This is a genomic window from Paraburkholderia acidipaludis NBRC 101816, from assembly GCF_000684975.1.
GTDB classification, from domain to species: Bacteria; Pseudomonadota; Gammaproteobacteria; order Burkholderiales; family Burkholderiaceae; genus Paraburkholderia; species Paraburkholderia acidipaludis.
The window spans coordinates 1-57,671 of record NZ_BAXZ01000019.1; the positions used below are offsets into that span (position 1 = coordinate 1).

General features: G+C 67.2%; 48 protein-coding genes (1 of these 48 running past the window's edge). 29 read left to right on the forward strand and 19 right to left on the reverse strand.

Going from position 1 to position 57,671, the window contains the following annotated elements:
* The 4 genes from BAC01S_RS20510 to BAC01S_RS20525 all read left to right on the forward strand — a co-directional run.
* The coding region (locus BAC01S_RS20510; protein WP_027796446.1) for an aromatic amino acid lyase at nt 1–538 on the forward strand (538 nt) is incomplete at its 5' end.
* 65 nt (nt 539–603) lie between these two features.
* A complete protein-coding gene (gene hutC, locus BAC01S_RS20515) occupies nt 604–1,299 on the forward strand; it encodes a histidine utilization repressor (RefSeq protein ID WP_027796447.1) in 696 nt (231 codons plus the stop codon).
* A 259-nt stretch (nt 1,300–1,558) separates the two neighbouring features.
* Nucleotides 1,559–2,233 (forward strand): hypothetical protein, encoded by a 675-nt coding sequence (locus BAC01S_RS20520; RefSeq protein WP_027796448.1) that lies wholly within the window; start codon nt 1,559–1,561, stop codon nt 2,231–2,233.
* 162 nt (nt 2,234–2,395) lie between these two features.
* Nucleotides 2,396–4,330 carry a DUF3857 domain-containing transglutaminase family protein gene (locus tag BAC01S_RS20525; protein ID WP_245616635.1) on the forward strand — a complete coding sequence of 645 codons (1,935 nt, stop codon included), beginning with the start codon at nt 2,396–2,398 and terminating at the stop codon, nt 4,328–4,330.
* Here BAC01S_RS20525 and BAC01S_RS20530 read toward each other — a convergent pair.
* The 5 genes from BAC01S_RS20530 to glgC all read right to left on the reverse strand — a co-directional run bounded on the left by BAC01S_RS20530 (nt 4,327) and on the right by glgC (nt 10,056).
* Nucleotides 4,327–5,502, reverse strand: a complete 1,176-nt coding sequence (locus tag BAC01S_RS20530; RefSeq protein ID WP_156954487.1) for a branched-chain amino acid ABC transporter substrate-binding protein — start codon at nt 5,500–5,502, stop codon at nt 4,327–4,329. The two genes, BAC01S_RS20525 and BAC01S_RS20530, sit on opposite strands and share 4 nt — an antisense overlap.
* Before the next feature lie 65 nt (nt 5,503–5,567).
* Nucleotides 5,568–6,029 carry a hypothetical protein gene (locus BAC01S_RS20535; RefSeq protein ID WP_027796451.1) on the reverse strand — a complete coding sequence of 154 codons (462 nt, stop codon included), beginning with the start codon at nt 6,027–6,029 and terminating at the stop codon, nt 5,568–5,570.
* A gap of 78 nt (nt 6,030–6,107) precedes the next feature.
* Nucleotides 6,108–6,971 (reverse strand): pyridoxal kinase PdxY, encoded by an 864-nt coding sequence (gene pdxY / locus BAC01S_RS20540; protein WP_027796452.1) that lies wholly within the window; start codon nt 6,969–6,971, stop codon nt 6,108–6,110.
* Nucleotides 6,972–7,245: 274 nt separating this feature from the next.
* Complete coding sequence (gene glgA / locus BAC01S_RS20545) at nt 7,246–8,718, reverse strand: glycogen synthase GlgA (protein ID WP_027796453.1); 1,473 nt, start codon at nt 8,716–8,718, stop codon at nt 7,246–7,248.
* A gap of 72 nt (nt 8,719–8,790) precedes the next feature.
* Nucleotides 8,791–10,056, reverse strand: coding sequence for a glucose-1-phosphate adenylyltransferase (glgC, locus tag BAC01S_RS20550; RefSeq protein ID WP_027796454.1), 1,266 nt, complete (start codon nt 10,054–10,056; stop codon nt 8,791–8,793).
* Nucleotides 10,057–10,381: 325 nt separating this feature from the next.
* On the opposite strand from glgC, the gene BAC01S_RS20555 reads away from it, so the two are divergent.
* Complete coding sequence (locus tag BAC01S_RS20555; protein WP_027796455.1) at nt 10,382–11,422, forward strand: alpha/beta fold hydrolase; 1,041 nt, start codon at nt 10,382–10,384, stop codon at nt 11,420–11,422.
* Between the two features lie 52 nt (nt 11,423–11,474).
* Here the strand turns inward: BAC01S_RS20555 and BAC01S_RS20560 are convergent, their stop codons facing one another.
* Nucleotides 11,475–12,470 carry an LLM class flavin-dependent oxidoreductase gene (locus tag BAC01S_RS20560; protein WP_027796456.1) on the reverse strand — a complete coding sequence of 332 codons (996 nt, stop codon included), beginning with the start codon at nt 12,468–12,470 and terminating at the stop codon, nt 11,475–11,477.
* A gap of 659 nt (nt 12,471–13,129) precedes the next feature.
* Here BAC01S_RS20560 and hpnI point away from each other — a divergent pair.
* The 6 genes from hpnI to BAC01S_RS20590 all read left to right on the forward strand — a co-directional run bounded on the left by hpnI (nt 13,130) and on the right by BAC01S_RS20590 (nt 19,651).
* Nucleotides 13,130–14,401 carry a bacteriohopanetetrol glucosamine biosynthesis glycosyltransferase HpnI gene (hpnI, locus tag BAC01S_RS32040; RefSeq protein ID WP_043203086.1) on the forward strand — a complete coding sequence of 424 codons (1,272 nt, stop codon included), beginning with the start codon at nt 13,130–13,132 and terminating at the stop codon, nt 14,399–14,401.
* A gap of 117 nt (nt 14,402–14,518) precedes the next feature.
* Complete coding sequence (gene hpnJ / locus BAC01S_RS20570; RefSeq protein WP_027796457.1) at nt 14,519–15,940, forward strand: hopanoid biosynthesis associated radical SAM protein HpnJ; 1,422 nt, start codon at nt 14,519–14,521, stop codon at nt 15,938–15,940.
* Entirely contained in the window at nt 15,940–16,848 is a 909-nt protein-coding gene (hpnK, locus tag BAC01S_RS20575) for a hopanoid biosynthesis-associated protein HpnK (RefSeq protein WP_043203035.1), read from the forward strand. Before hpnJ ends, hpnK begins: the two co-directional genes overlap by 1 nt.
* The gene (locus tag BAC01S_RS32045) at nt 16,845–17,915 is read left to right on the forward strand and encodes a lysylphosphatidylglycerol synthase domain-containing protein (RefSeq protein ID WP_043203037.1); all 1,071 of its coding nucleotides are present in this window, start codon (nt 16,845–16,847) and stop codon (nt 17,913–17,915) included. Before hpnK ends, BAC01S_RS32045 begins: the two co-directional genes overlap by 4 nt.
* A gap of 109 nt (nt 17,916–18,024) precedes the next feature.
* On the forward strand, nt 18,025–18,594 hold the full coding sequence (locus BAC01S_RS20585; protein ID WP_043203039.1) for a lipoprotein: 570 nt from the start codon (nt 18,025–18,027) through the stop codon (nt 18,592–18,594).
* 16 nt (nt 18,595–18,610) lie between these two features.
* Nucleotides 18,611–19,651 (forward strand): patatin-like phospholipase family protein, encoded by a 1,041-nt coding sequence (locus BAC01S_RS20590; protein WP_027796460.1) that lies wholly within the window; start codon nt 18,611–18,613, stop codon nt 19,649–19,651.
* 28 nt (nt 19,652–19,679) lie between these two features.
* On the opposite strand, the gene BAC01S_RS20595 is transcribed toward BAC01S_RS20590, so the two are convergent.
* Entirely contained in the window at nt 19,680–20,018 is a 339-nt protein-coding gene (locus BAC01S_RS20595; RefSeq protein ID WP_027796461.1) for a type II toxin-antitoxin system PemK/MazF family toxin, read from the reverse strand.
* A 6-nt stretch (nt 20,019–20,024) separates the two neighbouring features.
* Complete coding sequence (locus tag BAC01S_RS20600) at nt 20,025–20,312, reverse strand: AbrB/MazE/SpoVT family DNA-binding domain-containing protein (RefSeq protein WP_027796462.1); 288 nt, start codon at nt 20,310–20,312, stop codon at nt 20,025–20,027.
* Between the two features lie 442 nt (nt 20,313–20,754).
* On the opposite strand from BAC01S_RS20600, the gene BAC01S_RS20605 reads away from it, so the two are divergent.
* The 12 genes from BAC01S_RS20605 to BAC01S_RS20660 all read left to right on the forward strand — a co-directional run bounded on the left by BAC01S_RS20605 (nt 20,755) and on the right by BAC01S_RS20660 (nt 34,373).
* Nucleotides 20,755–21,444 carry an ABC transporter permease gene (locus BAC01S_RS20605; protein ID WP_027796463.1) on the forward strand — a complete coding sequence of 230 codons (690 nt, stop codon included), beginning with the start codon at nt 20,755–20,757 and terminating at the stop codon, nt 21,442–21,444.
* A 19-nt stretch (nt 21,445–21,463) separates the two neighbouring features.
* Nucleotides 21,464–22,177, forward strand: coding sequence for an ABC transporter permease (locus tag BAC01S_RS20610; protein WP_027796464.1), 714 nt, complete (start codon nt 21,464–21,466; stop codon nt 22,175–22,177).
* Nucleotides 22,178–22,308: 131 nt separating this feature from the next.
* A complete protein-coding gene (locus BAC01S_RS20615) occupies nt 22,309–23,067 on the forward strand; it encodes an ABC transporter ATP-binding protein (RefSeq protein ID WP_027796465.1) in 759 nt (252 codons plus the stop codon).
* Nucleotides 23,068–23,110: 43 nt separating this feature from the next.
* On the forward strand, nt 23,111–24,241 hold the full coding sequence (locus BAC01S_RS20620; protein WP_084168727.1) for a GlxA family transcriptional regulator: 1,131 nt from the start codon (nt 23,111–23,113) through the stop codon (nt 24,239–24,241).
* A 193-nt stretch (nt 24,242–24,434) separates the two neighbouring features.
* Nucleotides 24,435–25,649 (forward strand): aspartate aminotransferase family protein, encoded by a 1,215-nt coding sequence (locus tag BAC01S_RS20625; protein ID WP_027796467.1) that lies wholly within the window; start codon nt 24,435–24,437, stop codon nt 25,647–25,649.
* Nucleotides 25,650–25,681: 32 nt separating this feature from the next.
* Complete coding sequence (gene aruF / locus BAC01S_RS20630) at nt 25,682–26,779, forward strand: arginine/ornithine succinyltransferase subunit alpha (protein WP_027796468.1); 1,098 nt, start codon at nt 25,682–25,684, stop codon at nt 26,777–26,779.
* Nucleotides 26,776–27,819 (forward strand): arginine N-succinyltransferase, encoded by a 1,044-nt coding sequence (gene astA / locus BAC01S_RS20635; protein ID WP_027796469.1) that lies wholly within the window; start codon nt 26,776–26,778, stop codon nt 27,817–27,819. The genes aruF and astA overlap by 4 nt, the downstream gene beginning before the upstream one ends.
* Complete coding sequence (gene astD / locus BAC01S_RS20640; RefSeq protein WP_027796470.1) at nt 27,816–29,279, forward strand: succinylglutamate-semialdehyde dehydrogenase; 1,464 nt, start codon at nt 27,816–27,818, stop codon at nt 29,277–29,279. Before astA ends, astD begins: the two co-directional genes overlap by 4 nt.
* A gap of 12 nt (nt 29,280–29,291) precedes the next feature.
* Entirely contained in the window at nt 29,292–30,632 is a 1,341-nt protein-coding gene (gene astB, locus BAC01S_RS20645) for an N-succinylarginine dihydrolase (protein ID WP_027796471.1), read from the forward strand.
* Entirely contained in the window at nt 30,616–31,656 is a 1,041-nt protein-coding gene (astE, locus tag BAC01S_RS20650; protein WP_027796472.1) for a succinylglutamate desuccinylase, read from the forward strand. Before astB ends, astE begins: the two co-directional genes overlap by 17 nt.
* Before the next feature lie 245 nt (nt 31,657–31,901).
* Complete coding sequence (locus tag BAC01S_RS20655) at nt 31,902–32,696, forward strand: ABC transporter substrate-binding protein (RefSeq protein WP_027796473.1); 795 nt, start codon at nt 31,902–31,904, stop codon at nt 32,694–32,696.
* Between the two features lie 357 nt (nt 32,697–33,053).
* Nucleotides 33,054–34,373, forward strand: a complete 1,320-nt coding sequence (locus BAC01S_RS20660; RefSeq protein ID WP_027796474.1) for an EAL and HDOD domain-containing protein — start codon at nt 33,054–33,056, stop codon at nt 34,371–34,373.
* Nucleotides 34,374–34,480: 107 nt separating this feature from the next.
* Here BAC01S_RS20660 and BAC01S_RS20665 read toward each other — a convergent pair whose 3' ends face one another.
* The gene (locus BAC01S_RS20665; RefSeq protein ID WP_043203090.1) at nt 34,481–35,923 is read right to left on the reverse strand and encodes an HDOD domain-containing protein; all 1,443 of its coding nucleotides are present in this window, start codon (nt 35,921–35,923) and stop codon (nt 34,481–34,483) included.
* Nucleotides 35,924–35,971: 48 nt separating this feature from the next.
* Nucleotides 35,972–37,912, reverse strand: coding sequence for a putative bifunctional diguanylate cyclase/phosphodiesterase (locus BAC01S_RS20670; protein WP_027796476.1), 1,941 nt, complete (start codon nt 37,910–37,912; stop codon nt 35,972–35,974).
* A gap of 354 nt (nt 37,913–38,266) precedes the next feature.
* Between BAC01S_RS20670 and BAC01S_RS20675 the strand changes: the two genes are divergently transcribed.
* From BAC01S_RS20675 to BAC01S_RS20695, 5 genes are all read left to right on the forward strand, one after another.
* Nucleotides 38,267–39,589 carry an EAL and HDOD domain-containing protein gene (locus BAC01S_RS20675; RefSeq protein WP_027796477.1) on the forward strand — a complete coding sequence of 441 codons (1,323 nt, stop codon included), beginning with the start codon at nt 38,267–38,269 and terminating at the stop codon, nt 39,587–39,589.
* A 135-nt stretch (nt 39,590–39,724) separates the two neighbouring features.
* Nucleotides 39,725–40,288, forward strand: coding sequence for a peroxiredoxin (locus BAC01S_RS20680; protein WP_027796478.1), 564 nt, complete (start codon nt 39,725–39,727; stop codon nt 40,286–40,288).
* Between the two features lie 29 nt (nt 40,289–40,317).
* Complete coding sequence (locus BAC01S_RS20685) at nt 40,318–40,785, forward strand: hypothetical protein (RefSeq protein WP_027796479.1); 468 nt, start codon at nt 40,318–40,320, stop codon at nt 40,783–40,785.
* 46 nt (nt 40,786–40,831) lie between these two features.
* A complete protein-coding gene (locus BAC01S_RS32050; RefSeq protein ID WP_043203046.1) occupies nt 40,832–41,131 on the forward strand; it encodes a type II toxin-antitoxin system RelE/ParE family toxin in 300 nt (99 codons plus the stop codon).
* A gap of 10 nt (nt 41,132–41,141) precedes the next feature.
* Nucleotides 41,142–41,429, forward strand: coding sequence for an XRE family transcriptional regulator (locus BAC01S_RS20695; RefSeq protein WP_027796480.1), 288 nt, complete (start codon nt 41,142–41,144; stop codon nt 41,427–41,429).
* A gap of 33 nt (nt 41,430–41,462) precedes the next feature.
* Here the strand turns inward: BAC01S_RS20695 and BAC01S_RS20700 are convergent, their stop codons facing one another.
* The 9 genes from BAC01S_RS20700 to BAC01S_RS32065 form a co-directional block, all read right to left on the reverse strand.
* The gene (locus tag BAC01S_RS20700; protein WP_027796481.1) at nt 41,463–44,768 is read right to left on the reverse strand and encodes an efflux RND transporter permease subunit; all 3,306 of its coding nucleotides are present in this window, start codon (nt 44,766–44,768) and stop codon (nt 41,463–41,465) included.
* Nucleotides 44,769–44,772: 4 nt separating this feature from the next.
* Complete coding sequence (locus BAC01S_RS20705; protein ID WP_027796482.1) at nt 44,773–47,901, reverse strand: MdtB/MuxB family multidrug efflux RND transporter permease subunit; 3,129 nt, start codon at nt 47,899–47,901, stop codon at nt 44,773–44,775.
* Between the two features lie 6 nt (nt 47,902–47,907).
* Nucleotides 47,908–49,236, reverse strand: a complete 1,329-nt coding sequence (locus tag BAC01S_RS20710) for an MdtA/MuxA family multidrug efflux RND transporter periplasmic adaptor subunit (RefSeq protein WP_027796483.1) — start codon at nt 49,234–49,236, stop codon at nt 47,908–47,910.
* A 391-nt stretch (nt 49,237–49,627) separates the two neighbouring features.
* A complete protein-coding gene (locus BAC01S_RS20715) occupies nt 49,628–50,464 on the reverse strand; it encodes an IclR family transcriptional regulator (protein ID WP_027796484.1) in 837 nt (278 codons plus the stop codon).
* A gap of 510 nt (nt 50,465–50,974) precedes the next feature.
* Complete coding sequence (locus tag BAC01S_RS20720) at nt 50,975–51,814, reverse strand: siderophore ferric iron reductase (RefSeq protein ID WP_027796485.1); 840 nt, start codon at nt 51,812–51,814, stop codon at nt 50,975–50,977.
* A 3-nt stretch (nt 51,815–51,817) separates the two neighbouring features.
* Complete coding sequence (locus BAC01S_RS20725; RefSeq protein ID WP_084168729.1) at nt 51,818–53,692, reverse strand: IucA/IucC family protein; 1,875 nt, start codon at nt 53,690–53,692, stop codon at nt 51,818–51,820.
* 2 nt (nt 53,693–53,694) lie between these two features.
* Nucleotides 53,695–54,381, reverse strand: a complete 687-nt coding sequence (locus BAC01S_RS32055) for a GNAT family N-acetyltransferase (RefSeq protein ID WP_084168731.1) — start codon at nt 54,379–54,381, stop codon at nt 53,695–53,697.
* Complete coding sequence (locus BAC01S_RS32060) at nt 54,371–55,609, reverse strand: MFS transporter (protein ID WP_084168733.1); 1,239 nt, start codon at nt 55,607–55,609, stop codon at nt 54,371–54,373. The genes BAC01S_RS32055 and BAC01S_RS32060 overlap by 11 nt, the downstream gene beginning before the upstream one ends.
* A complete protein-coding gene (locus BAC01S_RS32065; RefSeq protein ID WP_043203050.1) occupies nt 55,609–56,925 on the reverse strand; it encodes a lysine N(6)-hydroxylase/L-ornithine N(5)-oxygenase family protein in 1,317 nt (438 codons plus the stop codon). Before BAC01S_RS32065 ends, BAC01S_RS32060 begins: the two co-directional genes overlap by 1 nt.
* 655 nt (nt 56,926–57,580) lie before the next feature.
* On the opposite strand from BAC01S_RS32065, the gene BAC01S_RS20750 reads away from it, so the two are divergent.
* Nucleotides 57,581–57,671 carry the 5' end (the start) of a TonB-dependent siderophore receptor gene (locus BAC01S_RS20750; protein ID WP_174442454.1) on the forward strand. The gene runs 2,156 nt beyond the window's last position, so 91 of the gene's 2,247 nt are visible here — the first part of the coding sequence; its start codon is at nt 57,581–57,583; its stop codon lies beyond the right edge, outside the window.

The following is a 57,671-nucleotide window of genomic DNA, read 5'->3' on the forward strand; positions in this document are numbered from 1 at the left end:
GGTGGCATTCGCGGCGGACAACCTCGCGCTGGCCGCCGCCGAAATCGGCGCGCTGGCCGAGCGTCGCATCGCACTGCTGATCGACGCGACGCTCTCGGGCCTGCCGCCGTTCCTCGTGAAGGATGGCGGTGTGAACTCGGGCTTCATGATCGCGCACGTGACGGCAGCGGCGCTCGCCTCGGAAAACAAGACGCTGGCGCATCCGGCCTCGGTCGATTCGCTGCCGACTTCGGCGAACCAGGAGGACCACGTGTCGATGGCGACGTTCGCCGCGCGCAAGCTCGCCGACATCGCCGACAACACGGCGAACATCCTCGCGATCGAACTGCTCGCCGCGGCCCAGGGCGTGGACCTGCGAGCGCCGCACTCAACGAGCCCGGCGCTCGCCAGGGTGATGCACGCGGTGCGCAGCGAGGTGCCGCACTACGATCTCGACCGCTACTTCGCGCCGGACATCGCGGCCGTGACACGTCTCGTGCAGAACGGCGCGGTCGCCGCGCACAGCCCGCTCGCGTTCGAGTCCGAAGCCGCGGCGTAACGTTCGCCATGAAGCACGCGACGAGGCGGCGAGGCGCGCACTCGCCGGGTCGAGAGGCCTGAGCGATGAACGCATCCGCGTACCAGGGCATCAAGGACTTCATCCTCGCGCGCATCGACGCGGGCGAGTGGAGGGAGGGCGACCAGGTACCTTCGGAGAACGAACTGGCGCGCGACTTCAAGGTTGCACGCATGACCGTGAACCGCGCGCTGCGCGAGCTGACCGCCGAGCAGGTGCTCACGCGCGTGCAGGGCGCGGGCACTTTCGTCGCGCGGCCGAAATACGAGTCGACGCTCGTGGCGATCCGCAGTATTTCCGACGAAATTCTCGCGCGCGGCCACCGTTATCACGCCGAGGTGCTGGAGATTGGCGTATTGCCCGCCGACGCGGCGCTCGCGATCGAAACCGGCCTGGCCATGAATGACAGGCTGTACTACTCGCGCGTGCTTCACTTCGAAAACGACGTGCCCGTGCAGCTGGAGGAGCGCTGGGTCAATCCGGCGGCGGCGCCCGAGTACGCCGGCCAGGATTTCACGCATATCACGCCGAACCAGTACCTCATGCGCGAGGCGCCGCTGCAGCGCGTGGAGTACCGCATCGAGGCGCTGGTGCCGGACGCCGAAACGCGCACGCGCCTTACGATGGGCGAGTCCGAGCCCTGCCTCGTTCTGCACCGGCGCACCTGGTCGCGCGGCCTCGTGGCTTCGGTGGCGGATCTCTGGCATCCCGGCAGCCGCTACCGGTTCACCGGGCATTTCTAGCCCGGCCGCCGGGCTGTGGCGCCTTTTCCACGCTTTGCCACGCGCTTCCCCTGCGCTTCCCGCGCGTTTCCCATATCTCGCGCGGCATTGCCCCCTTTCTCCGTTTTTCGTGTTGTGTCCCCCGGGCACGCGGGTTGCGCGCAGCCTCCCACAGCGACTAACCTTCAGTCACTGGTCCGGCCGGTCACGCCGGGCCGCACGGCGCGCGTGCGAAAGAGGGAGCGCAACGCCCGCGTGCGAACGAGGGAGGATTCGAGCGATGGAAGATACCGGCGCAACGCTCACGCCCGTATGGCGAGCGAATCTCGCGCTCCTGACCCGTGAAGTGGGCGCGGCCACGCGGCTTGCGCGAATGATGACGTTTTCCGCCAGTTACATGAAGCTGATCCTGTCGGGTCAGCGCGATTTCAGCGGCGAGTTCGTGCGCGGCGTCGAAGCCGTCACGGGCTTGCCCGAGGGATGGATGGACCTGCCGCACGGCGCCGACGAGGTGCCGGAAGTCGCACGCGCGGCGATCGGCAACGAGACGCCGCATGCCCGTTTTCGCGGCACGGCGCATCCCGTGCGCAAGCCGCCGGTGCTGCGCGCCGAGCCGATCTTCGGCCAGAAGGCGGCGCAGCGAGGCGACGAGCGCGCGCCCGGCGGCCAGCCGCACGCCCGCATGGCGGGCATGCGCAAGATCCGCGATCTCGCCGCGCAGGACGTGCGCAAGCTCGAACGCTATCTGGGCGTGCCGCCCGTGGAGCCGGCCGTGCTGCGCGCGCGCATCGAGGAAGTGATGGCGATGATCGAGCTCGACGAACGCGTGCGCGCCGATCTCGCCGGGCGCCTCGAGCAGATCGAAAAGCATCGCGAACTGTTGCTGCGTCACGTGACGAAGCTTCATGCGCTGCTCGTGCGGCTTGGCGAGGACACGGGCGGGAGCCGGTCCTGACGGTCCTGGCTGCGGGCCATCGATGGGCGGCGGCTCGCAGCGGCCTGAAGCCGAGCGGCGCGGCATCATGCCCTCATGCGGCATCGCCCGCAGCGAGCGCTCACGCGGCGGGTGGCGATGTGCTACAAAGGCAGACATTGCCACCGCTCCCATGAGGTTGTCTTGCACCTGCGCGCCGCGGCCTTTGCGCTCTGTCTGCTGCTGGCGGAATGGGCCGCGCACGCCCAGCCGCCGGGCGCCGCCGGGCCGGCTCCCACGGCCGGGTCGGCGGAGCCTGCCGCCGATGCTGCAGACGTTGCGCCCGCCACGCTCGAGCGCGACGTCCATCTGTTCGTCGTGCAAAAAGACGGCTCGGTCGTCGAGCACGACGACTCCACGATGCGCGCGAACACGACGGCAGGGGTGGACCAGGCGGCGCAGCGCTACGTCTGGTTCAATAAGGATATCGAAACAATCACCGAGCTCGACGCCGAAACCGTCGATCCCGACGGCATGGTGCATCCGGTCGGCCCCGAGAGCATACGCGACGTGCAGGAGCCGCGCTCGGCCGGCGCGCCGACTTTCGAGGACGGCGTGCTGCGCACGGTGATCTTTCCCGGCGTGCGGCCCGGCTCGCGCGTGCGGCTCGTCTTCGGCAAGCGGCGCGCGAAGCCGCTGCAGGCGGGCACGTTCTCGTATTTCGTCGAGCCGACGGGCGAGCCCGTGGAATTCCAGCGTCTCATCTTCGATCTGCCGGCCGACGTGCCGCTCTACGCCGACGCGCGCGGCTACGTCGCGCTCCCGCCGGTCACGTCGAACGGGCGCACCCGCTATACGTTCGATTACCGGCACGGAGCCTACGCGCCGCTGGAACCCGGCGCGGTTGCCTACGTGAACTGGGGCGATCGCCTGATGGTCTCGACGGTGCCGGACTTCGCGGCCTTTGCCATGCGTTACCGCGACGCGGCGGCGGACCCCAGCGCGACCGACCCGTCCGTCGCGGCACTGGCCTCCGCGCTGACTGCGGGCGCGAGCGATGAACACGAGAAGGCGCGGCGCATCTACGACTGGGTGCGTTTCAACATCCGCTACGTGGCGCTCTTTCTCGGCGAAACCGAGGCAGTGCCGCATCGCGTGGTGGACATCCTGCGCAACCGTTACGGCGACTGCAAGGACCACGTCGCGATCTTCTCGGCGCTGCTGGCGGCGGCGGGCATACGCTCGGAGGCGGCGCTGCTCAATCTCGGCCCGGTCTATGCGCTGCCCGACGTGCCGGGCTATGGCGCCGACGCGATCAATCACGTGATTACCTGGCTGCCGGACCTTGGCCTCTTTGCGGATACGACCGCGGGCGGAGTCGCGTTCGGCTATCTGCCGGTGGGCGTGATGGACCGACCGGCGCTGCTGGTGGACGACGGCGTGCTCGTGCGCACGCCGTCAACGCAGTTGCGGGCGCGCAGCGCGAAGCTCGCCGTCGAGGTGGGCCGCGACGGCGACGCCTCATACCGCTACTTCGTGGAGGACGAAGGCGCGGGGGCGGAGCCCGAGCGCAACACGTTTCGCCGCTCCACGCGGCAGACGGCGCAGCAACTGGCCGCGCAGCGCTTGCGGGCAACGGGCCTTTCCGGCACGGCCCGGATCGAGACCGGCCCGCTCGACGCGACGTCCGGCCCGTTCTCGACCGCCATCACAGGCACGCTCGACCACGTCGTCTGGCCCGACGGCACGACGGCGCTGCCCGCGCTCTCGAGTCTTTCCGGCGGCATCGCCACCCAGGTGGACTACTGGCTCGCCCAGCCGCGCCGCACGCAGCCGTGGGCCTGCGTGGGCGGCGACTTCGACGAAGCGGGGCAGATCGTGCTGCCGGCGAACGTGCGCGTGACCGACGTGCCGGCAGACGTGAGCGTGACGGGCGGCCCGCTCGTCTATACGGCGCATTACCTGTTCGATCCGGGCTCGCGCACGGTGCAGGTCGTGCGCCGTCTTTCGGCGCACTTCGGCCATCAGATGTGCTCGGTCGCCGAGTTCGAGCAGATGCGCGATACGCTGTTGCGCATCGAGCGCGATACGCACGCGCAGATCGTCGTGCGTGCGCGAGGCAGTGGGGCGGGGGCCTAACCGCCCTGGGTCGTTACCGGTACCCAGACGCCTTTCTTCACAAGGTAAAGCGTGGACGCGCCGTTGCGCAGCGAGCCGTCGTGCTCGAATGCGATATGGCCGGTGACGCCGTCGAAGGCGATCATCTTCAGCGCGCTGCGGTAAACGTCGGGCTGCGCCGACCTCGCGAGGACCATGGCGTGGATCGCCGCCCATGCGGCGTCGTAGCCGAAGGGCGCATAGGCGAGCACGTCGGTGCCGTAGCGGCTCCGGTATTTCTGGGCGAAACGCGGGCCGTCGGGCAGCTGCGCGAGCGGCCGGCCGTACTCCCACGACATCGCGCCTTCGGCCGCCGCGCCCGCTTCCTGGATGAAGGCGGAATTGACCACGCCGCCGCCGCCCACGAACTGCGGCGCCATGCCTAGCGTTTTCATCTGCCGGACGATGGCGGCCGCCTGATGCGCGAGGCCGCCGAAGTAGACGAGGTCGGCGTCGGTGCGGCGGATTTTCGTGAGCTGCGCCGCGAAGTCGTCGGTATTGCTGGTCGCGAACTCGCGCGCGACGACATTGCCGCCGTGCGCGCGCACGCTGCGCTCGAACACGTCGGCCTCGCCCTGGCCGAAGGCGCTGCGGTCGTCGATGATGGCGATGCGCTTGACCTTCATCGTGTCGACGGCCCACGCGCCCGCAATGCCGGCGTTCTGCGCATCGCTCGAGATCACCATGAACACGTTCGCAAAACCCTGCGCGGTGAGCGTGGGGTTGGTGGCGGCGGGATCGATCATCGGAATGCCCGCGGTTTCGTAGATGCGCGAAGCGGGAATCGCCGTGCCGGAGTTGAAGTGGCCGACCACGGCCGAAACGCCCAGGTTCACGAACTGCGCCGCGGCTTGCATGCCGAGGCGCGGATCGCCCTGGTCGTCGAGCGGCACGAGTTCGAAGTGAGCGGCCTGGTCGCCGATCTTGATACCCTGCGCGTTCGCTTCGTCGAGCGCCAGCTGCACGCCGTTCTCGAGATCGTGGCCGTAGTTCGCATCGTCGCCGGTCAGCGGCGCGACGAAGCCGATGCGCACGGTGAGCGGCGTAGCCGCGAGGGCGTCGGGCATCGCACCGGGTATCGCGGCGGATATCGTGCCGGCGAGCACCGCCGCGAGCAGGGTGGCGGCGAGCGTCAGCGGGGCCAGCGGTCTCATCGTGACTCCTTGCGTCGTGAAGGCGCGCTGTGCCTCGCGCTTGCAGGCCGAACGCCGCGCGGCGTTCAATGGCCGCGCTGCATCTCCAGCAGCGTGTCGCGCAGTTGCACGAGCGGCGCCTTCGTGGCTGCGTCTGCCCAGTCTTCGAGGTCGTCGAGCGCGCGGTTGCAGCCGTCGAGCACCACGTCGAGATCGACCGACACGCCGTTGGCGAGCGCGAAGCGCAGCGTTTCTTCAAACCGTTCGCATTCGTCCTCGCCGTAGGCGATGTCGAGATTGTCGGCGATCGTCTGTGCGATGTCGCTGCGGGCGCGGTCTTCTTCGTCCACGAAATCGATGATGCCGCGCGCCACCTCGGGCGCGTGATAGAGCGCGATGTCGAGCCACTGGGCGGCGTCGAAGTCGTTCTCGTGGCTCTGCGTTTCGAAGTACTCGATCGCTTCCTGCTCGTGCGTTTCGCCGGCGTCGACGGCCAGACAAAGCTGTTCGAAATACTCTTCCTGTTCGCTGCGGATCGGATGGGACATCGGCAATTCTCTTCAGTCAAGCGGCGCAACATGCGCGGCCCGCATTATAGGCTGCGCCGGACGTCCTTTCAGGGCATTTCAGGGTGTGTCGGCCGCCCACGCGTCGAACCATTCGCGCGGACGCGCAATCTGGTCCTGCGCGGCGACGATCTCGAGCTCGTAGCGGCCGGCGTCCCATGTTGCCTTCACGACGGCGTTCACGGCCGCGAGCGTGTGCTCGAAGGCGGGGCGCAGGGTGTCGCCCAGCATCTGCCGCGCGACGAATATGGCGCTCGTCACGTCGCCCACGCCCACCGGCTGGCGCGCGAACGGGTAGAGCGGGCGCTGCGCGACCCAGGCTTCGCGCCCGGTCACGACGAGCATGTTGAAGCGGTCGGCGGGGCTGTTGCGGTCCAACAGGTGCTTGACGAGGATCACCTTCGGGCCGCGGCGCAGCAACTGGCGGCATGCGAGCACGGCTTCTTCGACGGTTTCGATCTCGCGGCCCACGAGCCGTTGCAGCTCGCCGTGGTTCGGCATCATCGCGTCGGCCACCTCGGGCATGTTCTCGACGAGAAATTCCTCGATGCCGGGCTCCACGCGGCAGCCGCTGGCCGTGCCCATCACCGGGTCGCAGAAGTAGCGCGCATGGGGATTGGCGGCCTTCACGGCGCGCACGATATCGATCACGGCCTCGGCCTGCTCGGGCGTGCCGAGGTAGCCCGAGAGCACCGCGTCGCAGCGCGGCAGCACGCCGATCGCGCCCATGCCCTCCACGAGCTCGACCATCTGCTCGGGGTCGATGGCGCTGCCGGTCCAGTGGCCGTACTGCGTGTGATTGGAGAACTGCACGGTGTCGAGCGGCCAGACATTCACGCCGAGGCGGCGCATCGGGAACACGGCCGCGCTGTTGCCGGCGTGGCCGAACACGACGTGGGACTGGATGCTCAAGACGTTTTTCATGGATCGATCCGCGGTTTCTTATGGCGTCAGGCTGGGTCCGGCGGGGCACGGGACGGGGCACCCGGGGCGCGTGCCGCGAGGCCGGCGAGCGGAGCGGCAAGCAGACCGGCAGGCAGGCCCGCAATCGTGCCGGTAATCGTGGCGGCAAGCGGGCGCGCCGCCGCGTGCGCGTTGGGGCGCTGCAGCAACGATAACCGAATTCGGTTCCCTCAGTCGATCACCGTGCGCAGGCGGTGTTGCGCGAAATCGCCAGCCGCCGGGGCATGCGGGCCCGTCAGGCGAGCTCGCGATAGAGCGCCATGTAGCGTTGCGCGGAGGCGGCCCAGCCGAAGTCCTGCTCCATGCCGCGGCGGCGCGTCTCGCGCCAGTCGCGGCTCCTCGCATGCAGCGCGAAGGCGCGGCGGATCGCGGCCGCCAGCGCGTCGGGCTCGAAGCGCTCGAACACGAAGCCGGTTGCGAGGCCGTCGGCGAGGTTTTCGAGCGAGGCGTCCACGACCGTGTCCGCGAGGCCGCCCACGCGATGCACGAGCGGCAGCGCGCCGTAGGCGAGCGCATAGAGCTGGGTGAGCCCGCAGGGCTCGAAGCGCGACGGCACGGCCATCACGTCGGCGCCCGCGACGATCGCGTGCGCGAGCGTCTCGTCGAAGCCGAGCTCGACGGCGACGGCATCGGGGTGCTGGCGGGCCGCGCGCGTATAGCCTTGCTCCAGGCTCGCGTCGCCGGTGCCGAGCACCACGATCTGGCCGCCGCGCGAGACGATCTCGGGCAGGGCCGCGAGCAGCAGGTCGAGGCCTTTCTGCTCGGTCAGGCGGCTCACCACGCCGAACACGGGCGCGTCGTGCTTCTGCGCGAGCTTCATGCGAGCCTGCAGCGCCGTCTTGCAGCGCAGCTTGCCGCTCATGCGCGTGGCCGAGTAGCGTGCCGCGATCGCCGCGTCGCTGGCGGGATTCCAGACCGCATAGTCCACCCCGTTGAGGATGCCGACGAGGTCGTGCGCGCGGCCGCGCAGGAGCGCTTCGAGTCCGCCGCCCTGGGCGACGGTCTGGATCTCGCGCGCGTAAGTGGGGCTTACGGTCGTGATCTTGTCGGCGTAGTAGAGCCCCGCCTTCAGGAACGAGAGCTGGCCGTAGAACTCCACGCCGTGCATGTCGAAGAAGTCCGCGGGCAGGCCGAGGCTGCCGAACTGCTGGGCGGGAAAGATGCCTTGATAGGCGAGGTTGTGGATCGTGAACACCGAGCGCGCCGGCGCCGCCGCGGGCGCCAGGCCGCGTTCGAGCGCCGCCGCGCGCAGGTAGGCCGGTGCGAGGCCCGCATGCCAGTCGTGCGCCTGCACCACGCGCGGCGCCCAGTCCGGATCGGCGTGCTGCGCGAGCTGGGCGGCCGCCCAGCCGAGCAGCGCGAAACGCTGGGCGTTGTCGCCCCAGGGCACATGCTCGCTGTCCAGATACGGGTTGCCGGGCCGTGCGTAGAAGTCGTCGGCGCGGATCATGTAGACGGGCAGATCGCTCTCCGGCAGGCGGCCCAGCTCCAGCGTCGCTTCGTGCGCGCCGAAGGTGCGGCCAAGGCGCGCGACGGGCCGCAGGTCGGCGAGGCCCGCCGCGACCGGCACGAAGCCCGGCAGGAGGAGGCGCGCATCGGCGCCTTGCTCGATCAGCGCGGCCGGCAGCGCGGCCGTCACGTCGGCGAGGCCGCCCGTCTTCAGGAGCGGATAGAGTTCGCTGGCTACATGCAGGACGCGGATGGTCATCGCTCGGGGGGCCTCTCGGTGCTGGGTTTGCCTGGGTTTGCCTGGTATCGCGCGGCGCGGCAGTACGCGCGGTCAGCCGTGAGCGCGTTCCAGCGCCTCGCGCGTGACGAGCACCACGCCGTTTTCGGTCCGGTAAAACCGTTCGCCGTCGCGCACCGGGTCTTCGCCGATCACGGTGCCGTCGGGGATCTCGCAGCCGCGGTCCACCACGACCTTGCGCAGACGGCAGCTCGTGCCCACCGTGACCTGCGGCAACAAGACTGCCTCGGCAATGTTGCAGAAAGACTTCACGACGACATTCGAGGAGAGCACCGAGCGCGAAAGCTGCGATCCCGAGATGACGCTGCCGCCGCAGACGATCAGGTTCGTGCCGGAGCCTTGCAGGCCGTTGAGGTCGCGCACGAACTTGGCGGGCGGCAACTGCTCCTGGTAGGTCCAGATGGGCCAGTTGCGGTCGTAGAGGTCGAGTGCCGGGATAGTCGAGGCGAGGTCGAGGTTGGCGGCCCAGTAGGCGTCGATCGTGCCCACGTCGCGCCAGTAGGGCTCGGCGGACGGGTCCGAGGTGACGCACGAGAGGCTGAACGGATGGGCGACCGCGAGCCCTTCGGTGACCACGCGCGGAATGATGTCCTTGCCGAAGTCGTGATCGGTCGCGGACATGGAGATATTTTCTTCGAGCAGCCTGACGAGATAGGCGGTGTCGAACACGTAGATGCCCATGCTGGCGAGGGCGATGTCGGGGCGTCCCGGCATGGCGGGCGGATCGTCGGGCTTCTCGACGAAGCCGACCACGCGGCGCGACTCGTCCACGGCCATCACGCCGAACGCGCGCGCGTCGAGCCGCGGCACCTCGATGCAGCCCACCGTGCATTCGGCGCCGCTGGCCGCGTGGTCGGCCACCATGCGCGTGTAGTCCATCTTGTAGATGTGGTCGCCGGCCAGCACGACCACGTACTTCGGCGCGATCGAGCTGATGATGTCGAGGTTCTGGTAGACGGCGTCGGCGGTGCCGCGATACCAGTGGGCGCCTTCCACGCGCTGCTGCGCGGGCCACAGATCGACGAACTCGTTGAACTCGCCGCGCAGGAAACCCCAGCCGCGCTGCAGATGGCGCAACAGCGAGTGCGCCTTGTACTGCGTGACGACGGCAATGCGCCGTATGCCCGAATTGAGGCAGTTGGAGAGGGCGAAGTCGATGATGCGGTATTTGCCGCCGAAGTGGACGGCCGGTTTGACGCGCTTGTTCGTGAGCGGGCCGAGCCGCGTGCCGCGTCCGCCCGCGAGCACGATGGCGAGCGTGGTGCGCTGCAGATCGTTGAGGCTTGCCGGGGTTTCCATGAGTGTCTCCATGTCTCTTTGTTTTGCCCCCCGAAAGGGCCGGCCCGGCGCATTCGTTATGTGGTTCGTGACTGCTTGCGCGGCCGGCGTTCTCGTGCGCCTGCATAGACTGTTCTAGCACCGAATCGCGCACAGTGCGAATTGCCGCGCGCACGCGGACGCAGCAAACAGGCCGTGCCGAGGCGGGGGCAGCGTGGCGGCGGGCGTGCGGCATCGCGGCTAGAATCGGCGGCTGGTGTGCCGGCCCGCGCGCCATGTGCTTGCCGGGGTGCGTTCCATGCGCGCCCCGCGTTGACCGATTCGAAGAACGACCGCCCCCTTGCTCATGACCTTGCCCCCGACCCTCGCCCGCACGCTTTCCCTCTTCCTCATCGCCTGCTGCGCCGCCGCGCTGGGCCAAACCGCGCTGGCCGGCGACGAGCCGGCCTTCGGGCCGGAGCTGCAGGGCTTCGCCTATCCGTACACGGTGCAGGACTTCGCGTTTCCGTCGCAGGGCCAGGTGTTGCACATGGCCTACATGGACGTGCATCCGGCCACGCCCAACGGCCGCACGGTCGTGCTGCTGCATGGCAAGAACTTCTGCGCCGCAACGTGGGAGCAGACGATCGGCGAACTCGCGGCCGCCGGCTACCGCGTGATCGCGCCCGACCAGATCGGTTTCTGCAAGTCGAGCAAGCCCGCGGCCTACCAGTTCAGCTTCCAGCAGCTCGCACGCAATACGCATGCGCTGCTCGCTTCGCTCGGCGTGGGGCGCGCGACGATCGTCGGCCATTCGACGGGCGGCATGCTGGCGGTGCGCTACGCGCTGATGTATCCGCAGGAGACCGAGCAGCTCGTGCTCGTGAACCCGATCGGCCTCGAAGACTGGAAGGCGCTGGGCGTGCCCTCGCTTTCCGTCGACGACTGGTACGCCCGCGAGCTGAGGACGAGCGCCGAAGGCATACGCCGCTATGAGCAGGCCACGTATTACGCGGGGCAGTGGCGCCCCGCTTACGAGCCGTGGGTGCAGATGCTGGCCGGCATGTACCGCGGTCCGGGCAAGGCACAGGTGGCGTGGGATTCGGCGCTGCTCTACGACATGATCTACACGCAGCCCGTGGTCTACGAGTTCGGCCAGCTGCGCATGCCCACGCTGCTCCTCATCGGCGACAAGGACACGACGGCCATCGGCAAGGACATCGCGCCGCCCGAGGTGCGCGCGAGGATCGGCCGCTATCCGGTGCTTGCGAAGGCGGCGCAGCGGGCGATACCGCACGCCACGCTCGTCGAGTTCCCGGATCTCGGCCATGCGCCGCAGATGCAGGATCCGCAGGCGTTCCATGCAGCCTTGCTCAAGGGGCTTGCCGCGTTGCCCGAGCAGCCCTGAGCGCAACGGCGTACCACGCGGGCGGGGGCGGCGCTGGCCCGCCCCCGGAGGCTCACTGCGTCGTCGCGAGGGTTTCGCGCACTTCGGCGGCGATCTCGAACGAGCGCAGCCGCGCCGCGTGATCGTAGATCTGCGCCGTGACGATGAGCTCGTCCGCGGCGGTCTGCTCGATGACCGAAGCAAGCTGTGCCCGCACGGTGCCGGGCGCGCCCACGGCCGAACAGGCGAGCGCGTGCGCGACGCCGGCAAGTTCGAATTCGGTGGCCCCGATTTCCGCCGCGGGCGGCGGCAACTGCCCCGGCGTGCCGCGCCGCAGGTTCACGAACTGCTGCTTGAGCGAGGTGAAGAGAAAATGGGCTTCGTCGTCGGCGTCGGCGGCGAAGACATTGACGCCCACGATCGCGTGCGGCCGCGCCAGCTGCGCCGAGGGACGGAACTGCGAGCGGTAGACCCGGAGCGCGGTGAGCAGATGATCGGGGGCGAAATGCGAGGCGAAGGCGAACGGCAGGCCCATGGCCGCCGCCATCTGCGCGCCGAACAGGCTCGATCCGAGAACGTAGAGCGGAACGTTCAGCCCCGCGCCCGGCACCGCGCGCACGCGCTGGCCCTCCACCGGCGCGGCGAAGTAGCGCTGCAGCTCGGCGACGTCGTCGGGGAACGCATCGGCGCTCGACTGCAGGTCGCGCCGCAGCGCGCGGGCCGTCGTCTGGTCGGTGCCCGGCGCGCGGCCGAGCCCGAGGTCGATGCGGCCCGGATACAGCGATGCCAGCGTGCCGAACTGTTCGGCGATCACGAGCGGCGCGTGGTTGGGCAGCATGATCCCGCCCGAGCCCACGCGGATCGTCCGCGTGCCGCCCGCCACGTGGCCGATCACCACCGAGGTCGCCGCGCTGGCGATGCCCGTCATGTTGTGATGCTCGGCGAGCCAGTAGCGGCGGTAGCCGAGGCGTTCCGCGTGGCGGGCGAGGTCGAGCGTGTTGCGCAAGGCGACGCCGGCGTCGGAGCCGGCCGGAATCGGGGAGAGATCGAGAACCGAGAAAGGGATCATGGCGCGTTGAGGAGCGGGTTTTGTGCAAGCCGGGTGCAAGGTGGGCTCATTGTGCCCATGCGGGCGGCGCTCTGCTGGCGGCGAACCCGAATCCCTGCCGCGCGTGGGGCTATGTCGGCGAGCCTTTTCGGAGTGGCGAAACCGGGAGGCATCGCGGTATGCATTCTTTTAATCTGCTGAACGCTGACATAAACCTTTAATTCGCTTTCATTAAATTTCTATTGCATTTTGCTTACCGGGTATTTCGAAACGTAAATCGTGAAGGCAAGCCGCTAAATGCCTGAAATAATGACGTTCCCGTATTGTCGGCAAGAGCGAAAAGCAGTGTTGCGGTTCGCTCACAAGCAGGTTCAGGAACGAACTGTTACAATTTTGCACGTTCAGGCGGTTGTGCGGTGAAACCGAATGAGCGTCAGTTATTGTCGAAAATGATGCAGTTGGGTTTTGTGCATCATGTCGCGCGGCATTCAGGGTTGATCTTCTGGCGAGGAATCTGCGCTGCGGTTACGATGCGCGGTTGCCATTTTTCCGAACTTCATGGTTGTGCAAATGTTACGAGGCGATCCGGCCGAGCAAGCCGTCGCAGGGATCGGCGCTGGCGCCCGGCAGTCGTGCCGGCCGTCATGTGTTTCGCGCGGCGCCTCGCCGGAGGCGAGAGCATGACGGCGTCGCTCCCGCTGGCCTCCTGGTCCGTCGTCGCGTTGTGCTGCGTGGTCGCGCTCTATGCGATCTGCGCGGCGCTGACCATGCCGCGTCTTGGCTCGGCCTCGCTCGTGCGCGAGGCGGCCCGTCGCGCGCGCGCGCGCCGGCCCGTCGGCGTGAGCGTGCTCAAGCCGCTGTGCGGCGCCGAACCCCGTCTGTACGAGAATCTCGCCACCTTCTGCGAGCAGCGTCATCCGTGCTTTGAGCTGCTGTTCGGCGTTTCGTCGCCGACCGATCCGGCGATTGCCGTCGTGGAGCGCCTGCAGGCCGCGTATCCGCATTGCGATATCGAGCTCGTGATCGACGCGCGCGTCTACGGCAGCAACCTCAAGGTCAGCAACCTGATGAACCTCGTGGCGCGCGCGCGTTACGACGCGCTGATCGTGGCGGACAGCGACATCGCCGTCGAACCCGACTATCTGGACATCGTCACGGCGCCGCTCGCCGATCCGAAAGTCGGCGTCGTCACCTGCCTCTACCATGCACGCAGTGTCGGCGGCTTCTGGCCGCGCGTGGGCGCGCTCTTCATCAACGAGTGGTTCGCGCCCTCGGTGCGCGTTGCGCACACCACGGGCTCGCGCGCGTTCGGCTTCGGGGCGACGCTCGCGCTCTCGCGCGCCACGCTGGAGCGCATCGGCGGCTTCGCGGCGCTCAAGGACTGCCTCGCCGACGACTACATGCTCGCGCGCTACGCACGCGACCACGGCCTCGCCACGGTGCTCGCGCCGGTCGTGGTCGATACCGACGTCGTCGAGCCCACTTTCAGTGCGCTCTGGCTGCGCGAAACGCGCTGGCTGCGCACGATCCGCTCGGTCAATCCGGCGGGTTTCGCGTCGCTTCTGATTACGTTCACGTCGCCGTGGCTGCTCCTCGGCGCCGTATTGTGCGCGCTGCTTGCCTCGGGCAGCCTGTCGTTCGGCGTGGGGCTCGCGGGCAGCGGCAGTTCCGCCGTCGTGCTGGGCGTGCTCGGCGCGAGCACGGCAGGCGGTATCATCGCGCGTGCGCTGCTGCACGCACGCGGCAGCACCAGCTGGCGCGTGTTCTGGCGCGATTTACCGCTCGTGCCGTTGCGCGACGGGCTGCTCGCGCTGCAGTGGCTCGCGGCGGCATTCGGCTCGCACGTCGTCTGGCGCGGCGTGCGCGTGCCGGTGGCCAACCCCGAGACGGGCGAGCCCGGCGTTGGCGCATCGGCGCGCCGGCCGGCCGTCGAGGTGTCGGATGGCCGCTGAGTTCGAAGTGTGGTTCAAGGTTTATCGCGCGGGCCGCAAGTGCGGCGCGCGCAACGATTTGTTCATATCCATGACTTTTACGCCCGATACAACCCGGGTTGCCGGAGCACTCATCTCATGAAAACGCTGTTTCTGCAGGCCCCGTCCTATGACGGCTTCGACGGCGGCGCCGGTTCGCGCTACCAGGCAAAGCGCGAGATCCGCTCGTTCTGGTATCCCACGTGGCTCGCGCAGCCCGCGGCGCTCGTGCCCGACAGCCGCGTGCTCGACGCGCCCGCCGACGGCCTTTCCGTCGAAGCCACGCTCAAGATCGCCGACGACTACGAGCTCATCATCATCCACACGAGCACGCCGTCGTTCCCGACCGACGCGCTCTTCGCCGAAGACCTGAAGAAGCGCAAGCCGTCGCTCATCGTCGGCATGGTGGGCGCGAAGGTGATGGTCGATCCGCACAACTCGCTCACCGCGAGCGAGGCGATCGATTTCGTCTGCCGCGAAGAATTCGACTACACCTGCAAGGAAATCGCGGAAGGCAAGCCGTTCCCCGAAATCAAGGGCTTGAGCTGGCGCGCGAAGGACGGCTCGATCGAGCACAACGAAGCGCGTCCGATCCTCGAAAACATGGACGAGCTGCCGTTCGTTGCGCCCATCTACAAGCGCGACCTGAAGATCGACAACTACTTCATCGGCTACCTGAACTTCCCGTACGTCTCGATCTACACGGGCCGCGGCTGCAAGTCGCGCTGCACGTTCTGCCTGTGGCCGCAGACGGTCAGCGGCCACCGCTATCGCACGCGTTCGGTCGAGAACGTGCTCGCGGAAGCGAAGTGGATTCGCGACAACATGCCGGAAGTGAAGGAGCTGATGTTCGACGACGACACCTTCACCGACGACCTGCCGCGCGCCGAAGCCATCGCGATCGGTCTGGGCAAGCTCGGCATGACGTGGTCGTGCAACGCGAAGGCCAACGTGCCGTACAAGACGTTGAAGGTCATGAAGGAAAACGGCCTGCGCCTGCTGCTCGTCGGTTTCGAGTCGGGCGACGACCAGATCCTCGTGAACATCAAGAAGGGCGTGCGCACGGACTTCGCGCGCCGCTTCAGCGCGGACTGCAAGAAGCTCGGCATCAAGATCCACGGCACCTTCATCCTGGGTCTGCCGGGCGAGACGCAGGACACCATCAAGAAGACGATCGAGTACGCGAAGGAAATCAATCCGCACACGATCCAGGTCTCGCTCGCCGCGCCCTATCCGGGCACGACGCTCTACAAGCAGGCCGTCGAGAACGGCTGGATGGAAGAGAACAAGACCATCAACCTCGTGAGCAAGGAAGGCGTGCAGCTGGCGGCGATCGGCTACGCGCACCTGTCGCGCGACGAGATCTATCACCATCTCGAGCAGTTCTATCGCCAGTTCTATTTCCGTCCGTCGAAGATCTGGGAAATCGTGCGCGAAATGCTCACGAGCTGGGACATGATGAAGCGCCGCCTGCGCGAAGGCGTGGAGTTCTTCCGCTTCCTGCGCGCCCACGAGGCATGATGGACCGGCCGCCCCGCCGCAGTGGGCACGACGGACGTGCGCTCATCTTCACCGCCGACGACTTTGGCCTGCACGAGCGGGTCAACGTTGCCGTCGAGCGTGCGCATCGCGAGGGGGTGCTCGATGCCGCGAGCCTGATGGTGGCTGCCCCCGCGGCCGCCGACGCCGTGGCGCGTGCGCGGCGCCTGCCGTCCTTGCGCGTGGGGCTGCATCTCGTGCTGGCCGACGGCGCGGCGATGCTGCCGCGCGCGCGGATTCCCGCGCTCGTCGATCGGGAAGGGCGCTTCGGCCAGAACATGGCGCTGGACGGCGTGCGCTTTTTCTTCCTGCCCCATGTGCGCGCGCAGCTCGCGAAGGAGATTCGCGCGCAGTTCGAAGCGTTCGCGGCGACCGGGCTCGCGCTCGATCACGTGAACACGCACAAGCACTTCCATCTGCATCCCACGGTGCTCTCGCTGATCCTTTCGATCGGCCGCGAGTTCGGTCTCAACGCGATGCGCCTGCCGCTTGAGGCCGGTGCGCCTCTCGCGCTCAAGCCCTGGCTCGCGCTCGTGCGCGCCCGCCTCGCGCGCGCGGGCATTGCGCACAACGACTTCGTGGTGGGCATCGCGAAGACGGGCGCGATGGACGAGGCGGTGCTGCTCGACGCCATTGCGAACCTGCCCGAAGCGGGCGTGGGCGAAATCTACTGCCATCCGGCCATTGCGGCCGAAGCCGGCGAGGGCGCCATTACCCCCTCCATGCGGACCTATCGCCACGCCGACGAACTGGCGGCCTTGATGTCGCCGCGCGTTGCGCAGGCGCTCGCGGCGGCGCGCGTGCGCCATGGCGGTTTTACGGATGTGTTCCACGGCGGCGAGGCGCAGGCCGGCTCCCACGCGCTTGCGCGGGAGCCGCAGCCGTCATGAAGTGGCTCCAGTGGCTGGGCCTGCCCGTCGGCATCGCGGTCCTGATCGCGCTCGCGATCCACGACGGCGCGCATGACATCGTGCACGCCGTCGGCGTGGCGGGTCCGGCACTGCTCTGGCTCGTGCCGTTTCACGCGCTGCCGCTTTTGCTCGACGCGCACGCGTGGCGCCTGCTGCTCGGCAAGCGTCTGCCGCTCGGTTTCCTCTGGTGGATTGCCACCGTGCGCGAGGCCGTCAGCCGTCTCCTGCCCGTGATGGGCGTGGGCGGCGAGGTCGTCGGCATACGGCTTGCACGCTGGCGCATGCGCGATGGCAGTTTCGTCGCCGCCTCGGTGATCGTGGAAGTGCTCGTCACCATCGCCGTGCAGTACGCGTTCTCGGCGCTCGGGCTCGTGCTGATCGTCGCCGCAACCGGCAACGGCGGGTCGCTCCACACCCTCACCACGATCGGCCTTGCGCTCGTGCTCACGATGCCGTTCCCCGCGATTGCCGTCCTCATGCTGCGGCGTGGCGGCGTGTTCCACAAGATCGAGCGCTGGGCCGCCCGCATGTTCGGCGCCGGGCATCCGCTCGTGATCGGCATCGACGGCCAGCAGCTCGACCGCGATCTGGACGCGCTGATGTCTCGCACGGGCCTGATGTTCCGCACTTTTAGCTGGCAGCTGGCCGGCTACATGCTGGGCGCCTTCGAGACCTGGTGGGCGCTGCGGCTTCTGGGTTTTCCGGTGTCGGTCGAGGGGGCGCTCGCCATCGAAGCGCTGACCCAGGCCGTGCGCCACGCGGCCTTCATGGTGCCCGCGGGGCTCGGCATCCAGGAGGCCGCCGTGGTGTTGCTCGCGCAACTGTTCGGCGTGGGGCCCGACGTGGCGTTCTCGCTCGCGCTCGTCAAGCGCATGCGTGAAGTGGTGTTCGGCTGTCTTGCGCTGCTGTCCTGGCAGGGCGCGGAAATCATGCGCACGCGCGGCCACCTGCGCCGCGGCCAGGCGTTCGCACAGGCCGAGGACGGCGCGGCGCACGACACGGCGCGCGGCACGGCCCGTTCACGGCAGCACGAAGAGGTTCGCTAAAGGGAATATTTGGGGGTACATTGGCGAAATCCTCCAACCAGGCGCTTTTTCTGGATGCGCTTGCGGACAGTTCCGTATCCCGATTGTGCAGGACCATGTGTGCAGGACCATGAAACTCAACTTGCAGGCGAGCCGATTCGCTTTCGCCGCGCTCGCCGTGGCGGCGACGCTTGCGCTCACCGGCTGCAACGACCGCCAGATCGATTCCATGTGGCAGACGCTCAAAGCTTTCTTCGATTCGGTGAAGCCCGACGTGCTGCTGTTCAAGGGCCTCACGCCGGGTGTCTCGACGCTCGATGACGTGCGCCGCCAGATGGGCAAGCCCGAGACCGAGCGCCTCTTCGACGACGGCTCGCGCCGCCTCGAATACCCGCGCGGCCCGCAGGGCCTCAATACCTACATGGTGGACATCGGGCCGAACGGACGGCTCGTTGCGATCACCCAGGTCCTCACGGCCGAGAACTTCGCGAAGATCCGCATGGGCATGTCCGAGGACGAAGTGCGGCAGATGCTCGGCAAGCCCGGGCAGATCGCGGCGTTCCGCCTCAAGAAGGAGACCGTGTGGAGCTGGAAATGGCTCGAAGGCGGGGTCGAGCGGGAGGCATTCTTCAACGTGCACTTCGGACCGGACGGGCGGGTCGTGACGACCTCGCGCTCGGACGTGAACCGCGGGCGCTGAGCGGCGGGAGGCCAGAATCATGCAGCGGCGGCGGACTCCTCGTATCGGTCTTGTGCTGGGCGGCGGCGCGGCGCGCGGCTGGGCGCACATCGGCGCCATTCGCGCGCTCGAAGAGGCCGGCATCAAGCCCGACGTCGTGTGCGGCACGTCGATCGGCGCGCTGGTCGGGGCGGTCTATGCGAACGGCGATCTCGACTGGCTCGAAGAGTGGGTCGGCAAGCTCACATGGCAGACCGTGGTGCGGCTGCTCGACCTGCGCTTTTCGGGCGGGCTGCTCGGCGGACGCAAGGTGATCGACGTGTTCGCCAACAAGTTCAACGGATGCGGCATCGAGGAGCTGAGGCTGCCGTTCACGGCGGTCGCCACCGAGCTCGACACCGGCCGCGAGGTCTGGCTGCGCGACGGCGCCGTGGCCGAGGCGGTGCGCGCCTCGATCGCGATTCCCGGCCTTTTCACGCCGATCTGGCACGACGGCGTATGGCTCGTGGACGGCGGGCTCAGCAACCCGGTGCCGGTCTCCGCGGCGCGGGCGATGCGTGCCGACTGCGTGATCGCCATCGACCTCAATCACGACCTCCTGAACGGCCGCGATCTGGGCGGCATGATCGATACGGTGCCGCGCGAAGCGCACGTCGCGGCAGCCGGCGCAACCCGGACGGCTGAGGCGGGGCAGGCAGGCGAGGCGGGTGAGCCGGGACAAGCGCAGGAGCCGCCGGAAGACGCCGGCCCGCCGGTGCTCCTGCGCCGCAACGGCAAGCCCTTTCCGCGCTGGCTCCAACCCTCGGCGACGGCCGGCAATGACGACGTGCGCGTGGCGCCGCCGCCCAGCGCGCGCGTGCCGTCGATGCTGAGCTCGATTGCGCAGAGCATCGACATCATGCAGGTGCGCATCACGAGGAGCCGTCTCGCCGGCGAGCCGGCCGACGTGCTGATCCAGCCGCGTCTTGGCGGCATGGGCATTTTCGACTTTCACCGCGCGGCGCCCGCCATCGCGGAAGGGCGCGCCGCCGTGCAGTACATGCTGCCGGCGATACGGGCGCAGTTGGGGATGGAGTAGAAGGCGGCGCGCCCAAGGCGCTTTGCCGCTACAGGTTCAGAATGCCGGCCACGGCAAATCTGGCCGCTTCCAGTTCTTCTTCTGTCGCCGCCTCGCCCCGGTGACGCCAGATTCGTCCCCTCAGGGACAGCGTGGTGATTTGATCCGCCATCGCGACGCACGGCCTGCTGAGGCCGCTGATCGGAATCTCCGATTCCCAGCCGTGAATGGTGCTGGTAATGGGCAGCCCGATGAAGCGGCTTGTCAGTTCGTTGAATTCGGCGTCCGTGAGCACGAGGGCCGGCCGGTAGCCGTCCTGCTCATTACCTGCGCCCGGTCCCACGTTGAGCCAAACAATATCGCCTGCATCGGGTGTTCCGTTCTTCATGCGTTCTCACCATGGGTCAAAACGCGTCGGGTCATCGGGACCACCGATTTCGGAGCCCTGCGGTTCGCCGAAGTCGACGAGCGGATGCTGCGCCAGCCGCTTCTCGCGCAATTGCTGCAGATACCGCTCGCGCGAAAAGCGCCGGATTGCCGTATGAGGGCGAATCGTGAGCACACCGTCTTCGACTTCCATTTCGATCTCCTGGCCTTCGGCAAACGCCAGCTTTGCGGCAACGCTGGCCGGGATTCGCACCGCAAGGCTATTTCCCCAACGCTTGAGGGTCTGAATAGACATTTAACATCTCCTTGGGTTTGTCCGCCAATCGGCCGAATGGGGTATTAGCGCAGCGTATCAACGCGTTGATACTAGCAGAAGCCTACTCTCCCCGCGCGTCTGTGTCAACGTGTTGATACGCTGCGCAGGGATTGTCGGCGTCGATCCCGTGACCGCGTGATGCCCGCGGCACGGCCTATCGAAAAAACGCCTCCAAACTTGCGAAAACGCTCCGCCCGGCGGGGCGGCGTCGCTTTGGCTTTCAATTTCATCGCGCCCGCGAAGACAGGGGCCGCTGTGGCCGCCGGCCCACATGAGGCAGTGGATGCTGCGCTGCAATATTCCGGGCGCCCGCGATTGAGCGATCCTTTTTGCCCTGCGACGATTCGCGCACATTCCCCCGGCGCCTCTTATGACGTGGCCCACCGAGGGGAGGACGACAACGATTCCCCCGGAGACGCGCGTGTTCCTCTACGGCTTTGGCCCGATTCTCCTCGCCGGCACGATCCAGACCGTCGAGCTCTCGCTGCTTTCGCTCGGCGTGGCCGTGCTGCTGGGCCTGGTCGGCGCGGCGGCGAAGCTTTCGCCCAACCGGGCGCTCTCGGCAGCGGCGACCGCCTACACGACGCTGATCCGCTCGGTGCCCGACCTCGTGCTGATGCTGCTGCTGTTCTACAGCATCCAGATCGGCGTGAACGAGGCCACCGACGCGCTCGGCATGGCGCAGATCGACATCGACCCGTTCGCGGCCGGCGTGCTGACGCTCGGCTTCATCTACGGCGCGTACTTCACCGAAACCTTCCGCGGCGCCTTCCTTGCCGTGCCGCGCGGCCAGCTCGAGGCAGGCTCGGCCTACGGCATGAGCGGCGCACGCGTGTTCGCACGCATCCTGTTTCCGCAGATGATGCGCTTCGCACTGCCGGGCATCGGCAACAACTGGCAGGTGCTCGTGAAGGCGACGGCGCTCGTTTCGATCATCGGTCTCGCCGACGTCGTCAAAGCCGCCCAGGACGCGGGCCGCAGCACCTTCAACCTGTTCTTCTTCCTGCTCGTGGCCGCCGCGATCTACCTCGCGATCACGACCGTCTCCAACTTCGCGCTGATCTGGCTCGAACGCCGCTACTCGGCGGGCGTGCGCCACGCGCAACTCTGACGAGCGGGGACCCCGCATCATGAACGAAATCATTCAGCAGTTCGGCAAGGCTTTCCTCTACTGGGACGGCGAACATGTGTCGGGACTCGCGATGACGCTCTGGCTGCTCGTCGTCTCCGTGGGGTTCGGCTTCGTGTTCTCGGTGCCGCTCGCGGTGGCGCGCGTGTCGAAGCGGCGCTGGCTCTCGGTGCCCGTGCGCTTCTACGCCTGGGTGTTCCGCGGCACGCCGCTCTACGTGCAGTTGCTGCTCATCTATACGGGCGTGTACAGTCTCGCCTTCGTGCGCGCCGAGCCGCTGCTCGACGCGTTCTTCCGCAGCGGCCTGAATTGCGCGATCCTCGCGTTCGCGCTCAACACCTGCGCGTACACGACCGAGATTTTCGCGGGCGCGATCCGCGCGACCTCGCACGGCGAAGTGGAAGCCGCGCGCGCCTACGGCATGAGCCCGTTCACGCTGTACTGGCGCGTCGTGCTGCCCTCGGCGCTGCGCCGCGCGCTGCCGCTGTACAGTAACGAAGTGATTCTGATGCTGCATGCCACGACCGTCGCCTTCACCGCCACGGTGCCCGACATCCTGAAGGTCGCGCGCGATGCCAATTCGGCGACGTACCGCTCGTTCGAGTCGTTCGGCTTCGCGGCCCTGATTTACTGTGCGGTATCGTTCGTGCTGGTGGCCGCGTTCCGCCGCGCCGAACGCCGCTGGCTCGGTTATCTCGCCGTGCGCAAGCACTGATGCGCGGTGCCTGGCAGTCCCGAGCCTTACCGGACTCAAGAAGGAGACCTATCTTGTCCCAGACGACGCAAAACGTTCAGAACGCCCCGCATTCTGCGGCCCAAACCGCGACCCAGGCGGGCACGAGCAAACTGATCGCGCGCGACATTCACAAGCGCTATGGCGACCACGAGGTGCTCAAGGGCGTTTCGCTCGACGCGAAGAAGGGCGACGTGATCAGCATCATCGGTGCGAGCGGCTCGGGCAAGAGCACGTTCCTGCGCTGCATCAATTTCCTCGAGAAACCGAACGCCGGCGAGATCGTCGTGGACGGCGAGGCCGTGCGCACGAAAGCGGGCCGCGGCGGCGACCTCGAAGTGGCCGATCACAAGCAGCTCCAGCGCATCCGCACGAAGCTGGCGATGGTGTTCCAGCACTTCAATCTCTGGTCGCACATGAACGTGATCGAGAACGTGATCGAGGCGCCCGTGCATGTGCTGGGCGTGCCGCGCCGCGAGGCCGAGGAGCGCGCGCGCGAATACCTCGAAAAGGTGGGCCTCGCGCCGCGCGTGGAGAAGCAGTACCCGGCGCATCTTTCGGGTGGTCAGCAGCAGCGCGTGGCGATTGCGCGCGCGCTCGCCATGCACCCGGACGTCATGCTGTTCGACGAGCCCACCTCGGCACTCGACCCCGAACTCGTGGGCGAGGTGCTGAAGGTGATGCAGAAGCTCGCGGAGGAAGGCCGCACGATGATCGTCGTCACGCACGAAATGGGCTTTGCGCGCAACGTCTCGAATCACGTGATGTTCCTGCATCAGGGCCGCACGGAAGAAGAGGGCGCACCCGCAGACGTGCTCGGCAACCCGAGGAGCGAGCGGCTGCGCCAGTTCCTCTCGGGCAGCCTGAAGTAAGCAGGGCCATGCTGCCCGCTGCAAAGACGCCCGCATTCCGACGATGATCCGCACCCGCTCCATCGCGGCGGCCGCGCCGAACGCCGCACCCGTCGCGCCCACGGTGTCCAATGGCGCCGCGTCCGGCAATCCGCCCGGCGCGGCGCCCGCGCGCGCGGGCCGCACCGCGCAGGTAGCGATCGTGGCGCTGCCGCCGGTATCGATGTCGGGCATGGGGCCTATCGTCGATGCGTTGAACCTCGCCAACGAGATCGACGGCCGCGCGCTCTACCGCTGGCAGATGTTCTCGTGGAACGGGCGGCCCGTGCCGCTCGCGGGCGGCGCGCAGTGGCCCGCCGACGGCGCCTTCGGCGATGCACTTGCGTGCGACTGGCTGATCGTCGTGACCGAGCGCTACCAGCAGTTCGCCGACTACCGCCTCTTTCTCGCGAGCCTCGCGCGCGTGGGCCAGCGCACGCCGCTCGTCACGGGCATCCACCACGGCATCTGGTGGCTCGCGATGGCCGGACAGCTGCAGGGCTATCGCGTGGCCGTGAACTGGGAGACGTACCAGCAGTTCGCCGAGCAGTTCGAGCGCACCATCGTCACGCAGCACATCTACGAAATCGACCGCGATCGCGCGACCTGCGCGGGCGGTCAGGCCACGCTCGACTTCATGCTGGCGATGATCGGCCGCGACCATGGGCCCGAGCTCGCCGCGCGCATTGCCGACGCGCTCGGCGCGAGCACGCTCAGAAGCGGCGACGAGCGCCAGCGCATTCCCTACGTGACGGCGCCCGGCGAGCGCCATCCGCGCCTGAACGACGCGCTCATGCTCATGGAGGCCAATATCGAGGATCCGCTCACCACCGACGAGATCGCCGGCCTCGTGGGCGTGTCGCGGCGTCAGCTCGAACGGCTCTTTCGCCAATACCTGGGTGCGATGCCGTCGAAGTACTACCTCGGCCTGCGTCTCGCGAAAGCACGCTCGCAGCTGCAGCGCACGAGCAAGTCGGTCGTGCAGATCAGCCTCGCGTGCGGGTTTTCGTCGGCGGCGCATTTCTCGAATGCCTACCGCGAGCGCTTTGGCGTGACGCCGCGCGAGGATCGCCGCAACTGGATCGAACGCCAGCACGGCGGCGCGGTGGCCGAGCCGCGCGCCGGCGCGCTCGTCGAGCCGCCGGAACCCGCATGAACGGGCAGGCGCCGCGCGCGAGCGCACTGGCCTCGAAAGAACGTGTCGCGCACACGCAAGACGTTTGCGGCGCGCTTGCCTACACTGCTCCTGTTATCGATGCGCGCACCGCACGCGCGGCGCGCGCCACCCGAACCCCGAGCCCGCCCCGGGCCTGCGCTTCGCGCCCCCACTGCGACTGAAAGGATTCGCCATGAACGACCAGACTGTGACCCGCAAGACCTTCGACGACGTGATGGTGCCGTGTTTCTCGCCGGCGCCGTTCGTGCCCGACCGCGGCCTCGGCTCGCGCGTATGGGACACCGAAGGCCGCGACTACATCGACTTCGCGGGCGGGATCGCCGTGACGGCCCTCGGCCACGCGCACCCCGAGCTGCTGCGCGTGCTGAACGAGCAGGGTGGCAAGCTCTGGCACATCGGCAACGGCTATACGAACGAGCCGGTGCTGCGCCTCGCGCAGAAGCTCGAAGCGCTGACCTTCGCCGACCGTGCGTTCTTCGCGAACTCGGGCGCCGAAGCCAACGAGGCCGCGCTCAAGCTCGCGCGCCGCGTCGCGTTCGAACGTTTCGGTGAGCAGAAGTTTGAAATCGTTTCGTTCACGCAATCGTTCCACGGCCGCACTTTCTTCACGGTGAGCGTGGGCGGCCAGCCGAAGTATTCCGAAGGCTTCGGCCCGGTGCCGGGCGGCATTCGCCATCTGCCGTACAACGATATCGAGGCGGCGCGCGCGGCGATCGGCGCGCAAACCTGCGCGGTGATCGTCGAGCCGGTGCAGGGCGAAGGCGGCGTGATCCCGGCCGATCCGGCTTTCCTGCGCGCGCTGCGCGAGGCCTGCGACGCGCACGGCGCGCTGCTGATTTTCGACGAAGTGCAGACCGGCGTGGGCCGCACGGGCCACTTCTATGCGTACGAGGACACGGGCGTGACGCCCGACATCCTGACGACCGCCAAGGCGCTCGGCAACGGCTTCCCGATTGGCGCGATGCTGACGACCGAAGCGATCGCGGCGCACTTCAAGGTGGGCGTGCACGGCACGACCTATGGCGGCAATCCGCTTGGCGCGGCGATCGCGGGCAAGGTGGTCGATATCGTGAGCGAACCGGCCGTGCTGGCGGGCGTGCGCTCGCGCGGCGAGACGATCCGCGCGAAGCTCTCGAGCCTGCACGAGCGTTTTGACGTGTTTGCCGACGTGCGCGGCAAGGGCCTGCTGATCGGCGCTGAACTGAACGCGCGCTACGCGGGCCGCGCAAAGGACTTCAACGCGGCGGCGGCCAACCGCGGCGTGATGATGCTGATCGCGGGCCCGGACGTGCTGCGCTTCGCGCCCTCGCTCATCATTCCCGAAGCGGATCTGGCCGAGGGCTTCGTGCGCCTCGAACAGGCCTTCGAGGACGTCATCGGCCGCTGATCCGCCGCCGTTCAACCGACACAGGACCGACGATGCTTTTCGTTCGCCCCGCAAGGCTTGCCGACCTCGACGCGATCGCCCATATGGCGCGTACCGCGCAGCCGGTGCTGCATTCGCTGCCGCACGACCGCGCGGCGCTGGAGGCGCGCATTGCGCTCTCCGAGGACTCGTTTCGCGCCGACGTGGACTTCCCCGGTGAGGAGTTCTACCTTTTCGTGCTGGAAGACTCGGCGACGGGGCGGCTCGTCGGCACGTCGAGCCTCGTTGCGGCAGCCGGTTATTCGGAGCCGTTCTACGCGTTTCGCAACGATGCGCTGATTCACGCCTCGCGCGAACTGCACGTGAATCGCAAGATCCACGCGCTGCAGATGTCGCACGAACTCACCGGCAAGAGCCGTCTGGCGGGCTTCTATATCGACCCTTCGCTGCGCGGCGACGCCGCCGCGCATCTCATGTCGCGCGCCCGCATGATGTACGTGGCGATGAACCGCCGGCGCTTCACGCCCGAGGTGTTCACGCTGCTGCTCGGCGTGACCGACGAGGCCGGCGTGTCGCCGTTCTGGGAAGCGGTGGGACGCAAGTTCTTCGGGCGCGATTTCAAGGACATCGAAATGGCTTCGGGCGGCCGCAGCCGCACCTTCATCGCCGAGGTGATGCCTGCGTATCCGATCTACGTGCCGCTTTTGCCCGAAGCCGCGCAGCGCGTGCTGGGCGAGCCGGACCCGAGCGCGCTGCTCGCCTACGAGATTCATCTGGAAGAGGGTTTCGAGCCCGACCGCTATGTCGATATTTTCGACGCGGGCCCCGTGCTGACCGCGCAGGTGGACCGCACGGCCGCGGTGGCCGCCAACGAAAGCCGCACGGTGCGCGAGGCGGCGGCAGGCGCGCCGGGTGCGTCCTGGATGGTCGCGAGCCAGCGCGCGGGAGAGTTTCGCTGCGTGCTCGCTAACTTTGCACCCTTGCCTGAGGGGGCGCGCGGCACGCCGCGCCGCGCCGTACACGGCGAAGCGCCGCTCGACGCCGCCGCGCGCGCCGCGCTCGGCGTGCAGGACGGCGATATCGTGCGCTGCGCGCCGCTATGGCGCGAGACAACCGAAACGGAAGACCAATCGACGGGAGAGTCGCAATGATCGTGGTTCGCGTCGTGCAGACGGGCGATGTGGACGCGCTCGTCGCGCTAGCCCAGGAGACCGGCCCCGGCCTCACCACCTTCAAGCCGGACCGCGACGCCCTGGTTGCGCGCATCGCACGCACGCGGCGCACGCTCGCGGGCGAGGCCGCGCAGGCCGAGGCCGGTTATTTCTTCGTGATGGAAGACACCGCGACCGGCGACGTGGCGGGCGTGTGCGGCATCGAAACGGCGGTGGGCCTGCAGCAGCCGTTCTACAACTACCGCGTGAGCACGGTCGTGCACGCGAGCCAGGATCTCGGCATCTGGACACGCATGCGCGCGCTCAACATCTCGCACGATCTCACGGGCTACGCCGAGGTCTGCTCGCTGTTCCTCTCGCCGCGCTACCGCACGGGCGGCGTGGGCAGCCTGCTGTCGCGCTCGCGTTTCATGTTCATCGCGCAGTTCCGCGAGCGCTTCCCGGAACGCATCTGTGCGGAGCTGCGCGGCCATTTCGATGCGGACGGCACCTCGCCGTTCTGGCGCGCAGTCGGTTCGCACTTCTATCAGATCGACTTCAACGCCGCCGACTACCTGAGCGCGCACGGCCGTAAATCCTTCCTCGCCGAGCTGATGCCGCGCCACCCGGTCTATGTCGAGCTGCTGCCCGACGAAGCGCAGGCGGCCGTGGGCCTCACGCACGCCGACACGATTCCCGCGCGCCGCATGCTCGAGGCCGAAGGCTTGCGCTATGAGAATCACGTGGACATCTTCGACGCGGGCCCGGTGCTCGAATGCCACATCACCGACCTGCGCACGGTGCGCGAGAGCGTGGTGGTGCCCGTCGAGATCGGCACGCACGAGGCGGCAGTCCAGGGCGCGCGCTCGCTCGTTTCGAACACGTCGTCCGGCGACTTCCGCGTGGGTTTTGCGCCCGGCACGGTGCACGACGGCGTGTTCACGCTGAATGCAGAAGAAGCGGCAGCCCTGAACGTGGCGGCGGGCGACCCCGTGCGCGTGCTCGGACCCGCGCCAAAGATTAAACAGGAATACTCATGAACGAGCTTTTTATCGACGGGCAATGGCGCGCGGCTTCGGGCCCGGCATTCGCCTCGCGCAACCCGGGCACCGGCGAGACCGTGTGGAGCGGCCACGCCGCGACCGCGGAGGAAGTGGACCGTGCCGTAAGCGCCGCGCGCCGCGCGTTCGGCGCCTGGTCGCACACGTCGCTCGAAGCGCGCTGCGAGATCGTGCGCCGCTTCGCCGCGCTCGTGACCGAACGCAAGGAACAGCTCGCGCAGGCCATTGGCCGCGAGACCGGCAAGCCGCTGTGGGAAGCGCGCACCGAGGCGGCGTCCATGGCCGCGAAAGTCGCGATTTCGATCGCGGCCTACGGCGAGCGCACCGGCGAGAAACGCACGCCGATGGCCGACGGCGTGGCCGTGCTGCGGCACCGTCCGCATGGCGTCGTCGCCGTGTTCGGCCCGTACAACTTCCCGGGGCATCTGCCCAACGGCCATATCGTGCCCGCGCTGATCGCAGGAAACGCCGTGGTGTTCAAGCCGTCCGAACTCGCGCCCGATGTCGCGCGCGTGACGGTCGAGCTGTGGCGCGAGGCGGGCCTGCCCGCGGGCGTGCTGAACCTCGTGCAGGGCGAGCGCGAGACGGGCATCGCGCTCGCGAATCATCGCCAGATCGACGGGCTCTTCTTCACGGGCAGTTCGGACACCGGCACGCTGCTGCACCGCCAGTTCGGCGGCCGGCCCGAGATCGTGCTCGCGCTCGAGATGGGCGGCAACAATCCGCTCGTCGTCGCGCCGGTGGAGGATGTCGACGCGGCCGTGCATCACGCGATCCAGTCGGCGTTTCTTTCGGCGGGGCAGCGCTGCACCTGCGCGCGCCGCATTCTCGTGCCGACGGGCGCGTTCGGCGACCGTTTCCTCGCGCGCTTCGTCGAAGTCAGCGAGCGCATTGCCGTGGGCGAATACGACGCCGATCCGCAGCCGTTCATGGGCGCGGTGATTTCGGCGCGCGCGGCCGCGAAGCTCGTGAGCGCGCAGGGCATGCTGATCGGGCGCGGGGCGCGCGCCTTGCTGCCGATGACGCAGCGCGACCCGTCGCTCGGCTTCGTGAGCCCCGCGATTCTCGACGTGACCGGTGTGGCCGATCTGCCCGACGAAGAGCATTTCGGGCCGCTCGCCCAGGTGACGCGCTACGCGGATTTCGACGAGGCGATCACGCGCGCGAACGACACGGCCTATGGTCTCTCGGCAGGCCTGCTCGCCGACGACGAAGCGCTCTGGCAGCGGTTCGCGCGCGACATCCGCGCGGGCATCGTGAACTGGAACCGGCCCACCAACGGCGCGTCGAGCGGCGCGCCCTTCGGCGGCACGGGCCGCTCCGGCAATCAGCGTCCGAGCGCGTATTACGCGGCCGACTACTGCGCCTACCCGATGGCGTCGGTGGAAAGCGCGCAACTGCAAATGCCCGCGAGCGTTTCGCCGGGCCTGCATTTCTGAAGAGGATCGACGATGCAAACCCTTGAAGCCAACTTCGACGGACTCGTCGGCCCGACCCACAACTATGCCGGCCTGTCGTTCGGCAACGTGGCATCGCAGAGCAACGAGAAGTCCGTTGCGAACCCGAAGGCGGCCGCACGCCAGGGACTCCGAAAGATGAAGCGGCTCGCGGACCTCGGCTTTGCCCAGGGTGTCCTGCCGCCGCAGGAGCGGCCGTCGATCCGCCTCCTGCGCGAGCTCGGTTTCACCGGCAAGGATGCCGAAGCCATCGCGAAGGCCGCGAAAGAGGCGCCCGAGCTGCTGGCGGCGGCGAGTTCCGCGTCGGCCATGTGGACGGCCAACGCGGCCACCGTGAGCCCGTCGGCCGACACGCCCGAGCGCCGCGTGCACTTCACGCCCGCGAACCTGTGCAGCAAGCTGCATCGCGCGATCGAGCACGAGGCCACGCGCCGCACGCTCGGTGCGATCTTTGCCGATCCGTCGCATTTCGTCGTGCACGAGGCGCTGCCGGGCACGCCCGCGCTCGGCGACGAGGGCGCGGCCAATCACACGCGTTTTTGCGCGCAATATGGCGAGCGTGGCGTGGAGTTCTTCGTCTACGGGCGCAGCGAGTACCGCCGCGGACCCGAACCGAAGCGCTTCCCGGCGCGGCAGACCTTCGAAGCGAGCCGCGCGGTGGCGCAGCGCCATGGCCTGGCCGACGACGCGACCGTGTTCGCGCAGCAGAACCCCGACGTGATCGACGCAGGCGTGTTCCATAACGACGTGATCGCCGTGGGCAACCGCAGCACGCTGTTTTGCCACGAGCTGGCGTTCGTGGAGCAGAAGGCCGTGTACGACGAACTGCGCCGGAAGCTCGCGGCGCACAGCGCGCCGTTTCACGTGATCGAGGTGCCGGATGCGCAGGTGAGCGTGGCGGATGCCGTGTCGTCGTATCTGTTCAACAGCCAGTTGCTGAGCCGGGCGGACGGCACCCAGATCCTCGTGGTGCCGCAGGAATGCCGCGAGAATCCGCGTGTGGCGCATTACCTCGACGAACTCGTGGCGACGAGCGGCCCGATCGACGAAGTGCTGGTGTTCGACCTGCGCGAGAGCATGAAGAACGGCGGCGGTCCGGCGTGTCTGCGTCTGCGTGTGGCGCTTTCGGAGGCGGAACGCGCGGCGGTGGCGCCGGGCGTGTGGATCGACGACAAGCTGTTCGCGCGCCTCGACGCGTGGATCGAAAAGCACTATCGCGACCGCCTCGCGCCGCACGACCTGACCGATCCGATGCTGCTCGCCGAATCGCGCACGGCGCTCGACGAACTTACGCAGATCCTCGGCCTCGGCTCCCTCTATGACTTCCAGCGCTGAAACCCTGCTCGCCGACTTTCTGCGCTACACGCTTGCGAGCGAGCGTCCCGCGAGCGAGGCCGACGCGCGCGGAACCTGCGCGAACGGTGCGCGCTGGCAGTGGCTCGATGACGGGGTTCTGCAGATCGAGCCGGCGCGGGCGGAAGCCGCGACGAAGAGCGTGCTGCTCTCGGCCGGGATCCACGGCGACGAAACTGCGCCGGTCGAACTGCTCTCGCAGCACGTGGCCGATATCGCGGCGGGGCGCGCGGCCCTTGCGTGCCGTCTGCTGGTGGTGCTCGGCAACGTGGCGGCCATGCGCGAGGCGCGCCGCTATCTCGACGACGATCTGAACCGCCTCTTCGGCGGTCGTCATGCGCAGGCAGGAGCGAGCGCGGAAGCGCCGCGCGCCGCTGCGCTCGAAATGCAGGCACGGCGCTTTTTCGCTGCTGCTTCCGACGCGCCGCACGCGCGCTGGCATCTCGACATGCACACGGCGATTCGTGCCTCCGCCTTTGAACAGTTCGCACTGCTGCCGTATACCGGTGCTGTCCCGTCGCGCGCAATGTTCGCGTGGCTCGCCGACGCACGCATCGGCTGTGTGCTGATCCACACGGAAAAAGGCACGACCTACTCGGCGTTCACGGCCGGCACCTGCGGCGCCACGGCCTGCACGCTCGAGCTCGGCAAGGTGCGGCCATTCGGCCAGAACGACCTCGCGCGCTTCGCCAACGCGGATGCGGCCGCGCGTCGCCTCGTGGCCGGCGCGGCACCCGACGCGCATGCGCCGCCGCCGCGCGTCTTTACGGTGATCGGCCAGATCACGAAGCAAAGCGACGCATTCGAACTGCACGTGGCCGCGGACGTGCCGAACTTCACGCCCTTCGCGCGCGGCACGGTGCTGGCCAACGACGGCGACTATCGCTACGTCGTGGCACACGACGAAGAGCGCATCGTGTTTCCCAATCCCAGCGTCAAGCCCGGCTTGCGCGCGGGCCTGCTCGTCGTCGAGACGACGGACGCCACACTCGGCGCGCTTGCCTGAAGCGGCGCGGACATGGCGCTTCAGGCGCCGCGCCCGCGCTTGCGCATCCACGACATCCACTTGCAAATTCGCACGCGTGCCGCACCATGGCGCGCCGACAGACCCCGTGTGCACACGCTGTACAATTGCGCCCTCGCGGTTGTTGCGGTGCACCACAAAGGGCGCTCCCGTTTGAGCCGCGATATTGGCGCAGCGATCCTGTGCCGGCGCGCCATAGCGCGTCATATCTGACTGGAAAGAGACACATGAAAATGAACTGGAACAAGCTGGCCGCTCTCGCATTCTGCACGGCCTCGACCCTCGCAGCCGGCGCCGCGCATGCCGCCGACATCAAGGAAATCCGCTTCGGCGTGGAGGCGTCCTATGCGCCGTTCGAATCGAAGTCGCCCGCGGGCGAGCTGCAAGGCTTCGATATCGACGTGGGCAATGCGGTGTGCGCGAAGCTCAAGGCGAAGTGCGTGTGGGTGGAAAACTCGTTCGACGGTCTGATTCCGGCCCTCGAAGCGCGCAAGTTCAATGCGATCAACTCGGACATGACGATCACCGAGCAGCGCCGCCAGGCCATCGACTTCACCGACCCGATCTACGCGATCCCGAACCAGATGATCGCGAAGAAGGGCAGCCCGCTGCTGCCGACCGCCGAATCGCTCAGGGGCAAGCATGTGGGCGTGCTGCAGGGCACGATCCAGGAGGCCTACGCGAAGGCGAAGTGGTCGCCCGCGGGCGTGGACGTCGTGCCGTACCAGACCCAGGATCAGATCTATGCCGACCTCGCCTCGGGCCGGCTCGACGCCGCGTTCCAGGACGGCGAGGCCGCCGCGAAGGGCTTCCTGAACCGTCCGCAGGGCGCCGGCTTCGCGTTCGCCGGCCCGGCCGTGACCGACGAGAAGCTGCTGGGCTCGGGCGTGGGCTACGGCGTGCGCAAGGGCGACGCGCAGCTGAAGGCCGAGCTGAACGAGGCGATCAAGGAACTGAAGGCGGACGGCACGATCGACCGCCTGGCCGCGAAATACTTCGACGTGAAGGTCGTGCTGAAATAAGCACAAGTCAGCAGGACACGGGCAGGAAAACCGGCCGGAGCGTATCCGGCCGGTTGTTTTTTCGGCGAATTGATAGGGATTCCGAAATACCTGGCAAGATTTGACCCCTTTGCCTGCACGGCATGGGCGCGCGTCGGGTCGTCCGCGGAGCGAGCGCGGTGTCGGCATTGCCCACGGCGGGGCCAAAAATATTGCCGAATCGGCGCGTGTCGACGTATTCCCGCCGTACTGGCCAGGATAGAATCGGTAAGGATTTGCCGGGGCGTGCCGCACAAGGCACAGCATCCTGCATCGACGCTACCAAGAACCAGACGCCACATGCAGCAGCGTGCAGCAGGGCGCTACGCGAGGGACCCCATGAGCTTGAATGCCGCCGATCGGCCACCCATGCCAGGAGCCGCGGGAGACGATTCAGCCGCGAACCGGTACGACATTTACTTCGCCCGCCAGCCCTTGCTGGACCGGGATGGCATGCTGTGCGGCTACGAGATGCTGCCGCGCGTGATCGATCGCGGCGACGACCCCGAAGCGCCCGCGGCGGTGGGCCCCGCGCTCATCGCGGCGTTCGCGGCGCCGGCGGCGCGCGCGGCGCTGGTGGAGCACCCGGGCTGGCTCGACGTGACGCGCGATGCGTTGTTCGACGAAGCCGTGTTGCGCCTGCCTGCCGGTCGGGTGATGTTCGAGCTGCCGCTCGATATCGGCGCGGACCCGGCGCTCGTGGCGCGGCTCACGCAACTGCATGGGCGCCGCTACCGGTTCGCGCTCGATCACGTAACCGGGGCGAACGAAGCCTTCGCGAAGCTGCTGCCTTATGTCGAAGCGGTCAAAATCGATCTGCGCCGCATCGAGCCCGCCTTGCTGCCGAAGTTCGCGAGCGTGCTGAAGGCGGCGGGCAAGATTCTGGTGGCGATGGGCGTGGAGAGTCAGACCGATTTCGAACGCGCGCATGCGCTTGGCTTCGACCGCTTCCAGGGCTACTTTTTCGCGAGGCCGCAGGGCGGCGCCCGCCGCGCGAGCGCGCCGCGCCAGGCGCTTCTGAATCTGCTGCAGTTGCTCGCCTCGGAGCCGACCGTCGCGCAGCTCGAAGCCGAGCTGAAGCTGAATCCGGTGCTCGTGATGCACCTGATGCGGCTCGTGAACTCGCCGAGCTTCGGAACCGGGCACAAAGTATCCACGCTGCGCGAGGCGATCAACGCGACGGGCACCAACCGCATCGCGCGCTGGACCCAGTTGCTGCTCTACGCGGACGGCCGCAAGGTCTCGCTCGAAGACGATCCGCTGCTGCAGCTCGCGGCCACGCGTGCGCGCTTCATGGAGCTCGCGGTGAGCCAGCTGTCCGAGGCCGGGCGCGACGAGCAGGATGCCGCGTTTCTCGCAGGCGTGTTCTCGTTCGTCGACGCCGTGTTCGGCGGCCCGCTCGCCGCGACCGTCGACATGCTTACGCTCGCGCGCCCCATTCGTGCGGCGATCGTCGGCCGCGAAGGGGTGCTGGGCCAGCTGCTCGATGTGATCGAGGCGCTGGAGCACGGCGACTGGAACGCGGTCGATGCGGCCTGTGTGCAGCTCGCGCCGCTCGACGCGGGCGCGGTCGCGGCGCTCGCCCTCGCGGCGGGCGAGTGGGCGGGCATGGCGGACCGCAATGCCGAGGCGACGGGGCTGGAGCGTATCGACGATTGAGGGCGATTGGGGGTGGCTGGGCCGCCCGCTGCGTATCAGCCGAAAGACAAAGAGGCGGTGCGATGCACCGCCTCTTTGTCTTTAGTGCTCCTCTTTACTTCGGCCGCTCAAACGTTGGCGGAGCTAACCGAGAAAAAACGCGCGAGCTCGCGGGCGAGATCGTTGAGCACGCTCATTTCCTTCTGCGAGATGCGCTTCGGCTCCTGATCGAGCAGCCAGTCGCCGTAGAGCAGCGCCACGGGCTGATCGCCTTCGATCGCGACGGGCAGGAGGACGAACGCGCGCGCGTCGTCGAAGCTCGAACGGTACCAGGCGGGCAGGCGCGAGATCATCTTCGCGTCGCGGGCATTCTCGATGAAGATGCCCACCGAGTTCGCGATGGCCAGGTGGAACACGTCGGGCTGGAATGCCGCGTTGAAATGCAGTTTCGGCAGCTTGCCTTCCACGCCGGGACCAAAGCCGCGCTGCGCCGCGAACATGTTTGCGCCTTCGCGCACGAACACCACCGTGCGCGCGAAGCCAAGGCCCGCGAGCACCGTCTCGTTCGCGAGCGTGAGGGCGGTGCTGAACGGGCTGTCGGGCGGCAGCGCGCGCAGATCTTCCACGCCCGCCGCAATGCGCGCCTCCGGATCGAGCGCTTCGCGCGCGATGGCATCCGCGTCGGCCCGCAGTTCGACGATCTCGCGCATCACGCCGTCGTCGGCCTCTTCGTTGGCCAGCGCGAGGCTCATCTGCACGAGCATTTCCGGATCGGTGCCGAGTGCCCGGCCGTAGTAGTTCGCGAGGTCCGCGATATGTTCCTCGCGCATCTCGTCGGTCAGGTCCGGCGTCGTCAAGACGCGCGCCACTTCGGTCGAGTAGTTCGTGATCGCGCGCAGCCACTGCACCTGGCGCGGTTCGTTGCCTTGCGGATCGAATTCGCCCATGCCTTCGCGAATCATCTCGGGCATGCGCCAGCGCGTCGCAGCCTCCTGGCCGATTTCGTCGAAGGTCACGCCGAGCACGGCGATGCAGGCCTCGTCCTCGGCCGCGCCTTCGTCGCACTCGCGGCGGATCTGATCCCACTCGGCTTCGAGGTAGAACACGACGAGCAGCTTGCCCACCTGGCGCATCAGCGTGCAGACCACGGCTTCCTCGCCCGCGCGCAGGTCGCCGCGCTCGGTGAGCTTGCGCGCGACGCAGCCCGAGAGAATGGTGCGGTTCAGTTCGAGCTTCGCGTCGATGCGGCGCGGCGCGCTGTGATGGAAGTGGTCGACGATCTTCAGGCCCACCACGAGATGGCCCACGGCGTCCATGCCGAGCACCATCAGCGCGCGCGTGACGGTCGTGATGTTGCCGCCGAACGCCATGTACATGGCCGAGTTCGCGAGTCGCAGCACCTTTTGCGTGAGGGCGAAGTCGGAGAGCACGACCTGCACCAGCGCGTTGAAATCGTAGTCGTCGTTGGTCATCGCGGCGACCGTGGCGCGCAGCGACTGCGACAGCATGGGGAAATCGCCACGCTCGTTCATGCGTGCCCATAGCCGGTCTAGCAGGACTGCCTTTACCATCTGAACCATGTCAATTCCGCGAACGCCTCGCCTTGTCGGTTGAGCGCATCACTGTACCTCATGAACGTAGAGCGAGCGCGCATTGAAACGCTGCGCCAGCTCCTCGGACGGTAGTGCCTTGCACACGAGCCAACCCTGAATGTGATCGCAGCCCAGCTTCGTGAGCAGCTCGCGCTGCGCTTCGGTTTCCACGCCTTCCGCGACGATCTCGAGGTCGAGCGTGCGCGCGAGGCCCACCACGGCGTTCACGATGGCCTGATCGTTGCGCGAGGTTAGCAGGTTCTCGACGAAGCTGCGGTCGATCTTCAGCTTCGAGAGCGGGAAGCGTTGCAAATAGGCGAGGCTGGAGTAGCCGGTGCCGAAGTCGTCCACGGCGAAACGGATGCCGAGCGCCGTCAATTCTTCGAGCAAGGCCTTGGCATGCTGCGGGTCCTGCATCAGCAGGCTTTCGGTGATCTCGAAGACGAGGCGGGACGAATCGACGCCGGTAAGCTCGATCGCCTCCTGAACGCTATCCTTGAAACGCGGATTGCGGAACTGCTGCGGCGACACGTTGACCGCAATGTACTGCAATGAAATGCCTTGCTCGTCCCATTGGGTCAATTGCATACAGGCAGCCTTCAATACCCAGTTGCCGAGATAATTGATCAGGCCGACGGATTCTGCAAGCGGAATAAATGTGGAGGGCGGCACGAGACCGTGCACGGGGTGCTGCCAGCGGATCAGCGCCTCCACCCCGACCACGCCGCGCGTGGCGCTGCTCGTGATCGGCTGGAAGTGCAGCGAGAACTCGCCGTTGCGCACGCCGTCGTAGAGATCCGACTCGAGTTTCAGGCGCAGCGCGTCGGCCGGATCGTCGTCGGGCACATGCAGCATCAGCGTGTTGCCGCCCGCGGACTTGGCCTGCTGGAGCGCCTGGTCGGCGCGCCGGATGAGCGGCGTGGGGTCCGCGTGCGCCGCCGCGTCGGCCGCGCTCTGGGCAGGATGGAACGCGATGCCGATGCTGGCCGAGAGGTGCACCGGCTGGTTGCGAAACGTATAGGGCTGCAGGATCGAGGCAAGCAGGCGCCGCGCCAGCGCTTCGGCCGCGACCGGCACTTCGCCCGGATCGCCGTGCGGCTGCGGCGTGATGACGATGGCGAACTCGTCGCTGCCGGTGCGCGCGATCAGCTCGCCCTGGAGCGCGATATGCGTGAGGCGCCGCGCGGTTTCGCGCAGCAGTTCGTCGCCGGCGTCGTAGCCGAGCGCGCGGTTCACGCGCTGATAGTCGTCGAGGTCGAGCAGCAGCAGCGCGACCGGCACGCCGTACAGGTCGGCTTCGGCCTGCACGCGTTCGAGCTCGGGTGCGAGCGCCGTATGGTTGGGCAGGCCCGTCAGCGGATCGTGGTGCAGCGCATGCGTGAGACGCTGCTGCTCGCGCAGCCAGCCCGAAACGTCGAAGCCCGCCACGGCGAAGCCGTCCTTGTCCGCATAGGAGGCGCGCTGCACGCGCAGCTCGACGGCGAGCGGATAGGTGAGCGCCTTCACGAGGTCGACCGTGTCTTTCTCGATCGCGCCGGTGCTTGCCGCGCGATCGAAGAGGGCGTCGAGCCGTTGCAGATGATCGGGTGCGACGATGTCCTGCAGCGTGGCGCCGAGCAGGAACTCGCGGTGGTAGCCGGCGAAGCGCAGGCTCGCGTCCGAGACATAGAGAAAGCGCAGGCCGCGGTCCACATGCGCGAGGAAGTCCACCGGGCTTGCGGTTTCCTCGAACGAGCGCGAGACCGCGTCCGCCGCACTCGAATAGGCATGCGCGGCCGGTACTTCATGAGAGCGCTGCGGTTGCGATTCCGGTTCCGGAGGACGGGCGGGCGACGGGTTGGGCATGGGTGCGAGCGGGGCGCGAGAACGGCCAGCGGCGCCGTCGGGGCGACCGGCGAGCGCGCGAATCCGGTCGATGACCGTGCGCATCCAGCCCGGGCGGGGCGCCGTGATCCTGTTCGCTTCCATGTCTATCGCTGACAACCCTGTTCCATACGGCTTATGTGTGGCGTGTGTCTTCGCAGGGCGCCCGAGCCGCGGAGGCCGCGGACCGGCCTCCGCCTTTCGGCTGAAGGCGCCCATCAGAGGGAGTTATCGACCGGTTGGGGAAAATCTTTAGCGCCTGGAAAGAAAATTCGCTTTCGCGTGCCGCTGCACCGTCCTGGCGCTGCGCTGGCACGCGGATTCGGTTAAAGTGGCGCCGGTCGGGACGCCGACGTCATGCGCAATGAATATCGGGCGCGGCGACGCGGCGGCCAGCCGCAGCACCGGTCTTGCGGGACGTCGCGCCGCCGGCCATTCCCTTTGTTCGAGTCATACGCCATGTCCGATTCATCGTCAGCGTCCGACAGGGCGGCGATCCCCGCCGCGCGGGGCGCGGGCGGCGGCCCTGTGCCGGCCGCGCAGCCGTTCGTCTATCTGGGCCGTCAGCCGATTCTCGATTGCGGCGGCGCGCTGACGGCCTACGAACTGCTGTTTCGCGGCGGCGCGCACAACCGCGCGGATATCGACGACGACGCGCTCGCGACCGCCCAGGTCATGACGCGCACGATGGGGCAGCTTGGCGTGCCGGCCGTGCTCGGCCGCCATTACGGCTACGTGAACGTGAGCCGCGAGCTGCTCTTCGACGACATCATCCACCTGCTGCCGCCCGGGCGCTTCGTGCTCGAAGTGCTCGAGCACGTGCGTTTCGACGAAGCGCTCGCCGAGCGGCTCGCCTTGCTGCGCCGCGCGGGCTACCGCATCGCGCTGGACGACGTGAGCGCGATCTCGGAGAACCTGCTGAAGGGGCTGCCTTGCGCGGACATCGTCAAGGTCGACCTCATGCAGACCGAGCGCGGCATGCTGCCCGAGATCACCGCGACGATCCGCGCGGCGGGCAAGACGCTCATCGCCGAGAAGGTCGAGACGAGCGAAGACTTCGAGCTGGCGCGCTCGCTCGGCTGCGAGCTGTTCCAGGGGTATTTCTTCGCGCGCCCGCAGGTGCTGCGCGCGCCGCGCGTGCGCACGTCGCGCCTCGCGCTCGTGCGCCTGCTCGCGCTGGTGGCGAGCGACGTCGGCGTAGCCGAACTCGAACGGGAGCTGCGCAACCATCCGGGCGTTGTCGTGCAACTGCTGCGGCTCGTGAATTCGAGCGCCTATGCTCCGGCGCGGCCCATCGCCTCGCTGCGCGAGGCCGTGCTCGCCGCGGGCACGCGCCAGATCGCGCGCTGGGCGCAACTGCTGCTCTATGCGAGCGGGCGCGACCTGCCGTGGGGCTCGGACCCGCTCGTCCAGCTGGCCGGCACGCGCTCCCATTTCATGGAACTGGCCGCGCGCAGCCTGTACCCGAACAATTCCGACTTTGCCGATGCCGCGTTCATGACCGGTATTTTTTCCCTCGTGCACGTGCTGGTGGGCTCGACGCCGGCGCTTACGCTCGAACGCCTCGGGCTCTCGCCGACCATCAGCCGGGCCGTGGACGGCCATCACGGCGAACTGGGCACGCTGCTGCGCATTGCCATGAGCGCCGAGCGGGGCGACCATCAGACGGCGCAGTCGATTGCCGCCGCCGCGGGCGGCGTGTTTGCGTCGCTGACGTTGCCGCTGCTCGCCGAGCTGAACCTGTGGGCGGGCGCCTGGTTTACCGCCTACGCCGAAGGCTGAGGTCGGGCGCGGGCGCGTGTAGCGCCCGCCTGCGCGCGCCGCGATTGTATGGTCCAATGACGCCATCGCCGCGCGGGTGCCCGGCCGTGCCCGGGCCAACGAGGCGCGTGGCGTGCCATGAAGAGGAGCATCGACATGAAATCCCGATTCATCGCGGCGGGCGCCGCGGCATTGCTGTGCGCCGGACTCTCGCTGTACGCACTCACGGCCGACGCGACGCTCAAGCCCGGCGACCCTGCGCCTGACTTCACGACCGAGGCGTCGCTCGGCGGCAAGACCTACACGTACACGCTCGCCGACGAGCTGAAGAAGGGGCCGGTGGTGCTCTACTTCTATCCGGCCGCGTTCACGAAAGGCTGCACGATCGAGGCCCACGAGTTTGCCGAAGCCGTGGACGAGTACAAGAAGTACGGCGCGACCGTGATCGGCGTGTCGCACGACAATATCGACACGCTGACGAAGTTCTCGGTGAGCGAGTGCCGCAGCAAGTTCCCGGTGGCCGCCGACGAAGACTCGAAGATCATCAAGTCGTATGACGCCGCGATGCCGATGCACGAGTCGATGGCCAACCGCGTGTCCTATGTGATCGCGCCCGACGGCAAGATCATCTACGAGTACACGAGCCTCTCGCCCGACCAGCACGTCGAGAACACGTTGCGCGCCGTGAAGGAGTGGGCCGCGCAGCATCCGAAGCCGTAGTCGTAGCGCTGGCCGCGCCGGTTCGTCGCATGCCCATTCTTGTTCTGCTGTTTGCGTTCGTCGCGTTCGTCTATGGCGCGGTGGTGTCGTTTCACGCGCTCGCGCAGCGGTTCGGCATGCATGTCGCGGTAGCCGTGGCGGTGGTCGTCGCAGCCGTGCTCGTGGCGCTCGCCGCCCGGTGGTGGCAGCGCCGCCGCGACGTGGCGCCGAACCTGCGCGGCGACGGTGACTGGACCCACGGCGTTTCGGGCGAATGGGGCGCGGTGCGGCTCGCGGCGGGCAAACGGCTGTGCGAGCTGACGCTGGGCGGGGCACATGGCGCCTACATCTTCGCGGATCTGCGCGGCGCGCAGCCGGCGCGCGAGGCGGGGCGCTGGTGTGTGGCGCTCGATGTCGTCGATACGAAGCGCCCTGTCTGGAACGTGCCGATGGCGAGCGAGCGCGAGGCAAAGCGCTGGACGCGGATTTTTACGCTGGCCATGGCGCAGCGGCTTTGATGAGCGGCGCTCCGGTTGCGCGCCGGCAGGATGGAAGGCTTGACAAATCTGGCCGAGAGCATTGGGCGTCGAAGATCGAAAGACCATCGGCGACGACATCAAGACGGTCGAATTGGGTTGGCCGCTCGGTATGCCGCTGGTACGGAAAATGGATGCAAATTTGTGGGAGGTGCGCGTCGATCTACGCCAGCGCGTCGCCCGTGTGCTGTTCACTGTCGTTGAAGATCGGATGGTCCTGCTACACGGATTCATCAAGAAATCGCAGGAGACGCCCAAGACCGATCTCAAGCTCGCGCATACACGCCTGAAGCAGTTGCGCGACTCGCTCGCGGAACAAGATTCGTAGGAGGCCTCATATGGCAAGCAAACATATCGGCAGCAGCTTTGACGATTTTCTCGCCGAAGAGGGCCGGCTCGAAGAAGCCACGGCAACCGCGATGAAGCGGGTGATTGCGTGGCAGATTTCGCGGGAAATGAAAGCCCGGAAGCTGACGAAAACGGCGATGGCCGAACGGATGCACACGAGCCGGGCCGCGCTCAATCGTTTGCTGGACGAAGAAGATACGAGTTTGACGTTGACGACGCTCGCGAGCGCACTGACGGCGCTTGGCAAGCGAATGGAATTCCGGCTGGCTGCAGCTTGAGGGCTTGCCGGCAATAGTGCCCGTCAAGGCTCTTCACTCCGCGGCCCCCGCAGGCCGCGCCCCGCGGTTTTCCCACCACACCCGTAGCCGGTCCATATACAGATAAACGACCGGCGTCGTATAGAGCGTGAGCATCTGGCTCACGATCAATCCGCCCACGATCGAAATGCCGAGCGGCGCGCGCAGCTCCGCGCCTTCGCCCGTGCCGAACGCCAGCGGCAATGCGCCAAGCAGTGCCGCGCACGTCGTCATCATGATCGGCCGAAAGCGCAGGAGACACGCCTGATGGATCGCGTCGCGCGAGCTCAGGCCCTCGCGCGACGCCTCGATGGCGAAGTCCACCATCATGATCGCGTTCTTCTTCACGATGCCGATCAGCAGGATCACGCCGATCAACGCGATGATGCTGAACTCCGTCTTGAACAGCAGCAGCGCGAGCAGCGCGCCCACGCCGGCCGAAGGCAGCGTGGAGAGGATCGTGAGCGGATGGATATAGCTCTCGTAAAGGATGCCGAGCACGATATACACGGCGGCCAGCGCCGCGAGAATCAGGATCGGCTGGTTGTCGAGGGACTGCTGGAACGCCTGCGCCGTGCCCTGGAAGCTGCCGTGGATCGTGGCGGGCATGCCGATCTCGCCCATCGTGTCGTAGATGGCCGCGGTGGCGTCCGAAAGCGACTTGCCGGGCGGCAGGTTGAACGAGATCGTCGAAGCGACGAACTGGCTCTGGTGATTGACCGAGAGTGGCGTCGTGCCGGGCCCGAACGAGGCGATGGCCGAAAGCGGAATCATCGTCTCCTGCGCCGTGGAAACCGCCGCGCCCGCCGAGGCGCTCGACTTGCCGCTGGCCGCGAGCGAGTTGATCGCAAGGTTGCGCGCCGAGTCGGCCGCGATGGCCGCCGCGCTCGCCGCCGTGGCCGCGGCGGTGCCGCCTGCGGCCGAGCCGCTCGTGCCCGTGGACGGCCCGCTTACGGTGCCGGCCGTCGCATTGGTGCTCTGCGAACCGCTGGCGGGTCCACCCGCCGTGCTCACCCAGATCTGGTCGAGCATCTCCGGGCTTTGCCAGTATTGCGGCGCGACTTCCATCACGACGTGATACTGGTTGAGCGGGTTGTAGATCGTCGAAACCTGGCGCTGGCCGAAGGCGTCGTAGAGCGTGTTGTCGATCTGCGAGGGCGTGATGTTCAGGCGCGCGGCGCTTGCGCGGTCGATCGTGACCATCGATTCGAGGCCGCCTTGCTGCTGGTCCGAGTTCACGTCGGCCAGTTCGGGGCGCGACTGCAGCGCTTCGGTGAGTTTCGGCCCCCACTTGTAGAGGTCCGCCGTGTTGTCGGCGAGCAGCGTGAACTGGTATTGCGCGTTCGACTGCCGGCCGCCCACGCGGATGTCCTGCACGGCCTGCAGAAAGGTGCGCGCACCCGCCACGTTCGAAAGCGGGCCGCGCAACTGGGCGATCACCTCGTCGGCGGAGAGCTTGCGTTCGCTCTTCGGCTTGAGCGAGACGAACATGAAGCCCGAGTTGGTCGCCCGTCCGCCGGAAAAGCCCGCGACCGAATCGACGGCGGGATTCGCCTGCACGATGCGCATCATTTCCGCGAACTTGACCTTCATCGCCTGGAACGAAGTGGCCTGGTCGGCGACGATGCCGCCCGTGAGCCGCCCGGTGTCCTGCTGCGGGAAGAAGCCCTTGGGTACGACCACGTAGAGTGCGACGTTCAGCGCAATCGTCGCGATGAGCGTGAGCAGCACGAAGCGCGGATGCGCGAGCGCCCAGCCGAGCGTGCGCTCGTAGCCGCGCTGCAGGGTCATGAAGCCGCGTTCGAGCCACTGCGCGAAGCGGCCCTCGGCCGCTTTCTCGTGCGGCTCGTCGAGCAGGCGCGAGCACATCATCGGCGTGAGCGTGAGCGAGACCACGAGCGACACCGCAATGGCGAGCGAGAGCGTGAGCGCGAACTCGCGAAAGAGGCGCCCGACAATGCCGCCCATCAGCAGAATGGGCAGGAACACGGCGACGAGCGAGATGCTGATCGAGAGCACGGTGAAGCCCACTTCGCGCGCGCCGAGCAGCGCCGCCTGCCGGCGCGGCACGCCGTTCTCGATGTGGCGCGAGATGTTTTCGAGCACGACGATGGCGTCGTCCACCACGAAGCCTGTCGCGATGGTGAGCGCCATCAGCGAGAGGTTGTCGAGCGAGAAGCCCATCAGGTACATCGCGCCGAAGGTGCCGATGATCGAGATCGGCACCGCGACGCTCGGAATGAGCGTCGCGCGCCAGTTGCGCAGGAACAGGAACACCACCATGACGACCAGCGCCACGGCGATCATGAGCGTGTGCTCCGTGTCCTTGAGCGACGCGCGGATCGTGACCGAGCGGTCCGAGGTGGGAATCACGTCGACGTTCGCGGGCAGCGAGGCCCTCAACTGCGGCAGCATCGCGATCACGCGGTCCACGGTCTCGATGATGTTCGCGCCGGGCTGGCGGTACAGGATCACGAGCACCGAGCGCTTGCCGTTGGCGCGGCCGATGTTGCGCAGGTCTTCCACCGAATCGACCACTTCGCCCAGGTCCGAGAGCTTCACGCCCGCGCCGTTGCGGTAGGCGATCACGAGATCCTTGTACTGGCTCGCCTTGCTCGCCTGGTCGTTGGTGTAGAGCTGGAAGCGCTGCGGGCCGAACTCGATGTCGCCCTTCGGGCTGTTCGCATTGGCCGAGGCGAGCGCCGCGCGCACGTCTTCGAGCCCGATGCCGTAGTGAAAGAGCGCGTGCGGTTCGAGCTCGATGCGCACGGCCGGGTTGGCCGAGCCGCTCACGTCCACTTCGCCTATGCCGTCCACCTGCGAGAGCGACTGCTGCAGGACGGTCGCCGCGGAATCGTAGAGCTGGCCCGCCGTGAGCGTGGGCGAGGTGAGCGCGAGGATCAGGATCGGCGCGTCGGCGGGGTTGACCTTGTGGTAGGTCGGGTTCGAGCGCAGGCTCGCGGGCAGGTCGGCGCGCGCCGCGTTGATGGCGGCCTGCACGTCGCGCGCGGCGCCGTCGATGTCACGGTTCAGGCCGAACTGCAGCGTGATGCGCGTGCTGCCCACCGAGCTTTGGGAGGTCATCTCGGTGACGTCGGCGATGCTGCCGAGGTGGCGTTCGAGCGGGCTCGCCACGCTCGTCGCCACGGTCTCGGGGCTCGCGCCGGGCAGCGTGGCCTGCACGGAGAGGGTGGGGAAATCCACCTGCGGCAGCGGCGCGACGGGCAGCTTCGTGAAGGCGAATACGCCGGCGAGCGCGATGCCGAGCGCGAGCAGCGTGGTCGCAACGGGGCGGGCGATGAACGGGCGGGACAGGTTCATCGCGTCATGGTTCCAAAGACGACGCTGGCGTGGAAGGCGAGCCGCCGAAGCGCTTTCTCATGCGCTGCGCGAGCGAGTCGAACGCGAGATAGATCACGGGCGTCGTGAAGAGCGTGAGCGCCTGGCTCACGATCAGGCCGCCCGCAATGGCGATGCCGAGCGGCCGGCGCAACTCGCTGCCGGCGCCGCTGCCCAGGATGAGCGGCACGGCGCCAAGCAGGGCCGCCATGGTCGTCATCATGATCGGGCGGAAACGCAGCAGGCACGCCTGATAGATCGCCTCGCGCGGCGGCTTGCCTTCCTGGCGCTCGGCTTCCAGCGCGAAGTCGATCATCATGATCGCGTTCTTCTTCACGATGCCGATCAGCAGCACGATGCCGATAATGCCGATGATGTCGAGATCGTGGCCCGTCATGATCAGCGCGAGCAGCGCGCCGATGCCGGCCGAGGGCAGCGTCGAGAGAATCGTGACGGGATGCACGAAGCTCTCGTAGAGCACGCCCAGCACGATGTACATCGTCACGATGGCCGCGAGGATCAGGAACAGCTCGTTCGAGAGCGAGGCCTGAAAGGCGAGCGCCGCGCCCTGGAAGCGCGTCTGGAACGAGCCGGGCAGCCCGATGTCGCCCTCGGCCTGCTGGATCGCCTTCACGGCCGCGCCGAGCGAGGCGCCGGGCGCGAGGTTGAACGAGATCGTGGTGGCCGGGAACTGCGAAAGATGCGTGACGAGCAGCGGCGCCGGGCGCTCGTGGAAACTCGCGACGGCCGAGAGCGGCACTTGCCCCGTCGTCGAGGTCGAGGAGGGCAGGTAGATCGCGTTGAGCGCGTCGGTGTAGCGCTGTAGCTGCGGCTCGGCTTCGAGGATCACGCGGTACTGGTTCGACTGCGTGAAGATCGTGGAGATGATGCGCTGGCCGAACGCGTCGTAGAGCGCGTTATCCACCGTTGCGGGCGTGATGCCGTAGCGCGACGCGCTCGCGCGGTCGATTTCGACGTACACCGACTGGCCTTCGTCCTGCAGGTCCGTCGCGACGTCGGCCAGCTCGGGCAACTGTTCCAGCCGGTTCGTGAGCTTCGGCACCCAGGTCGTGAAGTCCTCGATGTTCGGCGTGGTGAGCAGGAATTGATACTGCGTCGGGCTCACCGTCGAGTCGATCGTGAGGTCTTGCACGGGTTGCATGTTCAGCGTGGCGCCGGGGAGATGCGCGACGCTTTTCTGCAAGTCGCGGATGATCTCGCTCGCGGTCTCGCTGCGGTCGTCGCGCGGCTTCAGGTTGATCAGCATGCGGCCACTGTTGAGCGTGATGTTCGTACCGTCCACGCCGATGAACGAGGTGAGGCTTTCCACGTTGTCGTTCTTCAGGATTTCGGCGGCGAGCGCTTGCTGGCGCTCGGCCATCGAGGCATACGAAACCGACTGCGGGGCCTGGGTGATCGCCTGGATCACGCCCGTGTCCTGCACGGGAAAGAAGCCCTTGGGCACCACTACGTAGAGCACGCCGGTGAGAACGAACGTGATGGCGAACACGATGAGCGTGAGGCGCCGGCGCGCCAGCACCCATTCGAGCGCCACCCCGTAGCGGCCGATCACGGCTTCGAAGAACGCATGCACGCGCGCCTCGAAGCGGCGGCTTTCGGCGGGCGTCGGGTTTGGCATGGAGCGCAGCATCTTCGCGCACATCATGGGCACGAGCGTGAGCGAGACCACGGCCGAGATCACGATGGTCACCGCGAGCGTGATGGCGAACTCGTGGAAGAGGCGGCCCACCACGTCGCCCATGAAGAGGAGCGGGATCAGCACCGCGATCAGCGAGACCGTGAGCGAGATAATCGTGAAGCCGATCTGCTTCGAACCCTTCAAGGCCGCTTCGAGCGGCGTCCGGCCTGCCTCCACGTAGCGCGAGATGTTCTCGATCATCACGATCGCGTCGTCCACCACGAAGCCCGTGGCGATGGTGAGCGCCATCAGCGAGAGGTTGTCGAGCGAGAAGCCGCACAGGTACATCACCGCGAGCGTGCCGATCAGCGAAAGCGGCACCGAAAGGCTCGGGATCACCGTGGCATAGAGGTTGCCGAGGAACAGGTACATCACGAGCACGACGAGCACGACCGACATCAGCAGTTCGAACTGCACGTCGCGCACCGAGGCGCGGATCGTCGTCGTGCGGTCGGTGACGATCTGCACGTCGAGCGCCTGGGGCAGCGACTCCTGCAGCTGCGGCAGGATCGCCTTGATGCTGTCCACCACCTGGATCACGTTCGCGCCCGGCTGGCGCTGCACGTTCAGGATGATCGCGGGCACGCCGTCCACCCACGCGCCGAGCTTCGTGTTCTCGGCGCCTTCCACGATGGTCGCGACGTCGGTGAGCATCACGGGGCGGCCGTTGCGGTAGGCCACCACGGCGCTTTTGTAGGCGTTCGCGTCGGTGAGCTGGTCGTTCGCGTTGATCGTATAGGCGCGCGTGGGGCCGTCGAAGTTACCCTTCGGCGTGTTGACGTTCAGGTTCGAGAGGGTCGTGCGCAGGTCGTCCAGATTCAGGCCGTAGGCGGCGAGCGCGCGCGGGTTGGCCTGAATGCGGATGGCCGGCCGCTGGCCGCCCGTGATGCTCACGAGGCCCACGCCCGCCACTTGCGAGATCTTCTGGGCGAGGCGCGTGTCGGCGAGGTCCTGGATCTGCGTGAGCGGCAGCGTTTTCGAGGTGATGGCGAGCGTGAGGATCGGCGCGTCGGCGGGATTGACCTTCGCGTAGATGGGCGGCGCGGGCAGGTCGGAGGGCAGCAGGTTGCCGGCCGCGTTGATGGCGGCCTGGACTTCCTGCTCGGCCACGTCGAGCGGCAGGTCGAGGCTGAACTGCAGCGTGATGACCGAGGAGCCCGCCGAGCTTTGCGACGACATCTGGTTGAGCGACGGCATCTGGCCGAACTGCCGCTCGAGCGGCGCGGTGACCGACGAGGTCATCACGTCCGGGCTCGCGCCCGGATAGAAGGTCTGTACCTGGATGGTCGGATAGTCGACTTCGGGCAGGGCGGAGAGCGGCAGGAAACGCAGCGCGACGAGGCCGACCAGCATGATCGCCGCCATGAAGAGCGCGGTGCCGACCGGACGCAGAATGAAGACGCGGGACGGATTCATGCGGGCTTACTGGCCTTCCGGCTGCGAAGCATGCCGGTGGTGGCGATGCGCGCCGGAGGCGGCCCATGGGGCAGAGGCTCCCTTGGCGCCCGAGGCATGCCTTGAGTGTTCGGCGGGGATCGTGATCTTCGCGCCTTCGCGCAGGCGGTCCGAACCGTCCGTCACGACGCGCTCGCCCGCTTCGAGCCCGGAAGCGATGCTCGTGCGCTCGCCGTCCACGGGGCCGACCTTCACGAGCCGCACGGTGACGGTGTTGTCGGGCTTCGCCACGTACACGTACTGCCCCTGCGAGCCGTTGAGCACGGCGGCGGTCGGCACGATCACCGCGTTGCGGATCGTGTCGACGGTGAGGCGCGCGTTGACGAACTGGTTGGGGAACAGCATCTGGTCCGGGTTGGCGAAATTTGCGCGCAGCTTGACCGTGCCCGTGGTGGTATCGATCTGGTTGTCGAGGGTCGCGAGCTGGCCGTTTTCCAGCGGCGTCGTGTTGCTGCGGTCGTACGCGGCGACCGGCAATTTCGCGCCCGTGCGCATCTGCCTGAGGATGACCGGCAGGTCGCTTTCGGAGGCCGTGAAGATCACGCTGATAGGCTGCAACTGCGTGAGCACGACGATGCCGTTAGTGTCGCCCGGCGTCACGTAGTTGCCCGGGTCGACCTGGCGCAGGCCGACGCGGCCGGAGACCGGCGCCGTGATGCGCGCGTAGGTGAGGTCGAGCTTGTAGGTGTCGACATTGGCCTGATCCGACTTGACCGTCCCTTCGTACTGCTTGACGAGCGAGGCTTGCGTGTCCACCTGCTGGCTCGCGATCGAGTCCTGCGCGAGCAGCGTCTGGTAGCGCTTGAGGTCGAGCCGCGCCGTGGCGAGCAGCGCCTGATCGCGCACGAGCTGGCCTTCGGCGTTCTCCAGCGAGATCTGCCAGGGGCGGGGATCGATCTGCGCGAGCACGTCGCCCGCTTTCACCATCTGGCCTTCCTGGAAATTCACGCTTTGCAGCGTGCCCGAGAGCTGCGTGCGCACCGTGACGTCGGCAAGCGGCGTGACCGTGCCGAGCGCCGTGACGACGACGGGCATGTCGCCGTTCGCGGCGGTCGCCACGGTGACGGGCTGCGGCAAATTTGCCATCGCACCGGGGCCGCCGTGGCGCATATGTCCGCCGCGCGCCGGCTCTGTGGCGACGCTTGCAGGCGCCTTGTTCCACGGTTGCCAGCGCAACAGCACGATGCCCGCGACAATCAGCACGGCGGCGAGCGCGGCCAGCTTGCCGCGCGAGCGGGGCGGCCGCGGCGATGCTTCCGGAAGGGACGTTTCCAGCGGCTTTTCTTGTTGATCCATCTGATCCATCGGTCAGGTCGTTTCGGGCTGTCGGGTCGGGCGGCCGGTGCTGCGGGCAGACGTGCGGATTGCCGACGCTACGCGAAGTTTATGAAAGGAAATTGTCAGGATGTCACTCTAGCAAACGCTGGACGCGCGCGGGAAGCGCGGCGGCCGAAAGGCTGCGGCGAGCGGTGGCTGGCTGGCGATGCGTGGGTGGCTGGCTGGCGTGGCTGCGCTGCCAAAAATGACACAACGGCCACGATGCTAGTCGGGGCTTCGGATAGCGTCCAGCGGCATTTCTTTCAAACCGTTACCGCCGTAACAGGGCTCGCGGCGGACGAGACCGAACGCCGCCTCAAGCCTGTGCGGCCGGCGGAAATAGGCGTGAGCGGCGGTGGGCCGGGTCTCGTCAGACGCCGTCGGGCAGGCATACGGTGCCGCCGATTTCGGCGGCGAGCCCCGCGAGGCATTCGCGCAGCAGCGGCGCGGCATGCGTGACGAGCCATTCGCGCGGGCACTGCTGCGAGGCGCCGCAGCAGTTGATCGCATAGCGCTCGCCATCGGGAGCCACGAAGGCGCCGGCGATCGCGTTCAGGCCGTCGTGCCAGTCGCCGATCGTCATGGCGTAGCCACGCCCGGCGGTCTCGGCGACGGCCGCGTCGAGGCGGCTGCCGAAGAGGCCCCAGTCGTTGCCGGCCGCGGCCTGCAGCGCGGCGGTGACCGTGTCGCGTTCGGGCGGGGTGAGGGAAGCGAGCCACGCCCGCCCGACGGCCGTGCGGCTCATTTCGATGCGCGAGCCCACGTCGAGCCGCGAGACCAGCACGGCCGAACGCGGGCGGATCGCGTCGATCACGACCATTTCCAGCCGGTCGCGCACGGTCAGCTGGACGGAAAGCGCCGTGCGCTCGGCAAGGCGTGTGAGATAGGGCCTTGCGCGGGTGCGGATATCGGAGTTGCGCAGGAAGCCGTTGCTCAAGTCCAGCACGGCCGAAGTCAGCACGAAGCGCTCGCTGTCCGGCAGGCGCACGAGAAAGCCCGTGCTGACCAGCGTGCCCGTCAGGCGTGAGACCGTCGGCTTGGGGATGCCGGTGAGGTCGGTCAGCTCGCGGTTGGAAAGCGGGGCGTCGGCGGCGGCAATGCAGCGCAGGACGGCGAGACCGCGCGCGAGCGCCGTCACCTCGTCGGCCGCACCGTCTTTGTCGCGAAGCGCCTCGGCGCGCACTCGCGGATCGGTTGCGGAAGTCATCTCAGGTATATTTGCGTTTTTTTGAAACAGTATTTCAGCGAGTCCCGCGATCGTGGCGGCAGGTGGGGACCATTATCGCGCACTTATTACGCACCGGCGCGGTGCAGCACAAATCGCTCAAGGGATATTAAAAACTGGCTTAAATAGTCAAACGATTCTTGCGGATGGGCGTTTTATCGAATGGCGTAATCCGGAGAGATTTTGCTTGACTTAGTCAGCGGCTCAGTAAAAAATGGAACCGCATTTCGACAGGACCCCGCGGCACGCGGGTTTTAATGTGTCGCGGCATATGCATTACGCATAACACAGCCAGATCGCAGTCCGGCCCGGAGCGGCGGCGCGAGTCGAAATACCCTCTCTCAGGTTCTAGCACGGCCCTCGGAATGGCTAGAACTTTTAAAGCGTCACGTTCACACGTGGCGCTTTTTTTTTGATATTGGCTCGGCGACGGCAAGGAATAGTCGCGGCTGCTTGCGCCAGTATGAAATGGCGTTTTATGTTGACGTTGCCTTAGGCGTTCTGCGTTTTTTGCCGGCAAGCAGATTCGTATGCCGTATTCAGGCGTGCGATGCGTTCGTGCTTCGCAAGGCGCGGGCACGTATCGCAGGGCTCGCCGTCGCGCCGCCGATAGTGATAGCAGCAGGTCTTGCGGTCGAGCGCGAGTGCGGTCGACCCGTCGCTATGGGTCAAGGCGAACAGGTCGCTCGCTCCTGTCAGATCGAGCGCGTGAAGCCATTGCCCGGCTAATGCCTGTACGTGAGCGTCGGTCCAGTCGGCCCGCGCCGCCCGTATCGCCAGGAGAGCGGCGAGCACGCAATCGGCTTGCATCGAGCGTGCCGCGGTGACGTTCAGGCGCAGCACGCCGGCGAGATCTTCATACGCTTGCCGGCAGCACGCGGTAATTTCGCGCGCGGCGAGCCGGATGCAGCGATCGGTGTCGCCAGTAAGCGGCACGTGGTCGGGAAGGCGGACCTCGCGCGTCCATCCGTCGGCGAGAGGTTGCGCGAAGTGCGCGAGCGAGAGCACGCGTTGCGAGCCGTGCACGCCTGTCACGCTCAGATAGATCGGCTGCCAGATCAGAATGCCCCAGCAACGCAAGGCCCGGTAGGCCGGTCCCGCTTCCGGGTGGACGCTGGCCCAGTGGGCCGCGAGGGCGGCGAGCGCCGAGCGGTTGCCTGCGTGGTTGCCCGTGCTCGGCGCGGGCCGCAGGTAAATCGATGCATTGCCTGTTTCCCCGATGGCCGGGTCGCCGGGCGCTGCGTTATCGCGCGCCGCCGTCACGCCGTTCAGGCCCGGCACGACGGCGGCGGCATGCCGCAACAGCGCTTCGAGTGCGCGATTGCCCGCCACGCGTCAGGCCTCTACGGCTTCGGCCAGATTCGCGCTGGCTGCAAGCTGCCGGCCCGCAAGCGGATTGCGCAGGTTGCCGGCCATCTTGAGGTTGCCGGCAGGATCCGCGAGATTGACCATCTGCAGGTTGTTGCCGAGTTGCAGCCGGTTCAGGCAGGAGTGCAGGAACTCCTCGGCGAACAGGTCGTACTGCGCGTATTTTTCCGCCCGCTGCGGATGATCGGCCTGGTAGCGCGCTACACAGCCCGCGACCGCGTCCCAGAACACGTCCTCCGTGCACACGCCGTGCTCCACGAGGATCTGGTTCATGTAGCGGAAGAAGCCGTCGAACACGTCGATGAAGATCGCGAGCAGCTTCACGCGCTCCGGTACGTCCACGGCAAGGCGCTTCACGTTCTCCGGCAGCGGCGCGTCCTTGTTCAGGATTGCTGATTCTTCCGCGATGTCTTTCATGATCGCGCGCACCGGCACGTGATTCTCAAGGACGAGAATGAGATTCTCGCCGTGAGGCATGAAGACGAGGTCGTGCGCGTAGAAGCAATGGACGAGCGGCGCGAGATACGCGTCGAGATAGCGTTCGAGCCAGGCCGCCGGAGTAAGGCCCGATGCCTCGATGAGCGTCGGCAGCAGCGCGCGGCCTTCGCGGTCCGTATGCAGCAGCGCGGCCATCGTCATGAGGCGTTGCCCTTCGCGCGCATGGACAAGCGGGTTCTCGCGCCAGAGCGCGGAGAGCATCTTCTTGTAGGGACTATCGGCCTGCACGGCGGTTTCGTAGTAGCGGTTGCGAAACCCGAGCGAGGCCACTTCGCGCAGGATCGTGAAGCCCTGGCTGGCGAGGTAGGGATCGTTCGCAACCACGCTTTTGATGAAGTCGTTGATCGCGGGCGTGCCGGACATGTAATAGGGCGACAGGCCGCGCATGAAGCCCATGTTGAGAATCGACAACGACGTCTTGACGTAGCGCTTCGTCCGGTCGGAGAGGTTGAAGAAAGTGCGGATCGACTGCTGCGCGAGGTAGCGATCCTTGCCGTAGCCGAGGCAGATGATGCGCCGGGTCGCGACGTAGGGGGCGAAGGCGATCGAGAGTTTGTTGAACCACTGCCACGGATGCGCGGGCATCAGATAGTAGTCGTCGAACTGGCAGCCGCGGGATTCGATGGTGGTCCGAAAGCGCTCGATGGTCGCCGCTCCCAGTTCCTCGTCCATGAGACGCGCGTAGTCGAGGTCCGCGGCGCAGTGGAACGCGGCCTGCTCCTTGTGCACGGCGAGCCATACGACCTGGACCGGCGAGCCGGCTTCGGGCGCGAAGGCGCGATAGTCGTGCGCGTCGAAGCCCAGTCTGCCGTTGTTGGCGACGAAGCCGGGATGGCCTTCGCTCATCGCCGTCTCGATGGTCTGAAAGTCGGCCTCGAGGAGGGCTGGCGTATCGGGACCCTCCTTCGTGGCCTTGTAGGCGGCGCCATAGAGCGTGCTGCTGATTTCGTCGAGATAGATCGGCAGCAGGGCTTCGCTAATGCCGAGCCGGTCCTTTACGTCGAGGATGAACGCGAGTGCGTCGAGCGCTTGCTCGGCGCCGTTTTCCGTGCAGTCGATCGTCTCCGCGCGAATGCTCCAGTGGCGCAGGGCCAGTACGCGAGCCTCGAAGGTATACACGCGTGCGCCGTCATCGGAGCGGAGCGCGTAGCGGTCGTAGCCCGCGCCGGGTGCCGTGCCGATGCGCTCGGGCTCGACGATCAGCTCGTGCGCATATTCGGCGATCGCCTTGCGCACGAGCATGCGGTTCACGGTACGCCACACACCGGGGGTCAGGTGGGCGGCGGCCGCGTGCGGGGCGAGCGTGGCGTGTTGCATCGCGATTTGCGGGTTCGGTTGGGTCATGATCAGCAGTCCTTTTGAAAATTCCGGTTGGGCAGCATGGAGATCCCGGTCTGGGTTCGGGCCGTCGCGGCGTGAAAGTCGGCTCGCGTGCAGAACGCGAGCGCGGCGCTTTTTTCGCGGAAGGCGACGGTCTTCGTATAGACGAAGCCCATCGCGCGGTTGAGGGCGTGGATGCGTGCGTTGCGCGCATCCGGTTCGACGACGACGCGTTCAGCGCCGAGACGGTCGAAGAGAAAGGTCATCAGGGCACGGAACACCTCGCGCGTATAGCCGGGCAACGGCGTGGCGGCGGGGCCCACGAACAGGTGCATGCCGAGGTCGCCGGGACGGACCGCGTAGTGCTCGCCGACCTCTTCGCGGGCAGGGTCGTAGCTCTCGAAGAGAAACACACTCGCGCCATTCGCGTCGAGGCCGAGCCAGGCGTCGGCATGGGCCGAGTCCGCAATCGCCTGGTAGAACGCAGCAACTTCGTCCACGCGCTTGTCCTGCATGTTCCAGAACGCGGCGCGCGGCTCGGCGAACCAGCGGTGAAGGGTGGGTGCGTCGCGGGCGGCGTCGAGCGGACGGATGACGAAGTTGCCCGCAGGTGCCGTGAGCGCATTCGCCTTGCGTTCCCGGGCCGTATCGCGGCGCCCGATGAGCGCGTCGTGGTGCAGCATGATTTCGTCGGCGGCTATGTCAGTTCGCACGGGCAGGCACTCCTTGTTCGGGAAGGGAATCGGCGGTGGCGGTATTCACGGGCACATTCGCGGGCACTCCCTGTTCCGGCCGATCGAGCAGCCAGGCGCTGGCGAGCGCGGTGAGCGCGAGGCCCGCGGCGGCCACGAAGAACGGCGCGCGCAGTCCGGTTTCGTCGACGATCGCCCCGGCGGCGAACGAGGCGAGCAGCACGCCGAGGTTCTGGAAGAAGTTGACGATGCTGTAGTCGGCGGCGTAGGCCGCGGGCGTGCTGAGCGCGAACATCGTCACGTCGAGCTTGACGACGATCTGGAAGAGCGCCCAGCCGAACAGCACGCGCCCCGCCACGATCGCCAGCGGCGCCTCCACGCTTTGCAGCAGCGTGCCGGCGAGGCACAGTGCGAGATTGACGAGCATGTGGTCGGGCCGGCGCCGGCCGCGCGCGGCAAGCCGGTGATTGATGCGCAGCGCGACGAGCGCCACCATTCCGGGAATGGCGAAAACGAGACCGGAGACGAACTCGCTGTTCGATCCGCTCACGGCTTGCCAGTACGAGGACAGGAACGGCCGGATCAGATACACGCAGAAGTCGAACGCGAGCATCAGCGCGGCGAGCCGCAGGACGGGCGCCCGCTCGCGCAGGCGAGGCCGCGCGGAACCGGCGTGCGCTTCGTCGGCGAAGCGGCAGCGCCGCGCGATCCGGTGCGAGCGGATCAGCCACAGGCAGATCGCCATCTGGGCGAAGTCGCCTGCAGCCATCGCGAAGATGCAGCTGCGCGCGTCCCACAACTGCATGACGAGACCGCCGGCGGCGGCGCCCGCAATCGCGCCGAAATGTACCACCACGGAGAGCGTGCCGATGGTGTGCGCGTGCGTTTCCTTCGCTTCGAGGCGCATCATGTACGGATACGTCAGCAGATAGCTGCTCTTGCACATGAACATCGCGAGGGACAGCAGCCAGAAGAGCGGCAGCGTCGGCGCCCAGTAGCTCGCAAGGGACAGCAGCCCCGCCGCGCATTGCGTCGCGACGAGCAGGTGCATCGCGTCGAGCCGCTTCGCCACGCGCGCCCACAACGGCAGCGTGAGCATCACGACGATCGAGATGAACGCAACGTAGGCGCCCGCGTGCACCGGGCTCGTCACGCCGTAGCGCGCGGCGAAGAATTGCGGGTAGAACGGGATCAGGATCGCGTCGCTGACGACGGCGAACGTCGTCATCAGGATGAGCTGGTAGCGCATTACGGCGTCTCCAGCGGCATTTTCACGAACGCGTCCGTGTCGGGCACCGAGAAGTCCTGCAGCGCGATACGCCGCTCGATCGGGTAATGCTCCACGCCGGTCAGCGCGCGCAGGATGCACGAATTCCGGTAGCAGCTCATGCCGAGATCGGGATTGGTCAGGCCATGGCTATAGAGCCCGGCGTTCTGCACGAAGATGTCGCGGCCGGTTACGTCGATTGCGTAGTTGCGCGAGAGGCGGTAGCGGCCCATGTCGTCCCAACGGATGCGACTCCGGATGCCGTCGATGAAGCCCGGCACGTTCTGCGTGTAGCCCGTGGCGAAGATTGCGCCGTCGGTGGCGTGCGTGTACTGCACGCCTTCGTCGCGCTGCGCGAAGCGCAGGTGATAGCGCGCCTCGACGGGGTCGTAATCGCAGCCCGTGAGTTCGGAGTTCGTGACGAGGTGCGCGTGGCGCTCGCCGCGGCTGCGGCGGTCGTCCAGCAGGTCGTAGATCTGGTTGATGAGGGAGGCGTTCACGCCTTTGTAGAGGCTGTCCTGCTTCGCGACGATGCTCTCGCGCACGCCGTCCGGAAGGTTGTAGAAATAGTCGATGTAGTCGGGCGAGATCATTTCGAGCGTGAGCTTGGTGTTCTCCATCTGGAAGAAGCGCGGCGAGCGCGTGATCCAGGTGAGCGTGTAGCCGAACTCGTTGCTGTCCTTGAGCAGGTCGTAGAAGATCTCGGCGGCGCTCTGGCCGCTGCCGATCACGGCAATCGAACGCTTTTGCTGAAGCTCCGCCTTGCGGGCGACGTAGTGCGCGCTGTGAATGCAGTGCTCGCGCACCGCGCCGCAGCACGCCGGCAACTGCGGCACCGATCCCACGCCGATCACGAGGCGTTTCGCGCGGTACGAGAACGCCCGGGCATTGCGCACCTCAAGACCGCTCACCACGTAGTGGCCGGCTTCCTCGTCGTAGTCCACCCGCTCCACGTTCGCGCCGAAGCGGATGCTCGAAAGCCGGCCGATCGCCCACTTGCAATAACGGTTGTATTCCGCACGGCTCAGGTAGAAGCGCTCGCGAATGTAGTACGCGTAGAGCTTGCCTTCCTGCTTGCAGTAGTTCAGGAAGCTGAACGGGCTCCTGGGATCGGCGAGGCTCACGAGGTCGGCGAGAAACGGATTCTGCAGCGTGGTGTCGTCGATCAGCATGCCGGGGTGCCAGTCGAAATCCTCGTTGCGTTCGAGAAAGAGGCCGTTCAGTTCACGAATGGGATCGGCCAGACACGCGAGGCTCAGATTGAACGGTCCGAGGCCGATTGCGACGAAATCGAGCACGGCGGAGGTCTGGTGTGTGTGCGAGAGCGAGGAGTTAGCTGTACTGAAGATTGAGTTTCTTCGTTGGCCGGATTGCGCCATGGTCGGATACCTCATCGATGGACGGGAGGGAGAGGGCGGTTACATGCTGGACACGCTGCCCCGGTTTGGCATTGTCAATGCAAATGAGAGCGATTCGCGTTTGTGGATCATAGGAAGTTAGTTCTGTTAAGGCAAGTCCCAAAAGCATATTGATTAGGAATATTGATTAATAAGTCGATTCATGCCGCATGAAGGCAATCCACGGCGCTCCGGCTGCAAAGGCCGGCTGAATCGGGGAGACACCGGAATGCGAGGCGGTGCAAACCCAAGGGCGGTTCGCGTCTGGCAAGGCATGAAATTGCCGCGATTTTTCTGCTACCCCAATGGCGATAAAACCATGAGCGCCGTGTGGGGATGAATTTGCGCTACGGAGTGCGAAGGGACGAAAGCTCGCTTTCCTTGAATCGCCGTCATGGCGGCGCGAGGCGGCGTGCTGCGCCGGCCCATATCATGACAAATTGCTGTCGGACACTTTCAAATCTCCAATGGCTTTGCTACCATCTGCGACTTAACGCAAATGACAATGATTCGCAATTGCATTTGAAGTAGGGAAACACCCGAAACCGTCGCCGATATGAACAACGTACAAACCGCACGCCGTAAGGGGCGCAAGCTCCCTCATCCCTTGCAGATTGCCGCCTGGCTGGCCTTCGCCGGGGCCGCGC

What these genes read in the sequence shown, in the direction of transcription:
- BAC01S_RS20585 (WP_043203039.1), top strand. Translation starts at nt 18,025, where the DNA reads ATGAAACTCAACTTGCAGGCGAGCCGATTCGCTTTCGCCGCGCTCGCC.
- BAC01S_RS32045 (WP_043203037.1), top strand. Translation starts at nt 16,845, where the DNA reads ATGAAGTGGCTCCAGTGGCTGGGCCTGCCCGTCGGCATCGCGGTCCTG.
- BAC01S_RS20600 (WP_027796462.1), bottom strand. Translation starts at nt 20,312, where the DNA reads ATGTCTATTCAGACCCTCAAGCGTTGGGGAAATAGCCTTGCGGTGCGA.
- hpnK (WP_043203035.1), top strand. Translation starts at nt 15,940, where the DNA reads ATGGACCGGCCGCCCCGCCGCAGTGGGCACGACGGACGTGCGCTCATC.
- glgC (WP_027796454.1), bottom strand. Translation starts at nt 10,056, where the DNA reads ATGGAAACCCCGGCAAGCCTCAACGATCTGCAGCGCACCACGCTCGCC.
- glgA (WP_027796453.1), bottom strand. Translation starts at nt 8,718, where the DNA reads ATGACCATCCGCGTCCTGCATGTAGCCAGCGAACTCTATCCGCTCCTG.
- BAC01S_RS20530 (WP_156954487.1), bottom strand. Translation starts at nt 5,502, where the DNA reads ATGAGACCGCTGGCCCCGCTGACGCTCGCCGCCACCCTGCTCGCGGCG.
- astB (WP_027796471.1), top strand. Translation starts at nt 29,292, where the DNA reads ATGCAAACCCTTGAAGCCAACTTCGACGGACTCGTCGGCCCGACCCAC.
- BAC01S_RS20710 (WP_027796483.1), bottom strand. Translation starts at nt 49,236, where the DNA reads ATGGATCAACAAGAAAAGCCGCTGGAAACGTCCCTTCCGGAAGCATCG.
- BAC01S_RS20665 (WP_043203090.1), bottom strand. Translation starts at nt 35,923, where the DNA reads ATGGTAAAGGCAGTCCTGCTAGACCGGCTATGGGCACGCATGAACGAG.
- hpnJ (WP_027796457.1), top strand. Translation starts at nt 14,519, where the DNA reads ATGAAAACGCTGTTTCTGCAGGCCCCGTCCTATGACGGCTTCGACGGC.
- astD (WP_027796470.1), top strand. Translation starts at nt 27,816, where the DNA reads ATGAACGAGCTTTTTATCGACGGGCAATGGCGCGCGGCTTCGGGCCCG.
- BAC01S_RS20680 (WP_027796478.1), top strand. Translation starts at nt 39,725, where the DNA reads ATGAAATCCCGATTCATCGCGGCGGGCGCCGCGGCATTGCTGTGCGCC.
- BAC01S_RS20595 (WP_027796461.1), bottom strand. Translation starts at nt 20,018, where the DNA reads ATGAAGAACGGAACACCCGATGCAGGCGATATTGTTTGGCTCAACGTG.
- BAC01S_RS20675 (WP_027796477.1), top strand. Translation starts at nt 38,267, where the DNA reads ATGTCCGATTCATCGTCAGCGTCCGACAGGGCGGCGATCCCCGCCGCG.
- BAC01S_RS20660 (WP_027796474.1), top strand. Translation starts at nt 33,054, where the DNA reads ATGAGCTTGAATGCCGCCGATCGGCCACCCATGCCAGGAGCCGCGGGA.
- astA (WP_027796469.1), top strand. Translation starts at nt 26,776, where the DNA reads ATGATCGTGGTTCGCGTCGTGCAGACGGGCGATGTGGACGCGCTCGTC.
- BAC01S_RS20535 (WP_027796451.1), bottom strand. Translation starts at nt 6,029, where the DNA reads ATGTCCCATCCGATCCGCAGCGAACAGGAAGAGTATTTCGAACAGCTT.
- BAC01S_RS20670 (WP_027796476.1), bottom strand. Translation starts at nt 37,912, where the DNA reads ATGGAAGCGAACAGGATCACGGCGCCCCGCCCGGGCTGGATGCGCACG.
- BAC01S_RS20625 (WP_027796467.1), top strand. Translation starts at nt 24,435, where the DNA reads ATGAACGACCAGACTGTGACCCGCAAGACCTTCGACGACGTGATGGTG.
- BAC01S_RS20715 (WP_027796484.1), bottom strand. Translation starts at nt 50,464, where the DNA reads ATGACTTCCGCAACCGATCCGCGAGTGCGCGCCGAGGCGCTTCGCGAC.
- BAC01S_RS20520 (WP_027796448.1), top strand. Translation starts at nt 1,559, where the DNA reads ATGGAAGATACCGGCGCAACGCTCACGCCCGTATGGCGAGCGAATCTC.
- BAC01S_RS20620 (WP_084168727.1), top strand. Translation starts at nt 23,111, where the DNA reads ATGATCCGCACCCGCTCCATCGCGGCGGCCGCGCCGAACGCCGCACCC.
- aruF (WP_027796468.1), top strand. Translation starts at nt 25,682, where the DNA reads ATGCTTTTCGTTCGCCCCGCAAGGCTTGCCGACCTCGACGCGATCGCC.
- BAC01S_RS20655 (WP_027796473.1), top strand. Translation starts at nt 31,902, where the DNA reads ATGAAAATGAACTGGAACAAGCTGGCCGCTCTCGCATTCTGCACGGCC.
- BAC01S_RS20610 (WP_027796464.1), top strand. Translation starts at nt 21,464, where the DNA reads ATGAACGAAATCATTCAGCAGTTCGGCAAGGCTTTCCTCTACTGGGAC.
- hpnI (WP_043203086.1), top strand. Translation starts at nt 13,130, where the DNA reads ATGACGGCGTCGCTCCCGCTGGCCTCCTGGTCCGTCGTCGCGTTGTGC.
- BAC01S_RS20695 (WP_027796480.1), top strand. Translation starts at nt 41,142, where the DNA reads ATGGCAAGCAAACATATCGGCAGCAGCTTTGACGATTTTCTCGCCGAA.
- BAC01S_RS20705 (WP_027796482.1), bottom strand. Translation starts at nt 47,901, where the DNA reads ATGAATCCGTCCCGCGTCTTCATTCTGCGTCCGGTCGGCACCGCGCTC.
- BAC01S_RS20700 (WP_027796481.1), bottom strand. Translation starts at nt 44,768, where the DNA reads ATGAACCTGTCCCGCCCGTTCATCGCCCGCCCCGTTGCGACCACGCTG.
- astE (WP_027796472.1), top strand. Translation starts at nt 30,616, where the DNA reads ATGACTTCCAGCGCTGAAACCCTGCTCGCCGACTTTCTGCGCTACACG.
- pdxY (WP_027796452.1), bottom strand. Translation starts at nt 6,971, where the DNA reads ATGAAAAACGTCTTGAGCATCCAGTCCCACGTCGTGTTCGGCCACGCC.
- BAC01S_RS20685 (WP_027796479.1), top strand. Translation starts at nt 40,318, where the DNA reads ATGCCCATTCTTGTTCTGCTGTTTGCGTTCGTCGCGTTCGTCTATGGC.
- hutC (WP_027796447.1), top strand. Translation starts at nt 604, where the DNA reads ATGAACGCATCCGCGTACCAGGGCATCAAGGACTTCATCCTCGCGCGC.
- BAC01S_RS20560 (WP_027796456.1), bottom strand. Translation starts at nt 12,470, where the DNA reads ATGATCCCTTTCTCGGTTCTCGATCTCTCCCCGATTCCGGCCGGCTCC.
- BAC01S_RS20725 (WP_084168729.1), bottom strand. Translation starts at nt 53,692, where the DNA reads ATGACCCAACCGAACCCGCAAATCGCGATGCAACACGCCACGCTCGCC.
- BAC01S_RS20555 (WP_027796455.1), top strand. Translation starts at nt 10,382, where the DNA reads ATGACCTTGCCCCCGACCCTCGCCCGCACGCTTTCCCTCTTCCTCATC.
- BAC01S_RS32060 (WP_084168733.1), bottom strand. Translation starts at nt 55,609, where the DNA reads ATGCGCTACCAGCTCATCCTGATGACGACGTTCGCCGTCGTCAGCGAC.